Annotated in this window: 49 protein-coding genes and 1 pseudogene (1 of these 50 running past the window's edge); 33 read left to right on the forward strand and 17 right to left on the reverse strand. The window is 64.0% G+C overall.

Going from position 1 to position 57,671, the window contains the following annotated elements; translation table 11 throughout:
• From RGQ15_RS14225 to xylA, 9 genes are all read left to right on the forward strand, one after another.
• Complete coding sequence (locus tag RGQ15_RS14225) at positions 1-942, forward strand: BKACE family enzyme (protein WP_311161112.1); 942 nt, start codon at positions 1-3, stop codon at positions 940-942.
• A gap of 119 nt (positions 943-1,061) precedes the next feature.
• Positions 1,062-2,090 carry a LacI family DNA-binding transcriptional regulator gene (locus RGQ15_RS14230; protein WP_311161114.1) on the forward strand — a complete coding sequence of 343 codons (1,029 nt, stop codon included), beginning with the start codon at positions 1,062-1,064 and terminating at the stop codon, positions 2,088-2,090.
• Positions 2,091-2,208: 118 nt separating this feature from the next.
• Positions 2,209-3,465: an ABC transporter substrate-binding protein gene (locus RGQ15_RS14235; RefSeq protein WP_311161115.1), complete on the forward strand. Its 1,257-nt coding sequence runs from the start codon at positions 2,209-2,211 to the stop codon at positions 3,463-3,465.
• A 61-nt stretch (positions 3,466-3,526) separates the two neighbouring features.
• Complete coding sequence (locus RGQ15_RS14240) at positions 3,527-4,465, forward strand: carbohydrate ABC transporter permease (protein ID WP_311161116.1); 939 nt, start codon at positions 3,527-3,529, stop codon at positions 4,463-4,465.
• Entirely contained in the window at positions 4,462-5,292 is an 831-nt protein-coding gene (locus tag RGQ15_RS14245) for a carbohydrate ABC transporter permease (protein WP_311161117.1), read from the forward strand. Before RGQ15_RS14240 ends, RGQ15_RS14245 begins: the two co-directional genes overlap by 4 nt.
• A gap of 5 nt (positions 5,293-5,297) precedes the next feature.
• The gene (locus tag RGQ15_RS14250; RefSeq protein WP_311161118.1) at positions 5,298-6,983 is read left to right on the forward strand and encodes a glycoside hydrolase family 43 protein; all 1,686 of its coding nucleotides are present in this window, start codon (positions 5,298-5,300) and stop codon (positions 6,981-6,983) included.
• The gene (locus RGQ15_RS14255; RefSeq protein WP_311161119.1) at positions 6,983-7,984 is read left to right on the forward strand and encodes an ABC transporter ATP-binding protein; all 1,002 of its coding nucleotides are present in this window, start codon (positions 6,983-6,985) and stop codon (positions 7,982-7,984) included. The genes RGQ15_RS14250 and RGQ15_RS14255 overlap by 1 nt, the downstream gene beginning before the upstream one ends.
• A gap of 97 nt (positions 7,985-8,081) precedes the next feature.
• Positions 8,082-9,521 carry a xylulokinase gene (gene xylB / locus RGQ15_RS14260; RefSeq protein WP_311161731.1) on the forward strand — a complete coding sequence of 480 codons (1,440 nt, stop codon included), beginning with the start codon at positions 8,082-8,084 and terminating at the stop codon, positions 9,519-9,521.
• A gap of 10 nt (positions 9,522-9,531) precedes the next feature.
• A complete protein-coding gene (gene xylA / locus RGQ15_RS14265; protein WP_311161120.1) occupies positions 9,532-10,833 on the forward strand; it encodes a xylose isomerase in 1,302 nt (433 codons plus the stop codon).
• Between the two features lie 76 nt (positions 10,834-10,909).
• On the opposite strand, the gene RGQ15_RS14270 is transcribed toward xylA, so the two are convergent.
• From RGQ15_RS14270 to xylF, 3 genes are read right to left on the reverse strand one after another with little or no spacing between them, the layout of a single operon-like run.
• A complete protein-coding gene (locus RGQ15_RS14270; RefSeq protein WP_311161121.1) occupies positions 10,910-11,656 on the reverse strand; it encodes an ATP-binding cassette domain-containing protein in 747 nt (248 codons plus the stop codon).
• The gene (locus tag RGQ15_RS14275) at positions 11,653-12,939 is read right to left on the reverse strand and encodes a sugar ABC transporter permease (RefSeq protein ID WP_311161122.1); all 1,287 of its coding nucleotides are present in this window, start codon (positions 12,937-12,939) and stop codon (positions 11,653-11,655) included. Before RGQ15_RS14275 ends, RGQ15_RS14270 begins: the two co-directional genes overlap by 4 nt.
• 42 nt (positions 12,940-12,981) lie before the next feature.
• Positions 12,982-14,007, reverse strand: coding sequence for a D-xylose ABC transporter substrate-binding protein (xylF, locus tag RGQ15_RS14280; protein ID WP_311161123.1), 1,026 nt, complete (start codon positions 14,005-14,007; stop codon positions 12,982-12,984).
• A 166-nt stretch (positions 14,008-14,173) separates the two neighbouring features.
• On the opposite strand from xylF, the gene RGQ15_RS14285 reads away from it, so the two are divergent.
• Complete coding sequence (locus RGQ15_RS14285) at positions 14,174-15,226, forward strand: LacI family DNA-binding transcriptional regulator (protein WP_311161124.1); 1,053 nt, start codon at positions 14,174-14,176, stop codon at positions 15,224-15,226.
• Between the two features lie 334 nt (positions 15,227-15,560).
• Here RGQ15_RS14285 and RGQ15_RS14290 read toward each other — a convergent pair whose 3' ends face one another.
• From RGQ15_RS14290 to RGQ15_RS14310, 5 genes are all read right to left on the reverse strand, one after another.
• Complete coding sequence (locus RGQ15_RS14290; RefSeq protein ID WP_311161126.1) at positions 15,561-16,544, reverse strand: phosphate acetyltransferase; 984 nt, start codon at positions 16,542-16,544, stop codon at positions 15,561-15,563.
• A 243-nt stretch (positions 16,545-16,787) separates the two neighbouring features.
• Positions 16,788-17,786 (reverse strand): YeiH family protein, encoded by a 999-nt coding sequence (locus tag RGQ15_RS14295; protein WP_311161732.1) that lies wholly within the window; start codon positions 17,784-17,786, stop codon positions 16,788-16,790.
• Between the two features lie 830 nt (positions 17,787-18,616).
• Positions 18,617-20,398 (reverse strand): sulfoacetaldehyde acetyltransferase, encoded by a 1,782-nt coding sequence (xsc, locus tag RGQ15_RS14300; RefSeq protein ID WP_311161127.1) that lies wholly within the window; start codon positions 20,396-20,398, stop codon positions 18,617-18,619.
• A 58-nt stretch (positions 20,399-20,456) separates the two neighbouring features.
• Positions 20,457-22,106, reverse strand: a complete 1,650-nt coding sequence (locus RGQ15_RS14305) for a GMC family oxidoreductase (protein ID WP_311161128.1) — start codon at positions 22,104-22,106, stop codon at positions 20,457-20,459.
• 74 nt (positions 22,107-22,180) lie between these two features.
• Positions 22,181-23,497, reverse strand: a complete 1,317-nt coding sequence (locus tag RGQ15_RS14310; RefSeq protein WP_311161129.1) for an MFS transporter — start codon at positions 23,495-23,497, stop codon at positions 22,181-22,183.
• Positions 23,498-23,706: 209 nt separating this feature from the next.
• Between RGQ15_RS14310 and RGQ15_RS14315 the strand changes: the two genes are divergently transcribed.
• From RGQ15_RS14315 to RGQ15_RS14345, 7 genes are all read left to right on the forward strand, one after another.
• A complete protein-coding gene (locus tag RGQ15_RS14315) occupies positions 23,707-24,474 on the forward strand; it encodes an IclR family transcriptional regulator (protein ID WP_311161131.1) in 768 nt (255 codons plus the stop codon).
• 249 nt (positions 24,475-24,723) lie between these two features.
• Positions 24,724-25,236 (forward strand): DUF421 domain-containing protein, encoded by a 513-nt coding sequence (locus RGQ15_RS14320; protein WP_311161132.1) that lies wholly within the window; start codon positions 24,724-24,726, stop codon positions 25,234-25,236.
• Between the two features lie 187 nt (positions 25,237-25,423).
• Positions 25,424-26,923 carry an arabinosylfuranosidase ArfA gene (gene arfA, locus RGQ15_RS14325; RefSeq protein ID WP_311161133.1) on the forward strand — a complete coding sequence of 500 codons (1,500 nt, stop codon included), beginning with the start codon at positions 25,424-25,426 and terminating at the stop codon, positions 26,921-26,923.
• A gap of 4 nt (positions 26,924-26,927) precedes the next feature.
• Positions 26,928-27,995, forward strand: a complete 1,068-nt coding sequence (locus tag RGQ15_RS14330) for an ABC transporter ATP-binding protein (RefSeq protein ID WP_311161134.1) — start codon at positions 26,928-26,930, stop codon at positions 27,993-27,995.
• A 43-nt stretch (positions 27,996-28,038) separates the two neighbouring features.
• The gene (locus RGQ15_RS14335) at positions 28,039-29,319 is read left to right on the forward strand and encodes an extracellular solute-binding protein (RefSeq protein WP_311161135.1); all 1,281 of its coding nucleotides are present in this window, start codon (positions 28,039-28,041) and stop codon (positions 29,317-29,319) included.
• Positions 29,320-29,377: 58 nt separating this feature from the next.
• Complete coding sequence (locus tag RGQ15_RS14340) at positions 29,378-30,262, forward strand: carbohydrate ABC transporter permease (RefSeq protein WP_311161137.1); 885 nt, start codon at positions 29,378-29,380, stop codon at positions 30,260-30,262.
• Positions 30,259-31,089, forward strand: coding sequence for a carbohydrate ABC transporter permease (locus tag RGQ15_RS14345; protein WP_311161139.1), 831 nt, complete (start codon positions 30,259-30,261; stop codon positions 31,087-31,089). Before RGQ15_RS14340 ends, RGQ15_RS14345 begins: the two co-directional genes overlap by 4 nt.
• Positions 31,090-31,092: 3 nt before the next feature.
• Here RGQ15_RS14345 and RGQ15_RS14350 read toward each other — a convergent pair whose 3' ends face one another.
• Positions 31,093-31,863, reverse strand: a complete 771-nt coding sequence (locus tag RGQ15_RS14350) for a FadR/GntR family transcriptional regulator (RefSeq protein WP_311161140.1) — start codon at positions 31,861-31,863, stop codon at positions 31,093-31,095.
• Between the two features lie 266 nt (positions 31,864-32,129).
• On the opposite strand from RGQ15_RS14350, the pseudogene RGQ15_RS14355 reads away from it, so the two are divergent.
• The 4 genes and pseudogenes from RGQ15_RS14355 to RGQ15_RS14370 all read left to right on the forward strand — a co-directional run.
• A pseudogene (locus RGQ15_RS14355) lies at positions 32,130-32,240 on the forward strand (IS5/IS1182 family transposase); the annotation flags it as partial.
• 162 nt (positions 32,241-32,402) lie between these two features.
• Complete coding sequence (locus RGQ15_RS14360) at positions 32,403-34,451, forward strand: acyltransferase family protein (RefSeq protein ID WP_311161141.1); 2,049 nt, start codon at positions 32,403-32,405, stop codon at positions 34,449-34,451.
• Complete coding sequence (locus tag RGQ15_RS14365; protein ID WP_311161142.1) at positions 34,448-36,016, forward strand: GMC family oxidoreductase; 1,569 nt, start codon at positions 34,448-34,450, stop codon at positions 36,014-36,016. The genes RGQ15_RS14360 and RGQ15_RS14365 overlap by 4 nt, the downstream gene beginning before the upstream one ends.
• Before the next feature lie 26 nt (positions 36,017-36,042).
• The gene (locus tag RGQ15_RS14370) at positions 36,043-36,813 is read left to right on the forward strand and encodes an SDR family NAD(P)-dependent oxidoreductase (protein WP_311161143.1); all 771 of its coding nucleotides are present in this window, start codon (positions 36,043-36,045) and stop codon (positions 36,811-36,813) included.
• A 366-nt stretch (positions 36,814-37,179) separates the two neighbouring features.
• Here RGQ15_RS14370 and RGQ15_RS14375 read toward each other — a convergent pair whose 3' ends face one another.
• Both RGQ15_RS14375 and hmpA read right to left on the reverse strand, forming a co-directional pair.
• Entirely contained in the window at positions 37,180-38,394 is a 1,215-nt protein-coding gene (locus RGQ15_RS14375) for an NnrS family protein (RefSeq protein WP_311161145.1), read from the reverse strand.
• Between the two features lie 25 nt (positions 38,395-38,419).
• Positions 38,420-39,592, reverse strand: coding sequence for an NO-inducible flavohemoprotein (gene hmpA, locus RGQ15_RS14380; protein WP_311161147.1), 1,173 nt, complete (start codon positions 39,590-39,592; stop codon positions 38,420-38,422).
• A 121-nt stretch (positions 39,593-39,713) separates the two neighbouring features.
• Here hmpA and RGQ15_RS14385 point away from each other — a divergent pair, with 121 nt between their 5' ends.
• Positions 39,714-40,136, forward strand: a complete 423-nt coding sequence (locus tag RGQ15_RS14385; RefSeq protein WP_311161148.1) for an RrF2 family transcriptional regulator — start codon at positions 39,714-39,716, stop codon at positions 40,134-40,136.
• A 31-nt stretch (positions 40,137-40,167) separates the two neighbouring features.
• The gene (locus RGQ15_RS14390) at positions 40,168-41,259 is read left to right on the forward strand and encodes an HPP family protein (RefSeq protein ID WP_311161149.1); all 1,092 of its coding nucleotides are present in this window, start codon (positions 40,168-40,170) and stop codon (positions 41,257-41,259) included.
• Between the two features lie 89 nt (positions 41,260-41,348).
• Here the strand turns inward: RGQ15_RS14390 and RGQ15_RS14395 are convergent, their stop codons facing one another.
• Both RGQ15_RS14395 and RGQ15_RS14400 read right to left on the reverse strand, forming a co-directional pair.
• Positions 41,349-41,627, reverse strand: coding sequence for an SH3 domain-containing protein (locus RGQ15_RS14395; RefSeq protein ID WP_311161150.1), 279 nt, complete (start codon positions 41,625-41,627; stop codon positions 41,349-41,351).
• Between the two features lie 291 nt (positions 41,628-41,918).
• Entirely contained in the window at positions 41,919-42,563 is a 645-nt protein-coding gene (locus RGQ15_RS14400; RefSeq protein WP_311161733.1) for an SOS response-associated peptidase, read from the reverse strand.
• A gap of 610 nt (positions 42,564-43,173) precedes the next feature.
• On the opposite strand from RGQ15_RS14400, the gene RGQ15_RS14405 reads away from it, so the two are divergent.
• From RGQ15_RS14405 to RGQ15_RS14440, 8 genes are all read left to right on the forward strand, one after another.
• The gene (locus RGQ15_RS14405) at positions 43,174-43,794 is read left to right on the forward strand and encodes a TetR/AcrR family transcriptional regulator C-terminal domain-containing protein (RefSeq protein WP_311161151.1); all 621 of its coding nucleotides are present in this window, start codon (positions 43,174-43,176) and stop codon (positions 43,792-43,794) included.
• Between the two features lie 12 nt (positions 43,795-43,806).
• The gene (gene fni, locus RGQ15_RS14410; protein WP_311161152.1) at positions 43,807-44,826 is read left to right on the forward strand and encodes a type 2 isopentenyl-diphosphate Delta-isomerase; all 1,020 of its coding nucleotides are present in this window, start codon (positions 43,807-43,809) and stop codon (positions 44,824-44,826) included.
• 85 nt (positions 44,827-44,911) lie between these two features.
• Positions 44,912-45,634 (forward strand): fatty acid desaturase, encoded by a 723-nt coding sequence (locus RGQ15_RS14415; protein WP_311161153.1) that lies wholly within the window; start codon positions 44,912-44,914, stop codon positions 45,632-45,634.
• Complete coding sequence (locus tag RGQ15_RS14420; protein ID WP_311161155.1) at positions 45,631-46,158, forward strand: sterol desaturase family protein; 528 nt, start codon at positions 45,631-45,633, stop codon at positions 46,156-46,158. The genes RGQ15_RS14415 and RGQ15_RS14420 overlap by 4 nt, the downstream gene beginning before the upstream one ends.
• 3 nt (positions 46,159-46,161) lie before the next feature.
• On the forward strand, positions 46,162-46,500 hold the full coding sequence (locus RGQ15_RS14425) for a hypothetical protein (RefSeq protein WP_311161156.1): 339 nt from the start codon (positions 46,162-46,164) through the stop codon (positions 46,498-46,500).
• On the forward strand, positions 46,497-47,651 hold the full coding sequence (gene crtY, locus RGQ15_RS14430) for a lycopene beta-cyclase CrtY (protein ID WP_311161158.1): 1,155 nt from the start codon (positions 46,497-46,499) through the stop codon (positions 47,649-47,651). The genes RGQ15_RS14425 and crtY overlap by 4 nt, the downstream gene beginning before the upstream one ends.
• On the forward strand, positions 47,648-49,150 hold the full coding sequence (locus RGQ15_RS14435) for a phytoene desaturase (protein WP_311161160.1): 1,503 nt from the start codon (positions 47,648-47,650) through the stop codon (positions 49,148-49,150). The genes crtY and RGQ15_RS14435 overlap by 4 nt, the downstream gene beginning before the upstream one ends.
• Positions 49,147-50,058 (forward strand): phytoene/squalene synthase family protein, encoded by a 912-nt coding sequence (locus RGQ15_RS14440; protein WP_311161161.1) that lies wholly within the window; start codon positions 49,147-49,149, stop codon positions 50,056-50,058. The genes RGQ15_RS14435 and RGQ15_RS14440 overlap by 4 nt, the downstream gene beginning before the upstream one ends.
• A gap of 7 nt (positions 50,059-50,065) precedes the next feature.
• On the opposite strand, the gene RGQ15_RS14445 is transcribed toward RGQ15_RS14440, so the two are convergent.
• A complete protein-coding gene (locus RGQ15_RS14445) occupies positions 50,066-50,956 on the reverse strand; it encodes a polyprenyl synthetase family protein (RefSeq protein ID WP_311161162.1) in 891 nt (296 codons plus the stop codon).
• A gap of 154 nt (positions 50,957-51,110) precedes the next feature.
• On the opposite strand from RGQ15_RS14445, the gene RGQ15_RS14450 reads away from it, so the two are divergent.
• Positions 51,111-52,058, forward strand: coding sequence for an ABC transporter ATP-binding protein (locus RGQ15_RS14450; RefSeq protein ID WP_311161163.1), 948 nt, complete (start codon positions 51,111-51,113; stop codon positions 52,056-52,058).
• Complete coding sequence (locus RGQ15_RS14455; protein ID WP_311161164.1) at positions 52,055-53,260, forward strand: ABC transporter permease; 1,206 nt, start codon at positions 52,055-52,057, stop codon at positions 53,258-53,260. Before RGQ15_RS14450 ends, RGQ15_RS14455 begins: the two co-directional genes overlap by 4 nt.
• 300 nt (positions 53,261-53,560) lie before the next feature.
• Here the strand turns inward: RGQ15_RS14455 and RGQ15_RS14460 are convergent, their stop codons facing one another.
• The 3 genes in view from RGQ15_RS14460 to RGQ15_RS14470 are tightly spaced (at most 60 nt apart) and all read right to left on the reverse strand, a layout consistent with a single transcriptional unit that may run on beyond the window.
• Positions 53,561-54,802 carry an NAD(P)/FAD-dependent oxidoreductase gene (locus RGQ15_RS14460; RefSeq protein WP_311161165.1) on the reverse strand — a complete coding sequence of 414 codons (1,242 nt, stop codon included), beginning with the start codon at positions 54,800-54,802 and terminating at the stop codon, positions 53,561-53,563.
• A 3-nt stretch (positions 54,803-54,805) separates the two neighbouring features.
• Positions 54,806-57,013, reverse strand: a complete 2,208-nt coding sequence (locus tag RGQ15_RS14465; protein ID WP_311161166.1) for a TRAP transporter permease — start codon at positions 57,011-57,013, stop codon at positions 54,806-54,808.
• Between the two features lie 60 nt (positions 57,014-57,073).
• Positions 57,074-57,671: the 3' portion of a TAXI family TRAP transporter solute-binding subunit gene (locus RGQ15_RS14470; protein WP_311161168.1), read on the reverse strand. 419 nt of this gene lie beyond the right edge of the window; 598 of the gene's 1,017 nt are visible here — the last part of the coding sequence; the start codon falls outside the window, past its right edge; it ends in the stop codon at positions 57,074-57,076.

Raw genomic sequence — 57,671 nt, forward strand, 5'->3', positions numbered from 1 at the left:
ATGGCAAAGAAACCCTCCAAGGTCATCATCACCTGCGCGGTCACCGGCTCGGTGCATACGCCTTCGATGTCGGACCACCTGCCGCTGACCCCCGACCAGATCGTGCAGAACGCCGTCGATGCTGCCAAGGCAGGTGCCGCGATCCTGCACCTGCACGCCCGCAATCCCGAGGATGGTAGCCCGACCGCAGATCCCGCGATCTTTGACTTGATCGTGCCGCGGATCCGCGAGCAGACCGATGCCGTCATCAACATCACCACCGGCGGCAGCACCCGAATGACGCTTGAGGAACGGCTGGCGTATCCGCTGAAGCTCAAGCCCGAGATGTGCTCGCTGAACATGGGGTCGATGAACTTTTCAATCCATCCGGCAGCGCGCCGGATCGAGCACTGGAAATACCAGTGGGAAAAGCCCTACATCGAAGTGATGGAGGATCTGATCTTCCGCAACACCTTCAGGGATATCAAGCATATCCTGAGCGTCTTGGGTGATGAATGTGGCACGCGCTTCGAATTCGAATGCTACGATGTGGGCCATCTCTACAACCTCGCCCATTTCATGGATGAGGGGCTGATCAAGCCGCCCTTCTTCATCCAGTCGATCTTCGGCATCCTGGGCGGTCTCGGCCCGGACCCCGAAAACCTGGCCATCATGCGCAGCACCGCCGACCGGCTGTTCGGCCGCGAGAACTATCGCTTTTCGGTCCTGGGCGCGGGTCGCCACCAGATGTCACTTCTGACCATGGGGGCGATCATGGGCGGCAATGTCCGCGTTGGGCTTGAGGACAGCCTCTACCTGTCCCGAGGCGAGTTGGCCCGCAACTGCGCCGAGCAAGTGCAGAAGATCTCGCGTATCCTGGGCGAGTTGTCGCTGGACATCGCCACACCACAGGACGCCCGCGAGATGCTGGGCCTCAAGGGCATGGCGAGCGTCACATACTGAACATTCCTCAGTGGATTCTGGCAGGTGGCATCCTGCCAGAATTCGCACGAGCCGCCAAACCTGTCTTGGCATGAGGCCAAGGCTTGTTTATGCCCGTGCCATTCGAGGGAGGAAAAAACGTGCGTCGTCCGACCGTTCATGATGTGGCGAGGACCGCGAAAGTCAGCCTGGCGACCGTCGATCGCGTGCTGAACGGACGCGAGGGCGTCCGCCCAAGTACCCAGACGCGGGTGCAGGCGGCGATCGAGGCCTTGGGATTCGAGCGGGACATCTCAGCCGCAAACCTGTCCAAGAAGCGCGTCTACCGCTTCCACTTCGTTCTACCCGATGGGCCGAACAGCTTCATGCGCAACCTAGACGCCGAGGTCCGCCGCCATGCCGCCTTCGCCCTGCGCGACCGGACCGAGATCTCGGTCACCGTGGTGCCGCCCTTCGACACAAGGGCGCTGGCCACGGCCTTGAACGGGATTGCCGGGACCGAACCGGATGGCGTTGCGGTCGTGGCCTCGGAGGCTTCGGAAGTGCGCGAGGCCGTGGCGGGTCTGAAGGCGCGCGGCATTCATGTCGTGACACTCGTCTCGGACCTTCCCCTTTCGGCGCGCAGCCATTTCGTGGGAATTGACAATGTCTCGGCCGGACGAACGGCCGCAGCGCTTCTGGGACGCTTCTGTCGAGCCCGGCCTGGGAAGGTCGTGATCGTCTCGGGCTCGATGCTGGTGCGCGACCATGTGGAGCGACGTCTGGGATTCGAACAGGTCATGGCCAGCGAATTCCCCGAACTCGAACTGCTGCAGCCTGTCGAAGGACGCGACCAGTCCGAACTCGTCGAGCAAAAAATGAGGTACGTTATTCAGAATTACGCCGATATTACCGGCGTCTATAATCTGGGTGGTGGCAATCATGGGCTGTCGCGGGCCCTGGAGGCCATTCCAGCCGGGACGCGTCCCCGCGTGGTCGCCCATGAATTGACCACACAATCGCGATTGGCCCTGCAGGACGGGAAATTTGATGCAATTCTGCACCAGGATATCGAACGCGAGGTCGCTGCTGTGACCGCGTTGCTGCGGGCCTTCTGCGATGGTTCGGAGATTGCGCCGGGCGAGGGGCGTGTTCGGATCGAGATTTTCATGCGTGACAATCTGCCTTGATCCAGGGTTGGCAGGGGTTTTAAACGCAAGATTTTTGATGTACGTACCTCAGTAATTCCGATTCGGAGGGCCCGGTGCGCCGGGAAGAAATCGGTCGGAAAAACTGAGGAGGGGGAAAATGAACAAATTTCTACCGATCGCGCTGATGGTTGCGGCAAGCGCGAGCATGGCTTCCGCATCGACTGAGATCCGCGTGCTGCGCGTCCAGCCGAGTGCGAAGGAGGGCGCCTTTTACGAGCGGGTCGAAAAGGCCTTCGAGGAAAAGAATCCGGATGTCGACGTCGTCTTCGAATATATCGCCAACGAGGCCTACAAGTCGAAGCTGCCGACGCTGCTGCAATCCTCGACCAAGCCGGACCTGTTCTATAGCTGGGGCGGGCAGACGCTGGTCGAGCAGACCAAGGCGGGCTTCCTGGCCGACATCTCGGGCGCAGTTTCGGACGAGGTGCGCGCGACGTTCCCCGAACCGGCTCTGGCGGCCTATACCGTTGACGGTGCCCTGCGCGGCCTGCCTCTTTATGCGACCGAAGTGGCATTCTGGGTCAACACCGAGCTGACCGAGAAGGCCGGCGTCGACTACACGACGATCAAGACCTGGGACGATTTCCTGGCGGCGGTCCAGAAGATCAAGGATGCCGGCATCACACCGATCATGGCCGGCGGGCAGGACAAGTGGCCGCTGCATTTCTATTGGAGCTACCTTGCGCTGCGCGAAGGCGGTGCGGATGCCATCAACAAGGCGATGCAGGGCGAAGAGGGCGGCTTCTCGGGCGAGGCCTTCGTCAAGGCCGGGGCCGATTTCCAGAAGCTGACAGCGCTCGAACCGTTCCAGCCGGGCTACATGGCCACGACCTACGAGGTCGCCAGCGGCATGTTCGCGGACGGCAAGGCCGCCTTCCACCTCATGGGCGACTGGGATTATGGCCCGATGCGCGCGCGTTCGCAAAGCGGCAAGGGGCTGCCGGACGAGCAGCTTGCCTTCATGGCCTTCCCCGCTATCGGCGAACCGGTGACCGAGGGCGGTGCCGGCGCCACGCTGGGCGGCATGAACGGCTGGGCGGTCACCGCCGATGCCGATCCCAAGGCCAGCGAATTCCTGACCTTCATGCTTAACCTCGAGCACCAGAAGGAAATCGGCAGCGAAGGCATCTTCGTGCCGATCGTGAAAGGTGCCGAAACCTCGCTGACCAACCCGTTCTTCCAGCGCGTCGCCGCCGACATCGCCGGCTCGACCCATCACCAGATCTTCCTTGACCAGTATCTGGGCGCCTCGGTCGGCGCCACGGTGAACGACATTTCTGCCGATCTCGCGCAGGGTGTCATCGCCCCCGAGGACGCCGCAGCCCAGGTCCAGGAGGCCTGGGAGTTCCGCTGAGCCCTGCGACCCGCGCCCGCAACCTGCGGGCGCATCCCCTTTCTGCATCCGGAGTTCCCCGATGTCCCTGAGCGAAATTCCCGCTCTGGCGCCGGTTGCCGGCCCGAAATCCCGTCCGCTTCGCAAGAAGGGTTCGGGAGGCAGGCTTACGGCAATCCTGCTGCTGCTTCCGCCAGCGCTGATCCTGTTCAGCCTGTTCGTGATCCTGCCTTTGACGGAGTCCGGCTATTACGCGTTCTTCGACTGGAACGGCTACGGCCAGCCCGAGAACTTCGTGGGCCTGCGCAATTTCGAACAGGTGGTCGGGCATGGCGTCTTTCACACCGCGCTTGGAAATACCGCCAAGATCGTGATCGCCTCGCTTTTGATCCAGATGCCATTGGCGCTTTTTCTGGCGCTGCTGATCTATCGCAAGACGCCAACCAACTCGCTGTTCCGGCTGATCTTCTTTGTGCCCTATATCCTGGCCGAAGTGGCTGCCGGCCTGATCTGGAGCTTCGTCTTCGACGGAAATTACGGTGTCACCGCTTCGCTTGCGCAGTCTATGGGGATCGAGAATTTCTTCATCCTCGCGGATCGTGACTGGGCCTTTGTTGCCGTGCTGACCGTGGTGATCTGGAAGTATTTCGGCTTCCACATGATGATCTACATCGCCGCGTTGCAGGGCGTGCCCGAAGACATGATCGAGGCCGCCCAGATCGAGGGTGCGAACAAGGTCCAGATCGTGCGTTACGTCCAGATCCCGCAGATCAAGCCGGCCATCATCGTCAGCGCATTCTTCGCAATCATCGGCTCGCTGCAGGTCTTCGACGTGATCATCCCGCTGACCAATGGCGGCCCGTCGAACCAGACCCATACCATCGTGACCTATCTTTACACCTTCGGCCTGACCCGGATGAAGATCGGCTTCGGCAGCGCTATCGGTGTACTGTTGTTCATCGCCGCCGTAGGCGTCGCGATCTTCTACCAGCGCATCTTCATGAAAGGGGCCAAAGCATGAGCCGTGCTCACTTCTGGCGCAATTTCGCGCGGGTGTCCTTCCTTTGCCTGGTGGCGAGCTTCGTGCTGGCCCCGATGCTCGCCACTGCGCTTGGCGGCTTCAAGTCCAATGCCGAGCTGCGGATGAACGCCTTTGCTCTGCCGGAAAGCTGGAACACTGCCTTCTACGCCTCGATCATCACCGATCCGGGCTTCTGGAGATATCTCGGCAATTCGATGCTGATCTCCGTGGCGACGGTGATCCTGACCCTGCTGGTCGGGGCGGCGGCGGCCTATGTTTTCGCGCAGATCAAGTTCTTCGGCTCAAAGATGCTGTTCTCGTACCTGCTGCTGGGCTTGATGTTCCCCTTCGCGACCGCAATCCTGCCCTTGTTCATCAAGGTGCGCGACATTGGTCTGCTTGACACTTATTGGGCGGTGATCCTGCCGCAGACGGCCTTCGGCCTGTCGCTGGCGATCCTCTTGTTCCGCACTTTCTTCGAACAGCTGCCCAAGGAACTGTTCGAGGCCGCCTATCTCGACGGTTGCAGCTATGTCCGCTTCTTCTGGCGCTTCACGCTGCCGCTCTCGACACCAATCCTTGCGACGGTGGGCGTCTTCGTCTTCGTGCAAAGCTGGAACAATTTCCTGCTGCCGCTCGTGGTGCTGAACTCGCGTGATGCCTTCACCTGGCCCTTGGGCCTGATGCAGTTCCGCGGTGAATTCGTCACCGAATGGAACCGCACTCTGGCCTTCGTGACCCTCACCATCCTTCCCGCGATCGCCTTCTTCTTCGCGGCCCAGAAATACATCGTGGCCGGCCTGACCGGTGGCGCCGTCAAGGGATGACCCCCATGCTCGACATCCAGAACATCCAGAACCCCATCCTTCCGGGCTTCAACCCCGATCCCTCCATCGTCCGCGTGGGAGATGACTACTACATCGCGACCTCGACCTTCGAATGGTATCCGGGCGTGCAGATCCACCATTCGCGCGACCTCGCGAATTGGCAGCTGGCCGCGCGTCCGCTGACCCGCGCCTCGCAACTTGACATGCGCGGCAATCCGGATTCCGGTGGGGTCTGGGCGCCCTGCCTCAGCTTCTCCGACGGCCTCTTCTGGCTGATCTATACCGATACCAAGCGCCGGGACGGCGCATGGAAGGACAGCCACAACTACCTAGTGACCGCGCCCACGATCGAGGGCCCCTGGTCCGAGCCGGTCTACCTGAATTCCTCGGGCTTCGATCCGTCTCTGTTCCACGACGAGGACGGGCGCAAATGGCTCGTCAACATGATCTGGGACCACCGCCAACAGGGCGGGGACAAGTTCGGCGGTATCGTCTGCCAGGAATACTCCGTGGCCGAGCAGCGCCTGGTCGGAGAGATCCGCAACATCTACCGCGGCACCGACCACAAGCTCACCGAAGGGCCGCATATCTACCGCAAGGACGGCTATTACTGGCTGCTGACCGCCGAGGGCGGCACCGGCTACGAACATGCCGCGACCATGGCGCGGTCGAAAGACCTGTTTGGCCCCTACGAGACCGATCCGGCCAAGCATCTCCTGACCTCGAAGGACGCGCCCGAGGCCTATCTGCAGCGCGCCGGTCACGCCGATATCGTCGAGACGCAGAATGGCGAATTCTTTATGGTCCATCTATGCTCGCGCCCGCTCGACGCGACGCGCGGTTCTGCTCCGGGGCGTGTCGTCGGCATCCACGAGGAGGACGCCCGCCGCTCACCCCTTGGTCGCGAGACCGCGATTCAGAAACTGGTATGGGACAAGGGCGAATTCCCGCGTCTGGCGCATGGCGGCTGCGTGCCTGCCGATGCCGCGCCCGCGCCGGGTCTGCCGCATGCCCCGGTCGCGCCGATCGTCACGCGCCATGACTTCGCCCCCGGCCCGCTGCCGGTCGAATTCCAATGGCTGCGCACACCCGAGCCGGATCGCCTGTTCTCGCTCGACGCTCGCCCCGGCGCGCTGCGGATTTTTGGTCGCGCGGCACCGGGCTCGACCTTCGAGCATGCCCTGGTCGCCCGTCGCCAGGTCGACATCGCCTATTCGGCGGAAACCGAGATCGACTTCCAGCCCGAGAGCTACCAGCAATTTGCCGGCCTGATCTCGTGGTATAACGGCTTCAAGTTCCACTATCTTGCGGTTTCGGCCACGGATAATGGGGCGCGCGAGCTGCGTGTGCTGTCCTGCCCCGCCGACTGGCCGATGTTGCGCGTCGAGCAACCGCTGGCCGAACCCGTGGCGCTGCCCGCGACCGGGACAATCCGGCTGGGTTGCGACGTGGACGGTATGGTCCTTCGCTTCCGCTATGCCATCGGCAATGGCGAATGGACCGATCTGGGCGTCGAACTCGACCAGTCCGCAATCTCCTGCGAGGCAGGGAACGGTCCGGGCAACAACTTCACAGGGGCTTTCATCGGCATGTGCGCGCATGACACGTCGGGTCGCGGGCAGCACGCCGATTTCCTCAACTTCACCTACCAGCCCGTCCCTTCCGGGCCGAGCAATTCGGGAGCGGCATGATGGCCGAGGTCAAACTTACCGGGATCAACAAGTCTTTTGGCGGGCATGTCGTCATTCCCAACCTCGACCTGACGGTTCCCGACGGGTCGTTCACCGTTCTGGTCGGGCCGTCGGGCTGCGGCAAGTCCACGCTTCTGCGGATGATCTCGGGCCTGGATCAGCCCAGCGAGGGTACCCTGCGGATCGGCGGCGAGGACATGACCCATGTCCAGCCCTCGCACCGCGGCATCTCGATGGTGTTCCAGTCCTATGCGCTTTATCCGCATATGACGGTCGCGCAAAACATCGATTTCGGCCTGCGCCTCGCCAAGATTCCCGCCGCCGAGCGGGAACGCCGCGTGGCCGAGGCCGCACGCATCCTGTCCTTGGAAAACTATCTTGATCGCAAGCCGGGCCAGCTTTCCGGGGGCCAGCGCCAGCGCGTCGCGATCGGCCGCTCGATCGTGCGCCAGCCAAAGGTCTTTTTGTTCGACGAGCCGCTCTCGAACCTCGACGCCGCCTTGCGCACGCAGATGCGGATCGAGCTGGCGCAGCTGCACCAGTCGTTGGGCGCGACGATGATTTATGTCACCCATGACCAGGTCGAGGCCATGACGCTGGCCGACCAGATCGTCGTGATGAATGGCGGCCGGATCGAACAGGTCGGCGCCCCGATGGAACTTTACGAGCGTCCCGCGACCGAATTCGTCGCCGGCTTTATCGGCTCGCCCAAGATGAATTTCCTGCCGGGTCACGCGGCGAGCCGCCCGGACTCGCAAAAGATCGGAATTCGTCCCGAGCATATCGACGTCTCGTCCGAGGCGGGAGCCTGGCAGGCGCAGGTCCGCGTGGTCGAAACGCTGGGCGCCGATACGATGGCTTATGTCGAGGCCGAGAAGCTGGGCGAAATGACCGTCCGCCTGCCCGGCAGCGCCCGCATCGGCAAGGGTGAGCACATCTTCCTGACCCCCCAGCCCGCCAACCTGCATTACTTCGACGACAAGGGCCGCCGCCTGGCCTGAACCTCCGGCGCGCCCGGCCGACGGGCGCGCCTTAATGTGCCGGATGATAAACCATGAAACTCGCAATGTTACGCCAGCCCGCAGGGGAACTGGCATGATCTCGATCGGTCTCGATCTGGGCACCTCCGGGGTCAAGGCCCTGGCGATGGACGAGCACCAGAACATTCTCGCCTCGGCCGGAGCGGCCCTTACCGTGAGCCGCCCGCATGACGGCTGGTCCGAGCAGGAGCCGGCCGACTGGATCGCCGCGACCGAGCAGGCGATCGGCGCCCTTCTACGCCAGATCGACCCGGCCTCGGTCATGTCGATCGGCCTGTCGGGACAGATGCATGGCGCAACGCTGCTCGATGCCGGCGATCGGGTGCTGCGGCCCTGCCTGCTCTGGAACGACACCCGCAGCCATGCCGAGGCCGCGAAACTGGACGCGGATCCGGCCTTTCGCGCGATTACCGGCAATATCGTCTTTCCGGGCTTCACCGCGCCCAAGGTCGAATGGGTGCGCCGCAATGAGCCCGAAATCTTTGCCCAGACCGCAAAGATCCTGCTGCCCAAGGATTACCTGCGTCTCTGGCTGACCGGCGAGCATGTCTCGGACATGTCCGATGCGGCCGGGACTGGCTGGCTGTCGGTGGCGGATCGCGACTGGTCCGAGCGGCTTCTGGCCGAGACCGGGCTGACGCGCGCCCATATGCCGCGTCTGGTCGAAGGCTCGGACGTCTCGGGCCACCTGCGCCCCGAGCTTGCCGCGCGCTGGGGTCTTTCCGAGGGGGTCGTGATCGCGGGCGGAGGTGGCGACAATGCGGCCTCGGCGGTGGGCGTCGGCGTCGTGAAGCCAGGGACGGCCTTCCTGTCGCTCGGGACCTCGGGCGTGCTTTTCGCGGCGACCGAGCGTTTCCACCCGGATGCGGCGGCGGCGGTCCACAGCTTCTGCCACGCGCTGCCCGACAGATGGCACCAGATGGGGGTGATCCTTGCCGCGACCGATGCGCTGAACTGGTTCGCCCAGGTTCTGGGCCTTTCGCCCGAGGTCGCGACCCGCGATCTTGGCGATCTGCAAGCCCCGTCGCGCACCCTGTTCCTGCCCTATCTTGGCGGCGAGCGGACGCCGCATAATGACGCGCAGGTTCGGGCCTCGTTCCTGCATCTGGGCCATGACAGTGACCGCGACGCGATGGTCTGCGCAGTGCTGGAAGGGGTCGGCTATGCGATCCGTGATTGCCGCGATGCGCTGGCCTCGACCGGGACGCGCTTCGACCGGCTGATCGGCGTCGGCGGCGGCACGCGCTCGGATTACTGGGTCAAGCTGATCGCGACCATCCTCGACCAGCCGATCGAGCTGCCGGTTGCGGGCGATTTCGGCGGCGCCTTCGGCGCGGCGCGCCTTGGCATGATGGCCGCGACGGGGCAGGGCGCGGAACTCGCCGTACCGCCCCGAACCGAGCGCGTGATCGAGCCGGACCGGATGCTGACCGGGGCCTTTGCTGAAGGCCATGCGCGCTATCGAACCGCCTATCAGACACTGAAACTTCTGCATTGAGGGACATGACATGACGAACTTCTTCGAGGGCATCGCCCCGATCCGCTACGAAGGTCCGCAGACCGGCAACGAATTCGCCTTCCGCCATTACAACCCGGATGAGGTGGTTCTGGGCAAGACACTGAAAGAGCATCTGCGCTTTGCGATCGCCTATTGGCACAGCTTTGCATGGGAAGGCGGCGACCCCTTCGGCGGTCAGACTTTCCAGCGCCCCTGGTTCGGCGAAGGCATGGACCTCGCCAGGCACAAGGCCGATGTCGCCTTCGAGATGTTCACCATCCTTGGCGCGCCCTATTTCTGCTTCCATGATGCGGATATGCGTCCCGAAGGCGACAGCTTCACGGAAAACACACGCAATCTGCAGGAAATGACCGAGTATCTGGGCCAGAAGATGGAACAGACCGGCACCAAGCTGCTCTGGGGCACGGCGAACCTCTTTTCGCATCGACGCTACATGGCCGGCGCTGCGACCAACCCCGACCCGGATGTCTTCGCCTTTGCCGCCGCCACGGTGAAGACCTGCATCGACGCGACGCACCAGCTAGGCGGCGAGAACTACGTGCTGTGGGGGGGCCGCGAAGGCTACGAGACGCTTCTGAACACCGACATGGGCCGCGAGCGTCAGCAAGCTGGCCGTTTCTTGCAGATGGCGGTCGAATATGCCCGCAAGATTGGCTTTGAAGGCACCATCCTGATCGAGCCCAAGCCGCAGGAGCCAACCAAGCACCAGTATGATTTCGACGTTGCGACGGTCTACGGCTTCCTCAAGGATTTCGGCCTCGAGAAAGAGGTCAAGGTCAATATCGAGCAGGGCCACGCCATTCTCGCTGGCCACAGCTTCGAGCATGAGCTGGCGCTGGCGCGTGAACTTGGCATCTTCGGTTCCATCGACATGAACCGCAACGACTACCAGTCGGGCTGGGATACCGACCAGTTCCCGAACAATGTCCCTGAAACCGCGCTGGCCTATTACGAGGTGCTGCGCGCGGGCGGCTTCACCACGGGCGGCACCAATTTCGACGCCAAGCTGCGCCGCCAGTCGCTGGACGCGCAGGACTTGATCCTGGGCCATGTCGGCGGCATGGATGTCTGCGCCGCGGGCTTCAAGGCCGCCGCCGCGATGCTCGAGGACGGGAAGCTGGAAGCCGCGCGCGCCGAGCGCTATGCCGGCTGGGACAGCCCCGAGGCAAAGGCCATGCTGGAAGGCGGGCTTGACGGAATCGCCGCGCAGGTCGTCGAGCAAGGCCTCAACCCGCAGCCGCGTTCGGGCCGCCAGGAACGGCTGGAAAACCTGGTCAACCGCTACGTCTGATAAAAGGGCCCGGCGACGGGCCCTACTGGAAATCCGGGCCTCCGCCATTGGCGGGGGCCCACAATGCCCGGTGGCGTCAGGCCGCCTTGGCGGGTTTCTTGCCCATGATGATCATGCCGAGAATGTCGTCGTCGCTGACCTCGTCCACGCGCACAGTGCCGACCCGCTGGCCATTCTTCATCACCACCGCGCGGTCGCAGAGCTTCATCACCGCGTGGATGTCATGCTCGATCAGGAAGATGCCGATGCCCTGACGCTTCAGCTCCTGGATCAGCTCGGCGACCATCTGGGTTTCCTGCGGGCCAAGCGCTGCGGTCGGCTCGTCCATGATCAGGATGCGGGCGTTGAAATAGACCGCCCGCGCAATTGCGACCGACTGCCGCTGCCCGCCCGAAAGCGCCATGACCGGATCGGAGAACTTGCGGAAATTCGGGTTCAGCCGGGCCATGATGCGGCGGGTCTCGGCCTCCATCCGGGCTTCATCCAAGAGGCCTGAAGCGGTCACCAGCTCGCGGCCCAGGAACAGGTTCGAGGCGGCGTCCAGGTTGTCGGCCAGCGCGAGGGTCTGGTAGATCGTCTCGATGTTATAGGCGCGGGCGTCTCGGGTGTTCTGGATGTCGGCCTTCTTGCCGTCGATGTAGATCTGGCCGGAATCGGGTCTATAAGCGCCTGAGAGGCACTTGATCAGCGTCGATTTCCCCGCCCCGTTATGGCCCAGGAGCCCCACGACCTCGCCGGGATAGAGATCGACCGAGACATGGTCCACCGCCTTGATCCCCCCGAAGGCGATCGAGATGTCGCGCATTTCCACAAGCGGTGTCATCGCATGCCCAGCCTTCTGCGATATTGGATGTCGATCCAGACTGCCAGCACCAGGACGACGCCGACCACGATGTTCTGCAAGGGCGCGTCGGCCCCGACCATGGCCATGCCCGATTGCAGGCTCTGCATGATCAGCGCGCCCAGGATCGCGCCATGGATGGTGCCAATGCCGCCCGACAGCGCCGTGCCCCCGATCACCGCCGCGGCGATTACCCGCAGCTCGTCCAGCGTGCCGATGTCATTGGGATGCGACTGCAGCCTCGCCTGGGCGATGATCGCCGAGAGCCCGCACAGAAACCCCATCAGGGCAAAGATCTTGACCGTCAGCAACCTGGTGTTGATGCCCGACAGCTCGGCCGCGTCGGGGTTGCCGCCGGTCGCGAAAATGTAGCGGCCAAAGCGGGTGCGGCTGGCAATCACGGTCATCGCCACCGCAACCAGGATCAGGATGAGCACCGAAATCGGCAGTCCGTAACCCTGGCTGTAGCCCTCGGGCATGGTCTCGCCGCGGGCCTCGAATATGCGCTTCAGCTTTGCCGCGGGCAGCTCATAGGAATTGAGGATCGCGACGAAGCCAAGAATGGCGCCAACGATCAGCGCCATGACCGCGCCCTCGGCCCAAAGCGGGCGGGTGCGGAAGCCATGCGCCTGCTTGCGGCGCCGGCCGGAATACAGCACCCAAAGCGCCGCCACCGAGCCGATCGCCCCTATGATCCAGCTTGCGGTGGTGCCTAGCGTGCCTTCGGCGCCGCCGAATAGCAGGAAGGTCTGGTCGAGCGGTGCGATGGTCTGGCCCGCCGTCAAATACCAGCCGACATAACGCCAGATCAGCAGCCCGCCCAGGGTGACGATGAAGGCCGGGATTCGCTGGTAGCCCACCAGCCAGCCGTTCAACGCGCCGATCGCGGTGCCGACCGCGAGCCCGGTGACCATGGTCAGTGGCGCGATCAGCGGATGGCCCAGATCCAGGACCCCCGGCAGCCAGCGCGCCTGCATCATTCCCATCATTGCCGAGGCCAGCGCCAGGATCGCGCCCACCGACAGATCGATATGGCGGCAGACGATGACGAAGACCATGCCCGTCGCCATGATCGCGACCGAGACCGTCTGGATCGTCAGGTTGAAGATATTGCGCGCCGACAGGAAGCGGCCATCGGTCACGACCCAGAAGCACAGGCAGACCAGGGCAAAGGCCCCGAGCATGCCCATCAGCCTCAGGTCGATCTCCAGCTGCGCGAGCCAGCCGCGGCGGGCGGGCGTGGTGGCGGGGGAAATGTCGCTCATCATGTCATGGCGGCGGCGCGGGTACGCCGCCGCTCTTTCCCGTCAGTTGCAGGGCGCGGGGCCGTTCTGGACCCCTTGGCACAGCGCGTCCTTGGTGATCCAGCCGGCATCGACGACGACCGACAGGTTGTCCTTGGTGATCGGCACGGGGGTCAGCAGGATGGCGTCCATTTCCTTGCCGCCGGGCGTGGTGAACTTGATGGCGTTCGGGATCTCGGCAGAGGCCTTGCCACCCGCGAGGGCCAAGGCGATCTCGGCGGCGTTGTTGCCGAGTTCGCGCGAATCCTTCCAGACCGAGACGGTCTGCGTGCCAAGCGCGATCCGGTTCAGCGCCGCATGGTCGGCATCCTGCCCCGAGACCGGGATGCCCTGCATGCCCTGCGCGGTCAGCGCGGCGACGACGCCCCCTGCCGTGCCGTCATTCGAGGCCACGACCGCATCGACCTTGTTGTCGTTCTGGGTCAGGATCTGCTCCATGTTCTTCTGGGCATTGGCGGGCAGCCAGCCGTCGGTATAGGCCTCGCCGACGATCGTGATCTCGCCCGCGTCGATCGCCTTCTGCAGCACCTCCTGCTGGCCGCCGCGGAGGAAATCGGCGTTGGGATCGGTGGGCGAGCCCTTGATCATCACGTAATTGCCCTTGGGTGCGGCCTTGAAGACCTCGGCAGCCTGCATCCGGCCTACCTCGACATTGTCGAAGGTCAGGTAGAAGGCGCGTGGGTCCTCGATCAGCCGGTCATAGGCGACGACCGGGATGCCTTCGTCGGCGGCGGCCTGGACGGCCGGGACCACGGCGGCCGTGTCCTGACCCAGCACGATCAGTGCGTTCACGCCCTGCGCGATCAGCGCCTCGATGTCCGAGAGCTGCTTGGCGGACGATGATTGCGCATCGGCCGAGACATAGGTTGCCCCGGCGGCCTCGAGCGCGTCCTTGATCGCCTTCTCGTCGGTCTTCCAGCGTTCTTCCTGGAAATTCGACCAGGATACGCCGACGGTCATGTCCTCGGCCAGGGCCGCAGACGAAAAACCCACCGTCGCAAGGACGGCGGTCAAAAGGGCAGTGCGCATCGTTACCTCCCAATAGATGCGACCGTCCGGACGAGTCGCCGGACCTTTTCCAACACTGCGCCGGGTCCGGCGAGCTGTCAAAAACAAAAAGAGAGACGTCTGTCAAAATCCTGATTGACCTTGGGCAAGGGGGTTGGAATCCTCGTCCGCAGGAGGAGATCGCGAGATGGGTAACCCGACGCTGCACGACGTCGCCCGCGCTGCCGGCGTCAGCTATTCCACGGCCGATCGCGTGGTGAACCATAGGGGCGGGGTGGCCGAGAAATCGGTGCTGCGGGTGCGCAAGGCGATCGAGGACCTGTGCTACCAGCGCGACATCCATGCCGCGAACCTGTCGCGGCGGCGCAGCTATGCCTTTCGCTTTTATCTGCCCAGGGGCGATCACGGCTTCTTCTCGGTGCTGCGCGAAGCGGTCGAGGCCCAGGCAAGGCAGCGCCTCGCAGAACGGATCAGGATTTCCATCCATGACGTCCCGCCCCTGGACGCCGCCGCGCTTGCCTCCGAGCTGTCGGGCCTTCGCAAGGGCGATTGCGATTGTGTCGCGATCATCGGCAGCGACGCGGCGGCGCTTTGCGCCGAAGTCGCGCGGCTCGAGGCATTGGGCATCGCGGTGGTGACGCTCGTCTCGGATGCCGCGAGCGATGCGCGATCGGTCTATGTCGGGATCGACAATGTCGCGGCCGGGTGCACCGCGGGGCGCCTGCTGCGCCTTGCGCACGGGCGCGGGCCGGGTCTGGTACTGCCGATCCTGGGCAGCCTCGCTTCGCGCGACCACCGCGAGCGGCTCATCGGCGCGCGCGATGTCCTGGCCGAACCCGGCCGCGAGATCGGGCTTCTGGCGCCGCTCGAGGTCCTGGACCGGCCCGAGACCATGCAGGAAAAGCTGGCCGCCGCCCTATCGGCGGGGCAGACGATCAGCGGCATCTATTCGATCGGGGCGGGGAACCGGGCGCTGATTGCGCTTCTGAGGCAGATGCCGGGGCCGCGACCCTTCGTGATCCTGCACGAGCTGACCCCGCATTCCCGCGCGGCGCTCGAAGCCGACCTTGTCGATGCGGTGATCGACCAGAAGCCGCAGGAGGAAGTCGCGCTGGCCCTGCAGGCGATGCGATCGATTGCCGACCACCTGCCCGTGGCCGCGACCGAGGTCAGCCCCAGCATCTTCGTCAAGGACAACCTGCCGGCCAGCGCCACGAACCCATCGCTCGACACGGAATGACGGCCCAGGGGCGAAACGCGGGAACATCTTGGAACTGCCCGGTGAACCGCGGCATTTTGACCGACGCCAGGTTCCTGTCTCAGGGCCTGGTGCGGGCGCGGCGATCTCCATCGAGGCCTGAGCCAGCTCAGTTGGCCCCGCAGGACAGCCTGACATCAAGATTGTCGGTGACGCGGGAGAGGGTTTCGAGCCTGCATCAGGCCCCGGACAGGCGAATGCTGGCTTCGTCTGAGGGAAAGATCCCGATGACGCGTCTGCCCCGCGCATGTGCAATGGTCCCGGGCAGCGGCTTCTGCATCCGGCGTTCAGGAGGCTCTGGCACGGGCCTGACGTTTCATTCTGCGGGGGTTGGGGTTTTTTGTTTTTGTGCGCAGATTGCGGTTATTGCGGCTGCGTTGACGATGTCTTGTGTCGAGCATCCGCGCGAGAGGTCGTTTGCGGGCTTTGCGAGGCCTTGCAGGATGGGTCCGATGGCGGTGAGGCCGCCGAGGCGCTGTGCGATCTTGTAGCCGATATTTCCCGAGGCGAGGTCGGGGAAGATGAAGACGTTGGGCCGGCCGGAGAGCCGGCTTGCCGGGGCCTTTTTCGCGCGGATGGCGTCATCGAGGGCGGCGTCGAATTGCAGCTCGCCATCGACCTCGAGCGCGGGATCGGCCTCGCGGATCAGCCGCAGCGCCTCGCGGATGCGGCCAAGGCTCGGATGCTCGGCCGAGCCTGCGGTCGAGAAGGAAAGCAGCGCCACGCGCGGGGTTTCGCGCAGGACCTGGCGGCAGGAGCGCGCGGCGGAAAGCGCAATGGCGGCAAGCTCGGCGGCGTTCGGTTCGATCACCAGGCCGCAATCGGCAAAGATCATCCCGCCCTTGAAGCTGGAGGTCGAACCACATGAAAGCATGAGGAAAAAGCTCGATACGATGCCCGCATCCGGGGCCTTTCCGATGATCTGCAGCGCGGCGCGGACGGTGTCGGCAGTGGTCGCGACCGCGCCGCCCAGCGTGCCGTCGGCCTGGCCCAGCCGGACCCGCATCGCGGCCTGGCGGATCGGGTCGCGCATGTCCTCGAGCGCCTGTTCGGCGGTCATGCCGCGCGCGGCGCGCAGGGCGTGCCAATGGCGCGACAGCTCGACCAGATCGGGGGCCTCGGCGGCGCTGAGCGCGGTCACGCCGGGCAGGTCCGGGCCATCCATCAGGGTGACGCGGGCCAGCCCCTCGGCGACCAGCCGGGCGGCGGCCTCGGCCACGCGGGGGTCGCGGCCCTCGGGCAGGATGATGTGGCGCGGCTGCGCGCGGGCTGTGCGATAGATCAGCTCGAGAGGCTTCATGGCGGGCTCTTTCCGGGGGTGGCAACGGCTGCGCGCGTTGCGGGACGGGGGTGGGGCGGCAACGGGCCGGGCGGAAGGGGGTCCTGACCCAGCAATTGCTGGGGTTTTGGCTGTGACCCGCGTCGGACCGGCGTACAGCGCGCGTACACAGGGCGTACACCGGCCTGTACACCGGCATGCCCACCGGCCTCTCCACCGGCCTCTCCACCGGCGCGGGCAGAGAAGGGGGCCAAGAAGGGGGCCTCAGCCAAGGGCATGCAGGCCCGCGACGACGAAGATGCCGAGGAAGGCGGTCTCGGCGACGAGGAGCGCGATGGCGCCGGGGCCGACCTCGATCATGCGCCTGAGCGAGGTCTTGATGCCGACGGCGGCGATCGCGACGAGCAGGGCCCAGCGGCTGAGCAGGCCCGCGAGCTCGCTGAGCCAGGGCGGCAGCAGCCCGGCCGAGTTCACCGCCGCCAGCGCGAGAAAGCCCAGCACGAAGCCCGGCAGCAGGGGCGGGCGCTTGCCAGAGGCCGGATCGGCAAGGCCGCGCGCGCGGATCACCAGCGAGAAGCACAGCACCACCGGGGCCAGCATCGAGACCCGGATCAGCTTGACCAGCGTCGCGGTCTCGCCGGCCTCGGGCCCGATCGAGAAGCCGGCGCCGACGACCTGGGCCACGTCATGGATCGTGCCGCCGAGAAAGACCCCGCTGTCGCGCGCGTCAAAGCCGAAGACCTGGGCGAGCATGGGATAGAGCACCATGGCCACGGTCGAAAGCACGGTGACGGAAAGCACGGTGAAGACGAGATCGCGTTCGGATTTCTCGTGCCGGGGCAGGACGGCGGCGATGGCCATGGCGGCCGAGGCGCCGCAGATCGCGACCGCGCCGCCGGTCAGCAGGGCAAAGCGCCAGTCGCGGCCGATGAGGCGCGTGACCAGCAGCGCAAAGAGGATGGTCAGCACCACGCCCGCGATGACCAGCCCGATCGCGGCCCCGCCCAGCCCGACGAGCATCCCCGCCGAGATCCGCGCGCCAAGCAGCGCGACCCCCAGCCGCAGGACGGTGCGGGCGGTGAAGCCGATGCCGGGGGCGGTCTTGCTGCCCTCATCGGCCAGGAAGTTCAGCGCGAGCCCGAGAAGCAGCGCCATCAGCATGGCGGGGGCGCCGTAATGTTCGGACAGGAACTGCGCCGTCGCCGCGACCAGGACCGAGACGGCCAGGCCGGGAAAGACCTGAGCCGGGCCGAGCCCGCCCAGGAGCCGGCCGAGCGGGCCGGAACGGGCCGCGAAAGGGGCGCCAGAGGGGGCAGAGGAGGCGCCAGAGGAGGTGGAGGTGGGCGCATCCCCCTCGGGACGGCCCTCGGGACGGCCCCCGGCGAGGGCGCCCGAATGATCGCCCGAATGATCGCCCGAATGATTGCCCGAGTGATTGCGGGGGGGGGACGCCCCGCCCGGATCGGGCCGCGCATCCTGCAAGCTCTCGGGGTCGTGGCACGAGGGGCACGAGGGGTGCGAGGGGCGCGAGGGGCGCGAGGCCGGGCTGGAGGGGGGCATGGTCTCTCCTTCGGGTGGTCTTCCACCGGGCCGGATGGGGGCGGCAACAATCGGCGGAAACGGTCGGCGGGGGCAAGCGGTGGAAACAGGCGGTGGACACAGGCGGTGGACACAGGCGGCGGGCAGTCTCGGGGTTCAGTCTCGGGTTCAGTCTGGGGGCCAGTCTATCTGGGGTTCAGTCTCGGGTTCAGCTTGCGAGCGTTCGGGTCGTCCTTGCGGTCATGCCGGGTCCAGTCCCGGCTGCCGTTCCGGGGATCTGCAGCCCCCCGCCCGGACATTCCGCCCGGACATTCCGCCCAGACATTCCGCCCGGACATTCCGCCGGGGCATCCGCCGGGAAAGAGGCTGCGGGGATCGCCCCAAGGCAGGAGCCCGAACATGAAGGCCGAACATGAAGGCCAAACATGAAGGCCCGGACATGAAGGCCGGACAGGAGCCCCGAAGATGGGACCCCGAACCGGCCCCAGAAACCGGCCCCGGAAACTGGCCCCAGAGACTGGCCCCGGAAACTGGCCCCGGGACCGCCTCCTGCCTCAGGCCATGGCGACCTGGGGCCGCATGTCGGCCGGATCGATCCCCGCGACCACGACCGGCTTCTTCATCGCGTCGCGGCGGAAGGGCTCGCCCAGTTCCTGGTTCAGCACGACCTCGATGAAGGTGGTCTCGCGGTGCTTCATCTGGCGCTCGACGGCCTCGTGCAGGGCTTGGGTCAGTTCCTCGGCCCCGCGCACCTGCACGCCATGCGCCCCGCAGGCCTGGGCGATCCCGGCATAGGTGGTGCCGCGGTCAAGCTCGGTGCCGACGAAGTTGTTGTCATACCACAAGGTCGTGTTGCGCTTTTCCGCGCCCCATTGGTAGTTGCGGAAGATCACCATGGTGATCGCGGGCCAGTCCTCGCGCCCGCAGGCGGTCATCTCGTTCATGGAAATCCCGAAGGCGCCGTCGCCCGCGAAGCCGATCACCGGCGTGTCGGGATTGCCGATCTTGGCGCCGAGGATCGCCGGGAAGCCGTAGCCGCAGGGGCCGAAGAGGCCCGGCGCAAGGTATTTCCGCCCCGCCTCGAAGCTCGGATAGGCATTGCCGATGGCGCAATTGTTGCCGATGTCGCTGGAAACGATCGCGTCCTTCGGCACCGCCTGCATGATCGCGCGCCAGGCCTGGCGCGGGCTCATCAGGTCGGCTTCGCGGTCGCGCGCGCCCGAGTTCCATTCGGTGCCGGGATCGTCATCCTCGTGATCGAGGCTCGAAAGCTCCTGCGCCCAGCGGGATTTCGTCTGCGCGACCAAGGCCTTGCGGTCAGCGCGGCCGGCATCGCCCGCCACGTCCGAAAGCTGGCCCAGGATGCCGCGCGCGACCTTGGCCGCGTCGCCCTGGATGCCCACGGTGACCTTCTTCGTCAGCCCGATGCGGTCGGCATTGATGTCGACCTGGATGATCCTGGCGTCCTTGGGCCAATAGTCGATGCCGTAGCCCGGCAGGGTCGAGAAGGGGTTCAGACGCGTCCCCAGCGCCAGCACGACATCGGCCTTCTGGATGATCTCCATCCCGGCTTTCGAGCCGTTATAGCCCAAGGGGCCCATGGCCAGCGGGTGCGAGCCGGGGAAGCTGTCATTATGCTGGTAATTCGAGCAGACCGGGGCATCCAGCCGCTCGGCCAGCTTCACGAGATCCGGGATCGCGCCCGAGAGGACCACGCCCGCGCCCGACAGGATGACCGGGAATTCGGCTTCCGACAGCAGCTTCGCGGCCTCGGCCACGGCCTTCTCGCCGCCCGAGGGGCGCTCGAAGGCCACGACCTGCGGCAGGTCCACGTCGATGACCTGGGTCCACATGTCGCGCGGGATGTTCATCTGCGCCGGCGCCGAGTTGCGCCAGGCCTGCATGATGACGCGGTTCAGCACCTCGGGGATGCGCGAAGCGTCGCGGACCTCTTCCTGGTAGCAGACGCAATCGGCGAATAGCCGCATCTGCTCCATCTCCTGGAAGCCGCCCTGGCCGATCGTCTTGTTCGCGGCCTGCGGCGTGATCAGCAAAAGCGGCGTGTGGTTCCAATAGGCGGTCTTCACCGGCGTGACGAAGCCGGTGACGCCCGGCCCGTTCTGCGCGATCGCCATCGACATCTTGCCGGTCGAGCGCGTGAACCCGTCGGCCATCAGCCCGGCATTCGTCTCATGCGCGCAATCCCAGAACGTGATCCCCGCCTTCGGGAAAAGGTCCGAAACCGGCATCATCGCCGAGCCGATGATCCCAAACGCATGCTCGATCCCGTGCAATTGCAGAACTTTGACAAAAGCCTCTTCGGTGGTCATTTTCATAGTGGTCGCTCCTTACCCGCGTTCGTCGCGGGGGTGGTAAAGGTGAGAGAGGCGGCGTTCAGGCGACGCGGTCATAGCTGGTGCGGGGCTGCAGGGCAGGGGCCACCCGGTCCTCGATCACCATGGCGGCGAGCTTCGCGCCGATCGCCATGGCGGGGGCGTTGGTGTTGCCCGAGACGATCTCGGGCATGATCGAGCAATCCGCGACCCGCAGGCCCTCGACGCCCCGGACGCGCAGCCGGGCATCGACCACGGCGCGGTCATCGGCGCCCATGCGGCAAGTCCCGGTCGGATGGTAGATCGTGGTCGAGTTCTCGCGCGCCCAGGAGAGTGTCTCGTCATAGCCCTGCACATCCTCGGCGGGGCGGAACTCTTCCGAGATGGCGCTGCGCAGGGGCTCAAGCCGGGCGATCTCGCGTGCAATCCCGATGCCGGCCACGATCGTATCGCAATCGGTCTGGGTCGAGAGGTAGTTCGGCCGGATCAGCGGCGCGTCGCGGGCATCAGGCGTGCGCAAGGTGACCGTGCCGCGGCTTTCGGGGCGCAACTGGCAGACCGATTGGGTGAAGGCCGAGAAGGGATGCACCCCTTCGCCGGGGCTGTCGGCGGACCAGGGCTGGATGTGGAACTGGATATCGGGGGTGGCAAGTTCGGGGCGGGTGCGCAGGAAGCCGAAGACGAGGCTGGCCGCCATGCTCATCGGGCCGCTGCGGAACAGCGCATATTCGAGGCCGATCCTGGCCTTGTTGAACAGGCTGCGGACTTCGTCGTTGAGGGTGGCCTCGCGGCATTTGAAGACGAGGCGTGCCTGGAGGTGATCCTGCAGGTTGCGACCGACCTCGGGGGAATGGTGGCGGACGCAGATGCCCTGACCGGCCAGGGCCTCGGCATCGCCCACACCGGACAGCATCAGGAGCTGGGGTGAGCCAATGGCGCCGGCGCACAGGATCACCTCGCGGCGGGCGCGCAGGACCTGGCGGCTGCCATCGGGGCGGGAAATCTCGACGCCGGTGGCGCGGCCTTCCTCGATCACGATGCGCAGCGCCTGTGCCTCGGTGACGATACGCAGGTTCTGGCGGTCACGGATCGGGGCAAGGAAGGCCTTGGCGGCGGAGCAGCGCCGCCCCTTGTCCACGGTCAGCTGGAAATGGCCGACACCGTCCTGCACAGGGCCGTTATAGTCGGGATTGTAGGGGATGCCCTTGGCCTTGGCGGCCTCGATCCACAACTCGCAGATCTGGCGATGCAGGCGCGGGTCCGAGACCTGCAGCGGGCCGCTTTGGCCGCGTCCGTCGCCGCTTCCGCGCTGGAAGGTTTCGAGTTCCTCGAAGATCGGGCCGATCTCGTCCCAGGACCAGCCGGGATTGCCCATCTGCGCCCAGCGGTCATAATCCTGCCGCTGGCCCCGGACGTAAAGCAGCCCGTTCAGCGAGGATGATCCGCCGAGCACCTTGCCGCGCGGCCAGTCGATGGCGCGGCCCGCGAGTCCGGGATCGGGCTCGGTCCTGTAGCACCAGTCGAAATCGGGGTTGTGCATGGTGCGGAAATAGCCCACGGGGATATGGATCCACGGGTTCGTGTCGCGCCGCCCGGCCTCGAGCAGCGTGACGCGCATGGCGGGATCGGCGCTCAGCCGGTTCGCGACCACGCAGCCGGCCGAACCGGCGCCTACGACCAAGTAATCGGAAATTTCGGCAAGTTCGGTCATCTGGGCTCCTTCCCGGACATCGGATCTGCGGCTGGGTTTGCGATGCCCCGGGCGGGACATCGCCGGGGCAGGGATCAGGTGCGGCGCTGCCGACGCCCGATCAGGATCGCGCTGACCATCGACACGAGGCCCGCGAAGACCACGTAGGCGCAGAGCCAGAAGGGATCGTTGTTGTTTTCGGCCATCAGCGCGGTTGCGATCATCGGCGTGATTCCCGAGGCGAAGATCCCCGAAAACTGGTAGACGAAGGACACGCCGGTATAGCGCACGCTGGGGTCGAAGAGATCGGCAAACAGCGCCGCTTCGGGGCCGTAGCACATCGGGTAGATGATCCCGAAGGGCAGCACGATCCCCAGAATGATCAGCGCCGGATTTCCCGAGGCGAGAAGCGCAAAGGCCGGGAACACGCTGAGCGTCAGCAGGAGCGAGCCGATTGCATAGGTCTTGGGCCGCCCGATCCTGTCCGAAAGCCGGCCAAAGAACGGGATGCAGAAGATCATCACCACGGCTGCCGCGCAAACGGTCCACAGTGCGAAGCTGCGCTCCATATGCGGTTCGGCATATTTGGTCAGGTAGACGATCGAGAACACCGCGAAGACGTTGAAGAACACGCCGTCGATGTAACGCGCGCCCATGCCCAGCCCGACGCTGGCCGGATAGCGCTTCAGCATGTCGACAAAGGGCAGGCCCTGATCGCGGGCGCGGGATTCGGCGCGGGACTTCTCGAATTCCGGGCTTTCCCCGATATTGCTGCGGATCCACGTCCCCAGCCCAACGAGGATGATCGAGGCGATGAAGGCCGAACGCCAGCCCCAGGACAGGAATGCCTCATCCGGAAGTTGCGTCAAGAGCGCCATGACACCCGAGGCCATGAACAGCCCCAGGGACAGGCCGATCTGCGGGATCGAGGCATAGAAGCCGCGCTTTTCCTTGGGCGCGAATTCATAGGCCATCAGGACCGCCCCGCCCCATTCGCCGCCGATGCCGATGCCCTGCAGCACCCGCAGCACAAGCAGCAGGATCGGGGCCAGAATGCCGATGCTTTCGTAGGTCGGCAGAAGCCCGATCGCGACCGTCGCACCGCCCATCATCAGAAGCGTGATGACGAGCATGGTCTTGCGCCCGATACGGTCGCCGAAATGGCCGAAGACCAGCCCGCCCAATGGTCGGGCGATGAAGCCCACGGCGAAGGTGGCATAGGCCAGAAGGATCGAGACAGTTTCGTTGTCGGACGGAAAGTACAGCTTGTTGAAGACGATACCGGCGACGACGCCGTAAAGGAAGAAATCGTACCATTCGATCGTCGAGCCGACGAGGCTGGCAAAGACGACCTTTCTTACATTGTTTTCCTGCGTGGAGGTGCCATAGGCACCGATGCTCAGATCCGACATTACGCCCTCCCGTGCGATGTGGTCTTGCTGGTCTGTCGTGATGGGATCGACGCCCTCTCCTCTTGCGTCGATAGGGGGATGCTGCGCCGAGTCGCGGCCATGCGTCAATCATTTTTGATACTTTAAGTCTCAAATAATGAAAGTTCCATCTGCTTGGCCCTGCGGATTCCGCGCGCTAAGATGCTCGCATCAGAAGCAAAGGCAGGCGAATGGACCAAAGCCGCGATACCAGCACGACCGCACCCAGCCTGCGGCATCTGCAGATCATCGAGGTCGTCGCGAACGCCGCCCGCCCTTTGACCGCGACCGAGATCAACACGAGCCTTGGCCTGCCCAAGCCAACGATTCACCGGCTTGTCGCCCATCTCGAATCCGAGGGGTACCTGTCGCGCTATCTCGACGGGCGCAGCTATCTGCCGGGGCCCCGCCTGCGCGAGATGATGCTGGGCGTCCTGCGTTCGGGTGAGCATCACCTGCCGCGCCGCGAAGTGCTGATGCGGCTTCATGAAAGCATCGGCGAGACCTGCAACCTGTCGATCCCCGACGGCGATGCGATGATCTATGTCGACAGGGTCGAGACCCAATGGCCGCTTCGGATCGCGCTGAAGGTCGGCTCGCGCGTGCCGCTGCATGCGACCGCCGCCGGCAAGGCGGCGCTGGCGCAGATGGAGGCGGCGGAGTTCGCGCGCTATCTTGGCAAGGCGCGGCTGACCAGCCATACCCCGCAGACCGTGACCGATCCCGAGACCTTGCGCCGCGAGATCGAGGCGATCCGGGAACGCGGCCATGCCACCGATTGCGAAGAGTTCATCCCCGGCATGATCGCGATCGCGGTCCCCGTCTTCGATCCCGGGAAGCGGTTCTGCGCGACGATCTCGTTCCACGCGCCGTTGCAGCGCACGACCTTGGAGATGGGCCTGACCTATCTGCCCGCCCTGCGCCATGCCGCCGACAGCCTGTCGGATCTGGTGATCTAGCCCCGGGGGGATGCGCAAGCCCGGAACCGGGTGAGAGCGACGCAATGCCCCATCACATCCGCGGGCCGGGAACAAAGTCCGGGCACGCGGGTTGGCACCGTCCCCGACACGGAGGCCGTGATGTTTGCGCTTGTGCCGAAATTGCAAGATGAAGTGCGCGACCCCGTCGGCAATGCCATCATGGGCGGGTGCTGATCCCCCCGCGCACCGCCCGCAAATTCCACGGCGAAACAGGGACGGCAGATCGCTATGCAAAAACAACTGAGCCTTTTGGGCGATGTCGCTTTGTCGGCTGCGGCCATGTATATCGCCATCGTGGTCCTGATCAGGCTCTCGGGCAAGCGGACGACTTCGCAGATGAACAATTTCGACTGGGTCGTCACCGTCTCGATCGGGTCGCTCATGTCTTCGGGCGCGCTGATGCGCGACGTCAGTGTCTTGCAGGCGGTGACGGCGATCAGCGTCCTTTTGGGGCTGCAATGGCTGGTGACCAAGGTTTCGACGATCCTGCCCGGGTTTTCCGATCTGATCCGCGCCGACCCAGCGATTCTGGTTCAGGACGGGAGACTTTGCCCGGCAACCATGCGCGCCGAACGGGTGACGGAATCGGAAGTTCAGAGCGCCATCCGGCGTGCTGGCTGCCACAAGCTGGATGAGGTGAAGTGGGTCATCCTGGAATCCGATGCAGCCATGAGCGTGATCCGTCGCGACGAGGTCGGGCCTGCGGTGCCGCCGCCCGCCGAAGCGGACCCCTGCAGGTAAATCAGGCGCTTCGGCCGCATCACCGCATGCCGATCAACAATGCCGAGGAGGCAGGCGCTGTCTCGACCAAGCATCCAGCGTGCGGGGCCAGGAAGCGTTTTGCGCAGTCCACGGTCGGCAGATGAATTTTGGTTTGACAGCCGCGGCGCTCCCCCTTTATTTGTCGGACAAATAGAGGGGGAGCAGCATGCGGATCAACGCCGCCATCCATCGTGATTTCACGATTTCCGATATCGACAACCGGCTATACGCGGCATTCATCGAACATATGGGCCGGGCGATCTATTCCGGCATCTACGAGCCGGGGCACCCGCAGGCCGACGGCAACGGCTTCCGCCGAGACGTGGCGGGCTTCGTGCGCGATCTGGATATTCCGGCGATCCGCTATCCGGGCGGCAATTTCGTTTCCGCCTATAACTGGGAGGACGGGATCGGGCCGAAGGAAAATCGTCCCGTGCGCTTGGATCTTGCCTGGCGCAGCAAGGAGACGAACCAGGTCGGCATCAACGAATTCGCCGGCTGGGCCAATGAGCTGGGCATCGACATGATGCTTGCGGTGAACCTTGGTTCACGCGGGATCGAGGAAGCCCGCAACTTCATGGAATATGTGAACCATCCGGGCGGGACCTATTGGTCCGATCTGCGCCGCAGCCATGGGGTGGAAAAGCCCTATGGCGTCAAGATGTGGTGCCTTGGCAACGAGATGGACGGGCCCTGGCAGATCGGTGCCAAACCTGCCCGCGAATATGGCCGCCTTGCCGACGAGACGGCCAAGGCGCTGCGCGCGATGACGCCGGATGCCGAACTGATCGTCTGCGGATCGTCGAACGACCAGATGCCGACCTATCCCGAATGGGAACGTTCGGTGCTGGAAGAATGCTACGAACATGTCGATTACATCTCGCTGCACAAATATTTCGGCAATAGCTCGCGCGATACCCTGAACTTCTTCGGCAAGATCGAGGAAACCGGTCGCTATATCAACGCGATCGGCGGCGTCATCGATTTCGTCAAGGCCAAGAAGCGGGCCAAGAACGACGTCCATATCTGCTTCGACGAGTGGAACGTCTGGTATCACCGCCGCGAGGAAGATTCCCAACGCTGGCGGACCTGGGACTGGCCCGAGGCCCCCGACCTGCTGGAAGAAAACTACACCTTCGAGGACACGCTTTTCGTCGCCGGTCTGCTGAACGAATTCATCCGCCGCTCGGACCGGGTGAAGATCGCCTGCATCGCGCAATTGGTGAACGTCATCGCGCCGATCCGTGCCGACAAGGGCGGCAAGGCATGGCGGCAGTCGATCTACTGGCCCTATCAGCTTGCCTCGCTTTACGGACGCGGCACGGCGCTGCGGGTCGCTGTGGACGGGCCGAAATACGATTGCGAGGTCGCTTCGGATGTCGATTACCTCGATATCAGCGCGGTCACCAAGGACGGCACCGTCACGATCTTCGCGGTCAACCGCCACCTGACCGAAAGCGTGGACCTGCGCCTGTCGCTGACAGGCTACCCCGATGCCGCGATCGAGTTCCACAAGGTGATCGAGGGCCATGACCTGATGGCCACCAACGGCCCGGATGCCGAGCCGATCGCGCCGGTCGAGGGCAAGGGTCTGGCGGTTCAACAGGGTGAGCTGGGCGGCAAGCTTGCGCCGCTTTCCTACCATGTCATCCGGTTGAAGGTCTGATCCGATGTCTGGCGTTGTCCTTCGGAATATCCGCAAAAGCTTCGGGGCGGTCGATATCATCAAGGACGTGTCCCTGACCGTGCAAAAGGGTGAGTTCGGTGTCTTTGTCGGCCCTTCGGGCTGCGGGAAGTCGACGCTTCTGCGCATGATCGCGGGGCTCGAAGACACGTCGGGCGGCACGATCGAGATCGGCGGGCGGGACGTGACGCAGGTTGAGCCCGCCAAGCGCGGGGTCGCCATGGTCTTCCAGTCCTATGCGCTTTACCCGCATCTGAGCGTGGCCGAGAACATGGCCTTTTCCCTGCGGCTCGCGAAGAAATCGCGGGCCGAGCGCGAGGCGAAGGTGCGCGAGGCGGCTCGCATCCTGCAACTGACCGACCATCTTGAAAAGCGCCCCGCCCAGCTTTCGGGCGGGCAGCGCCAGCGCGTCGCCATCGGCCGCGCCATCGTGCGCGAGCCCGAGGTGTTCCTGTTCGACGAGCCGCTTTCGAACCTCGATGCGGAACTGCGTGTGCAGATGCGGCTGGAACTGTCGCGCCTGCACAATCAGATCGGCGCGACGATGATCTATGTCACGCATGACCAGGTCGAGGCCATGACGCTGGCCGATGACATCTTCGTGCTGCGTGGCGGCGTCGTGCAGCAATCGGGCGCGCCGCTCAGGCTTTACGACGACCCGGACAACCGCTTCGTCGCGGGGTTCATCGGAAGCCCTTCGATGAATTTCGTGACCGGCACCGTGACCGGCCACAGCGCCACCGGCGTGGCGGTCGCGACCGAAGAAGGGACGCTAGAGGCGCATCTCTCCGAGCGGCCCGGCATCGGGACCAAGGTGATCCTGGGGATTCGCCCCGAACATCTGGTTCCCTCGGCAGTCGGCCTGCCGGTTACGGTCGAGATGGCCGAGGAACTGGGGGGCAACGCCTATGTCCATTGCCGCCTCGCCTCGGGGGTGGACATCGTTTTTGAACGCCGGGGGCTGCGCGACCGGCTGGATGGCCAGCGCTTGATGCTGGCCGCCGACCCCGCGCAGGTCCATTGTTTCGCGACGGACGGCCTGCGTCTGCGCTGATTTCACCGGACAGGGAGGTCCGGCCAAGGAGGAGGGAAGAAGAATGAAACTGTTTACCTCGGTTGCACTGGCAGCACTTCTGGGCGGCGCATTGCCGGCCTTGGCGGCGCAGCAGGAAATCACCTGGTGGGATTTCTTCGCCGGTGGCGATGGCGCCCGGATGAAGGCGCTGATCCAGGAATTCAACGACGAGAACCCCGATATCAAGGTCAAGGCAACGACGCTGGAATGGGGCACTCCCTTCTATACCAAGGTGCGCACCTCGGCTGCCGTGGGGCAGGGGCCCGATGTCATGACCTATCACCTGTCCCGCCTGCCGATGGGGCTGAAGGAAGGCATCCTGACGCCGATCACCGATGCCGACCTGCAGGCAGCCGGTCTGTCGCAGGACGATTTTTACGCAGCTGCGCTGGCGGCGGCCAAGGGACCTGACGGCACGCTTTACGCCGTGCCCTTCGATATCCATTCGACAGTCCTGTTCTATAACAAGGACTTGCTCAAGGGAACGCCCTATCTGGGCGAAGACGGCAACCTGACCGGGATCGACGGGCTGGACTCTTTTGAAGGCGCGCTGGAGGCCGCCAAGTCGAATGGCTCGACCGCGCCACTGTCCTATGCCACCGGCGATGATGGCGGAGTGTACCGGGTCTTTTATACCCTGCTTGCGCAGCAGGGCGGTGAACTGATTTCGACGGACGGGCAGGTTTTGCCGGGTGACAGCGCCGAAAAGGCCGCGCGCGCCATCGAGATCATGACGAAATGGACCGAGAATGGCTGGCAACCGGAACAGGCGCTGTATGAGGCCTCGGTCGCGCTCTTCACCTCGGGCAAGTCTGCCTTCTTCTTCAACGGCGCGTGGGAGGTTCCCACGATGGTCGACCTTTCGGCCAAGAACGAGCTGGGCTTCGAATGGGGCGTGGCCGAGATCCCGACCCTGATGGGCAAGCAGACCAACTGGGCCGACAGCCATGGCTGGGCAGTGCCGATCCAGGGCAAATCGGAAATGTCCGCGGAAAAGCGCGAGGCCGTGATGAAGCTGATCGGCTGGATGGAGAAACATTCGCTGGACTGGGCGGCGGCGGGCCATATCCCGGCCTACAAGCCCGTCGCCTCGTCACCCGAATTCGCCGCGATGAAGCCCAATTCGAATTATGCCGGACTTGCCGATCGCGCGACCTATGATCCGCGCAGCCCGGCCGCCGGCGTTGCCTCGCCCACTTATGACGCGGCGGTCAATATCATCGCGCCCGCGATCCACGGCTACATGCCCCCGACCGAGGCGGTCGAGCAGCTGAAAGCCGAGCTGGAAAAGGCCATGAAGTAACGAACGACGTGGTCCCCGGCACATTCCGGGGGCCACGCGCTTTCCGAAAGGACCCCTCATGGCGATGATACGCAACCAGCGACGCCACCGGCTTGTCGCCTATTCCCTGATCCTGCCCTTCGTTGCCATCTTCGCGCTGGTCTTCGCCTATCCGATCGTCGAGGTTATCCGCCTGAGTTTCACGAATGCCACGCTGATCGGCGGCGGAGAATGGGTCGGGCTGCAGAACTATCGCGAGCTGCTTGCCGACAGGCTTTTCTACACCTCGCTCAAGAACAACGGCTATTTCGTCCTGCTGACGGTCATCCCCACCACCGCCATTGCCCTTGGCATCGCGTTGATGGTGCAAAGGCTTTCAGGGCGGCTTCAGGCGCTGGCGCTGGCCCTTTTCTTCCTGCCCTATATCCTGCCGGTCTCGGTCGTGACGCAGATCTGGGCCTGGATGCTGGATTTCCAGTTCGGCATCCTGCAGCCCGTGCTGGAGCTGATCGCGGGCAAGCCGGTCCCGGTCTTCAAGAACCCGCATTGGGTCATGCCCATGGTCGCGCTGGTCACGATCTGGTGGACGAACGGCTTCAATGTGCTGCTGTTCCTTGCCGGGCTGCGCAATATCCCACAGGATCTGTATGAGGCCTCGGCACTGGACGGCGCGAACCGTCGCCAGCAATTCACCCGCGTCACATGGCCCTTGCTGTGGCCGGTCGTGGCCCTGGTCCTGACGCTGCAACTGATCTTGCAACTTAAGCTTTTCGATCAGGTCTACCTGCTGTCCGAAGGCGGGCCGTTCAATTCGAGCTATGTCCTGCTCTTGATGGTCTATCGCGAGGCCTTCCAGCAGAACCACGGCGGCTATGCGGCGGCGATCTCGCTGGTGGTCTTCCTGCTGATCGTGACGGTTTCGGTCCTGCAATATCAGCTTCTGCGCATCAGGGGGCGGAAATGACGGCTCAAAGACGCATCGAGAACTGGGCGCTGACCGCGCTGACGCTGGTTGCCGGCGCGATCTGGATCTTTCCGCTTTACTGGGCCTTCGTGACCTCGATCCGCACGGAAAACCGGGTCGTATCGGATCAGGCGGGGCTCTTGCCCGATGAATTCAACCTGAGCGCCTACCATGATGCGCTGTTCAATTCGAGCCTGGTCCATTGGTATGTGAACTCGATCGGGACGTCGCTCATCATCACGGCCACGGTGCTTGTGACCGGGATGATGTGCGCCTATGCCATCAGCCAGATGCAGTTTCCCGGTCGTCGGCTGCTTTACGCAATCGTGCTGGGCAGCTTCATGGTGCCTGCACAGGTCCTGGTCGTGCCGCAATTCATGCTGATGAACGATCTTGGCCTGATCAACAAATGGGGCGGGATCATCCTGCCGCAGCTGGTCGTGCCTGTGGTCATCATCGTATACAAGCAATTCTTCGACGCCGTGCCCAAGGAGATGAAGGAGGCAGTCGTTCTGGACGGCGGCGGCGATTACACCCTGCTCTTCAGGGTCTATCTGCCGCTGAACTGGGGCATTACCACGGCGCTTGCGATCATCACCTTCATTTCCTCGTGGAACGCCTTCCTGTGGCCTTTCCTGGTGATCACGACCGAGAACATGATGACGATCCCGGTCGGGCTGACTCAGGTGAACGATGCCTTTGGCGTGGCCTATGCGCGGGTGATGTCGGTGGCGCTGCTCGGCGCGGCGCCGGTCGCCATCGCCTATCTGATCTTCCAAAAACGCGTGACCGAGGCCGTCATGATCTCGTCCGGGGTCAAGGGCTGATGCTCAGGGCGCTGACTGCCTGAGGTCAAAGATCGTCCTGCCCGATGTGTCGAGCAGGGCGGTATCGACCAGTTCGGACATCAACCTGCGCGCGCCCGCCGCATCCTGCGCCTCGATCCGCTCGAAGACGGCAGCATGTTCCTCGACCGGGTTGCGGGTATGGGGATTGGGCATGTCGCGGTAGCGGAAGGCCGTGGTAAAGGCGACGGCTGCGCAGATACCGGCCTCGAGCGTGACGAGCACCGGGTTATGCGAGCTGCGCAGGATCGAGCGGTGAAAACTGGCATCCGCCTGATGCCAGCTCGTCTCGGTCATCTCGCAGGTGCGCATGGCATGCAACGCCTTGCGAAATGCGTCGAGGTTCGCTTCGGTCCGCCGCTCGGCGGCCAATGCTGCGGCCGAGGGCTCGACCATCGCGCGCAATTCGTAGATCGAGGTGATGAACCAATCCGGAGGGGTTCCGGATTCGAAGAACCAGCGCACGACATCGGGATCAAGCAATGTCCAGTTCTCGCGCGTGGCTACGCGCGTCCCGCTGCGCGTGCGGCTGATCAGCATCCCCTTGGCAGCGACCTGGCGGAGCGCCTCGCGATACGCGCCGCGCGACACCCCGGCCAGATCGCCGAACTCCATTTCCTTCGGCACCGGCTGTCCTTCGGCCAACTGACCTGCGACGATCTGGCGCCCCAGCCAATCGGCGATCGAGCCGTGAATCCGCCGCGTCGAATGGGTTGAAAAGACAGGCTTCTCTGCTGAGGTCTGCAATTGCTTCATGCTTTCCGTCATAACCGATCCGGTCACGAAACTCAGCAGAAATCTTGAACCGTCAGCGTCAGGCAATCCGGTCCCGAATCGGCACGTCCGGACCGCGCGACCGAATTCCACGCGACGCGTGCCGCGCGGCACCAAGCTTGCTTGCGTTGCGGCCGTCGCTGATGTGTCAAAGGCCCCGCCCGATCGGCAGGACGAAAGGCAGATGCCGTCGCCTGCCTGCCCTGTCCTGAGCCAGACGCGGAAGCAAAGACCCCGCAGACCCTGCCCGCATCGCGGTCGACCGAACGCGCTGGCGGCTGCGTAACCTGGTCGAGCGATGCTTCCACAAGCTGAAGAACGCCCGCCGCGTGGCCACGCGGCACGACAAGACCGCCTGAGAACCCTTGGGCTTCATCGACGCGACATGCATCCGCCCAAGGCTGCGCTATTTCTGGCAATCTCTCCGATAGAAAAATGAAAAGAACCGATTAACATGGGCCCGAGCTTGGTCGACGGTTGGTTATATCTGCGATTCGTTGCGACGATGGACTGAATTGTTTATGAATTCGAAGTTTCACCTTGCATATCGCCCCGAGATCGATGGTCTGCGCGCCATCGCGGTAATGGCAGTCGTCCTCTATCATTTTGGAGTGCCTGGCCTGACGGGAGGCTTTATCGGGGTAGACGTGTTTTTCGTCATTTCCGGTTACCTGATTGGCGGGATACTCTGGGCTGAGTTGATTTCGAACGGAAAAATCAACCTGGGGCGCTTTTACATGCGGCGGGTCCGCAGGTTGGCACCCGCGTTTTTCGCCGTGGCAATCGCCAGCACGATCGCATCCTGGTTCATCCTGCTGCCCTTTGAGTTCCGCAGTTTCGGCAAGGAACTGATCGCGTCGAGCGTGTGGTTGTCGAATGTTCTCTTTTACAGGGAGGCGGGATATTTCGACATCGGATCAGAAAACCGCGTCCTTCTGCACACTTGGTCCCTTTCGGTCGAAGAACAGTTCTATATCTTTCTTCCGTTCTTCCTGATCCTTCTGACCAGGCTGCGGGCGCGACCAGGAACCGTCCTGTTCATCCTTGTCGGGGCCTGGGCTGGCTCGCTAGCGGCGTGTGTCGCCCTGACGCCTGATCATCCTGTCGCGACATTCTATCTGTTCCCCTATCGAGCCTGGGAATTGCTGACGGGCGTCGTTCTGGCCATCATCTTGCGACAATTCGGCCCCGGTCGCGGCCTCGCTGCGCTTCTGTCATGGGGCGGGCTCATCCTGATTGCCGTTTCGATCCTGATGGTGCGGAGTGCAGGATTTCCGGGCTGGCAGGCCATCCTGCCCGTCGTCGCCACCGCAGCCCTGATTGCGGGGACGAGCATCGGCGAGCCCAGCAAGAATCCCGTCGCAAGGCTGCTGTCCTTGCGCGCCGTGACGTTCGTGGGCCTCATTTCCTATTCACTCTATCTGTGGCACTGGCCCGTCCTGATCCTTTCCCGCTACTGGCGCGGCGGATACGGATCTGCACTGGAGGGGCTTTTCTGGCTCGTGTTGGTTTTCGCCCTCTCTGCCCTCAGCTGGCGCTTCATCGAACAGCCCGTCCGTCAGGCGCGAGAGTTGCGGGCGGGCTGGCTTTTGACGGGGGTGGTTGCTGCAGGCGGAGCAACAATGGGGCTTGGCGCACTCGCCTATGTGACCAACGGGCTCGCGGATCGGTTCCCACCCGAGGTTCGGGTCCATATCACGGCCTCGAGTGGTTTTCTTCAGGATACCAGCCGCTGCTTCCGGTCCGAAAAAGGGCCTCTTGCCGGTATCGAAACCTGCGCCATTGGCCCTGAGGGCAAGCCCGAGTTCCTGATCTGGGGCGACAGTCACCTGCGCGCCCAGATGGACGGGCTTGCCATGGCGGCCAACGAAGCTGCGCGGCCGGGCCTCATCATCTGGCATGCGGGCTGCCCGCCGCTGTTCGGGCTCGACAAGACCGAAACCGCCGCGACACCCGATCAGGACCGCGCCTGCAGACTCGACAACGACAAGATCCGCGCCGCGCTGCGGCAGTTCGATGGCATCAAGCGGCTGTTGCTCGTCGGCCGCTGGACCTATTACGCAGAGGGCAGCGGCGTTGGACGGGATGCACATAACCTAATCCGGATGTCGGCGGCGGCGGGTTCCGGTCTGCCAGCCGCAGCGGATCAGGCCGACCTGTTCGGCGCGGCACTTCACCGCACCGTCGCCGAGCTCAGATCCGAGGGGTATGCGGTCTTTCTGCTGCGGCAGGTGCCCGAGCTCCCGCAATATGACAGCCCCGAAATCGCGCGCGAAATGGCGCATGGCAAGCTGACCGAAGCGGAAGCCGCCAAGCTTGCCACTGTTTCGCTGGAGGAACTGACCGAACGCACCCGGCGGGCAGAGGCCCCGATCGACCAATTGGCAGATGCCGGGCAGATCAAGCTGATCGATCCATGGCCTCGTCTTTGTTCAGGCGCTTGCAGCGGCATGCAGGAAGGCAGGTCGTTCTACTTTGACAACAACCACCTGACCTATGTGGGCGCGGTCGCGATGCGGGACCTGTTTCTTCCGTTTCTTTCCGGCGATGCGGAAGGGGGCAGATCGTGATCGACGACATCAGGTCCCGAAACTGGGACGCCATCGTCATTGGAACGGGCATCGGCGGCGGGACGGTCGGCAGGCGCCTGGCCGAGATGGGCTGGTCCGTGCTTTTCCTTGAAAAGGGCCCACAGGGTGGGCGGAGCGAGGGAAATGCCTTGCCCCACGACGATCTCACCGATCCTGCGGCCCGGATGAGGCTGGGGGCATGGCCCGATCCGGTTCGCGCGATCGTCGACGGATCGGAACGGAACTTTCACGCGCCGCTCGGCGCAGGGGTCGGCGGCTCGTCCGTATTCTTCGCAGCGACGCTCGAGCGTCCCGAGCCCCATGATCTTGACCATAGCCCGGAACGACCCCATCCAACCGGCGGCTGGCCGATCGGCTTTGCCGAAATGCTGCCCTATTTCGACCGAGCGCAGCAGATCTTCGCGGTCAACGGTGAGCAGGATCCCCTGGCGCAATACCCCTCGCCGCTGCTCGTCCCTGGCCCGACGATCAGTGACGGCGATGCCCGGATCATGGCGCAGATGCGCGCGGCCGGATTGCACCCCTATCAACTGCATAGCGCCCTGCGCCGTATCCAAGGATGCGAGGAATGCCTAGGCCGAAAATGTCCCCATCCTTGCAAGATGGACGGTCGTTCTGCGGGCGTCGAACCGGCAGTGGCAACTGGCCGAGCCGTCGTGGTGGATTGCTGCGAGGTCACGGAAATATGTGGCCAGCCCGGCGCTGTCTCCCATGTCGTGGCCCTGCGCGACGGCCAGAGCCTCAGCTTTTCGGCGCGACACATCGTCCTTGCTGCCGGCGCGCTGTCTTCGCCGCGCCTTCTTCTCGCATCCCGGGCCGACCATTGGCCTGACGGCATCGGCAACAGGAACGACCAGGTCGGCCGCAATCTCATGTTCCATTTCAACGAGATGTTCGCCATTTGGCCGCCGCGCCGCGCGGCCTTTTCGGAAGCTGCAAAATCCGTCGGATTCCGCGATCTATATTTTGCCGAAGGCGAACGTTTCGGAATGGTCCAGGCGATGGGCCTCAATGTTGGAGAAGGCGAGATCCTGCACTTTCTGCGGTTGCGTCTTGCCCGCTCTGCCGCGCGAAGGATTCCCGGGGCGCGGCAATTCGCAAGGCTTCCAGCGATGATCGCGGCGCGCACCCTGGGTCAGGCCAAGGTGTTCGTGGCGCTTCTCGAGGATCTGCCCTATGCCGACAACAGGGTGACGCAAGATCCCATGCGGGAGGGCGGCATCCTGATCCAGTACAAATTTGCGCCCGAACTGCTGAACAGGCGCGAGCGTTTCCGCAAGCTTGTCGGCAAAGCGATGAATAACCAGCGCAGCTTTTTCCTGACATATGAGCCAGAGCCGAATTTCGGGCATCCCTGCGGCAGTCTTCGCATGGGCAAAGATCCCGAAAAAAGCGTGCTTGACGAAAATTGCAGGGTCCATGGCATGACCAATCTTTGGGTCACCGATGCGTCATTCATGCCGACGTCAATGGGTGTGAACCCCAGCCTGACCATTGCCGCAAACGCCTTGCGCGTTGCCGAAAAAATGGAGGAACTGTCATAACTGAGCAATCCAGGAACATCGCTGTCGTGACCGGAGCGGGTAGCGGGCTCGGGCGGGCATTGGCCATCGGCCTGATGGGCAGGGGGCTTGTGGTCGCCGGTCTCGGCCGCGACGGACAGAAATTGAACGAAACCGGCAAGCTCAGCGGATCACCTGAAAGATTCCATGGGTTCACGTGCGATATATCGGATTTTGCGCAGCTTTCGGAAAGCTTTGCACGGATCCGGCAGATCGGAGACATCTCGATCCTCATCAATAATGCCGCCAGCTATCCGCGACGCGATTTTCTAGACGAGAGTCCAGCCAGCTTCATGGAAACGGTCGCGATCAACCTGGGTGGCATGGCCGCCTGTTGTCGCCTTGCCATCGACGACATGATCCAAGCCGGCAGGGGGCGCATTCTGAACGTTGTCTCATTTGCGGACCTTGCACCCCAGTCCGGCAGCAGCGCCTATTCGGTTTCGAAGGGCGCTTGCCGCATTCTCACCAACGCTCTTGTTGCGGATCTTCACGAACGCTATCCGAAAATCATCATCAGCTCCTGGGCGCCTGGTATCCTGAACACGCAAATGGGGGCAACCGATGGGTTGGACCCAGCAATGTCCGCCCGATGGGGTGTCGAACTCGCGCTTTCCGACGATCCCGCACTCAATGGCGCGCTTTGGGAAAGGGATGCCGAACTCGCACCCCCGCGTTCATTGAAATCACGAATCCTGGACCGGTTCCTTATGCGCAATGCACCATCGCGGGGGCACATCTCAGGCTTGGTGACCCGCAACCGAAGTTTGCATCCTTGATGGACCTGGGCCGAAGCAGCCTGTGGCGGTTCAGGCGCAAGCTTTTCGGCCATGCCGCCCGAAGGCTGAATGGGTCGGCGCGGGCTTCTTGATACCGGATTGCATGCCAGAGCGTCCCGCAAGCCGGACCCGTTTGACCGAGAGGCTGAAACTGCGCGCTTTCCGGCCGGCGGAGGTTTCCGGCCTCGACTTTTCGGCCAAGATGACCACCGCGCTGCCCGGTCCCCTAAACCCGAGGTGCCACATCCTGGAAACAGGAAACGCCGGCCATGGGCTTCCAGGCCAAATGCACCCCGTTGGCGCGAAAAGGAAGAAGGCCCCGCGGCTTGACCAGAGCGTGCCCCGAAATTCATCGGCCGCGACGGCTCACTTTCCGGTGGAAGCTCGGGCTAGGGCTTGATGGTGCCTTGGGCGCAGCAGCATCGGCCCGTATACCGCCGCGTACCCGCCAAAGGCGAAGATCCACAGCCCGCCCGCCAGATGCAACAGCCCGCCGGGATTTCCCGTGAATGGGACCGCCAGCCGGGCGAGCGCCGAGAACATCAGGGCCGCATAGATTAACAGCGTCGCCGGCCCGGCATGAAGCGGGCGTCCGGTATGCCCCAGCGTCGCGCGACACATCACTCCCAGCGTCATCAGCCCGATTGCCCCGACGAGCCAAAGATGCCGCGCGTTTGGCGCCGGAGGAAATCCGAAACCCGCCGCGCCTTCGGCCAGAAAGCCAAGGGCAAGAAAGCCATAGGCCGTGTGCAAGACCCAAAGCAGCGGCTCGGACCGAACCTGCCAGCCGCGCCAGCGCAACACTCGCCAGAGGTGCAGTGCTCCGGTGAGCAGCATCAGCCAATGGGTCGGGGCGGCCTCGGGCCAGCTGACGAAGCCGGCAAGCGTCAGCCCCGTCAGGGCGAAGATCGCGGCATCTGCCCAGCCGAAGGGCCGGGGCAGTCTTGCTGCCTGCCGCGCCACGAGCCAGTTTCGGGTGAAGCCCGGGATGATCCTTCCGCCGATCAGCGTGATCAGCATCAACGCCGCCGCCAGTCCCAGCCGCATCGCCCAGCCATCATGGGCTGGCGGTTCAAGATGTTCCTGCAGATGGAAACCCGCATTACCGAAACCGTATAGCGCGATAAGCCCTAGCACCGGCAGGTTGCGCCAATTCCTGCCGCGCAGGATCTCGCCCGAGATGAAGATGATCAGCGCCAAGACCAGCGACAGGTCCGCGAGCGCCGTGACGGCCCAGGGCAGCATGCCCGAGATCGCTACTGCAACCCTGCCGGCAAGCCACAGACCGACAAGTCCGGCCAGAGGCCAGCCCATGACGGGCAGGCCTCCGGTCCAGTTCGGAACGGCGGTCAGCACGAAGCCCGCGACAACCGCGCCGAGATAGCCAAACAGGAATTCATGCGCGTGCCAGCTGAACGGGTCGAAGCTGACCGGCAGGGGGTGCCTGCCGAGCATCATCGCGATCCACAGCAACATTGCGCCCGCGGCCCAAAGCGCCGCCAGCAGGAAAAAGGGCCTGAAGCCGTGGCTGAACAGCGCCGGTCCGGTGAACTGTCGCTTCCGCTCGGCGCTGCCTGCCATGCTCTGCCCTCCTTGTCCTCTGGCCTCAACCGAATTGAGCGGCCGAGGGGCCGAAATGCTCGTAATGGATACGGTCATCCGGGACATTGGCGGCCCTAAGGCCCTGGATCATTGCCGCCATGAAGCCGGTCGGGCCACATATGAAGTAATCCGCAATCTCGGGATTGCCGATGCGGGCCAGCCATTCCGGGGTGATCCGCCCGGCATGGACATCGGCCTCGCCGTCATGTTGCTCGTAGAAAACATGGCTTTCATGGGCGAGATGCAGATGCCGGGCGCGCATCGCGTGCTGGCTGGCATCGCGCGCGGCATGGACATGGATCATGCGCAGCGCGCCGCCGCCGTAGCCTTCCAGCATCGAGATCATTGGCGTTATGCCGACCCCACCCGAAAGCAGCACGACCTCGCGCTTGCCCGCCGGGTCCAGGAAGAACTCTCCGGCCGGGGCTGATACCTCGACGACATGCCCAGGCGCGACCGCGTCATGCAACCAGTTCGAGATCCGCCCGCCCGGCTCGCGCTTGACGGTGATGCGGTAGTCCCGCCCGTTCGGCGCCGACGAGATCGAATAGTTGCGACGGAATTCTTCGCCCTTGGCGGGGCTGAAGCGGAAGCTCAGATATTGACCGGGCCGATGCGCAAGCACCGGGCTGCCATCCTCGGGTTCGAGCAGGAACGAGGTGATTTCAGCCGTTTCGGGGGTCTTGGCGACGACGCGGAAGCGCCGCCAGCCACGCCAGCCGCCCGGTGCCTGCTCCGAGGTCGCGTAGATCTGCTCCTCGCGTCCGATCAGCGTGTCGGCAAGGAACCAATAGGCTTCTCCCCATGCGGCAAGGATTTCCGGGGTCGCGGCCTCGCCCAGGACCTCGCTGACCGCGCCCAGCAGGGCCGTTGCGACATGGGGGTAATGCTCGGGCAGGATCTGCAGCCCGACATGTTTCTGGGCAATGCGCTCCAGCGCCGCTCCCAGCACTGCGGGATTGCGGATATGAGACGCGTAGGCGACCAGTGCGCCCGCCAGCGCCTTGTGCTGCGGCGAACTGCCCTGCTGATGCGACATGTTGAAAAGCGCGCGAATCTGGGGATCGGATAGCAGGCGCCGATACATGAAGGGCACGATCTGATCGATATGGGCAGCCACGACCGGCGCGGTCGTCTCGATAAGGGACAGGGTGTTCTCGGAAAGCGGCTTGGGCATGACGTCCTCCTGACGCTGATTGATGTTTCCGCCGCGACGGAGATAATACCCACTTCAAAAAGATGCTAATCAAATGTATCTTTATCGCCTGCGACATTCCGTCCCGGCCCAGGAGAAACTGATGCGGCTCAACGATAGCACCGACATGGCCTTGCGGGTGATGATCTATGCAACCACGCGGGGCGACCGGCTCTTCACGATCGATGAACTGGTGACGGTCTATCGCCTGCCGCGCAGCACGATGATGAAGGTGGTGAACGCCCTGACGCGTGGGGATTTCCTCCGCGCGCAGCGCGGCCGTTCGGGCGGGTTGCGCCTGGCGCGCCCGGCCGACGAGATCATCGTCGGCGCGGTGGTCCGACATCTCGAGACGGATTTCGGATTGGTCGAATGCATGCGGACCGGGAACCAATGCGTCATCACCTGCCGCTGCCGGTTGATCGCGCCGCTGCAGCGTGCGCTCGAGGCCTTCCTGGCCGTGCTGGACGGCTACACGATCGCAGATATCGCCCTGACGCCCGATGATTTTCCCGAGATCGGTTGAAGATGCGCGCCGAGGATAAGGAGTAATCCCCATGCACATCCTGCGATCCCTGGGACCCGCGGTGGCACATGCATCCCTGGCCGAGGCCAGCCGCGCCGGCATCGGTGCCCTGCTCGGTCTGGCCGTGACCGGAGCGTTCCTGCTGTCGCCGGCAATCGACCTCGAGATGGGTCTTTTCCTCGTAGCCCCTTTCGGCGCGACCTCGGTGCTGCTCTTCGCGGTGCCGAACAGCCCGCTTGCCCAGCCCTGGTCGGCGATCGTCGGGAACACGCTTGCAGCAGCGATCGGCGTCGCGGTCTGCCTGATGGTGCCCGATCCGGTGATGCGGGTCGCGCTGGCGGTCGGGCTGACCATCTCTGCTACGATCCTGTGCCGAGCGCTGCATCCGCCGGCGGGCGCCGTCGCGATGACCGCCGCCATGAGCCCCGACGTGATCGGGCATCTGGGCTTCTGGTTCGTGGTCGCGCCCATCGCGCTGGGGACCACTGTGCTGGTCTTGCTGGCCGCGATCTATGCCAGGCTGACCGGGCGGCGCTACCCCTTCCGCCAATTCGACGAGCCGAACCGGCATGGCACGCAGGATGCCAAGCCCGCCGAGCGCCTTGGCCTGTCGGAGGCCGAATTGACTGGCATCCTTGAACGCTACCGGCAAAGCTTCAACCTGGGGGTCGAGGATCTGGCCCGCCTGATCGGGGCCGCCGAGCTTCAGGCCGCGACCCGTCGCACTGGCCCCTTGTCCGCCGAAGACATCATGTCGCGCAACCTGATCACGGTGAGTCCGACGACAGGATTTCCCAAAATCGCCGAGCTGTTCCGGCGCCACCGCTTCACGTCGCTGCCGGTGGTCGGGTCCGATTGCGAATATCTTGGTGTCATCTTCCAGATCCACCTGATCGGAAGCAGATGGATCGATCCCGACGGCAAGCCGGCACTTGCGAGGGACATCATGCAGCTCGCAGGTCCATGCGCTGCGCCCGACACTCCGATCGCACTGCTTCTGCCGATGATGGCAGAGGGCGAGGTCGATGCCGTGCCGATCCTTGACGGGAACCGCATCAGCGGCATCGTCACCCGGACAGATATGATCGCAGCGCTCGCACGGAGCATCGTCCGCGGCAGCTAGCCCGTCGTGGCGGGAGGCTTCGTCAGGGCTTCGCTAAAGGCTGTGGTGCAACGCCAAAATGGAACGCCGGGATGCAGTAGAGCCGGCAATCAGCGCGGCGCCAGATATTCCGCCGAGACATAACCGGATACGCCAGGCTTGTCGGCGAGCGACACCTTGCACCAGACCTTCCCGTTGGTCGTCACGCAGTTCTGCCTGGTGAGCCGCGTTCCATCGGGCAGGCCAATGATGATCTTGTGATTAAGGCCAGGGCCTTCGCGCAGCTTGAGGAGGTCGTCTGTTCCGACGCCCTGCACCACTGCACCAGAACCGACCGCACATCCGGTCGCGATCATGAGAGCAAGAAAAGCAGCAAGATGAGTTCGCATTATCTGACCTGAATCGTTTTTTTCATTACTAAGACACCAGGTTGCTGAATGACAGCACTCGGGTGCCGGAACCGGACAGAGCTTGCATCAGGAAAGCCATGGATGGTCCGTCCGATTTGCGAGAGCGGCAATTTCATGCCGACCTGCACCATGCGCCAAGCGAAGCGGTTGTGGCGAGGCAGGGCGGGAAAGCCTGACCGGCAGTCCTTGGGCCAGGATTAGCCCTTCGGGGGCGGCTGACCCGCTTCGCCGGACCAAGCGCCTTGCGCCCTGCTCCGGGTTGCTCGGCCTTCAGACCGGATGCTCGATCAATCGCAGTCCACCCTCGGCAAGGGGTCTTTGCAACTTCACTGCTTCGACAAACGGAGCGGACAGCCATTCTTCCCATTCCTTTGGATCAATCAGTATCACCGGCATCGCCTTCGGGTGGATCGCGCCCACGGTCGCATTGGGCGCAGTTGTCAGGAAGGCGAAAAGATCGTCAGTTGTTTCGCCGTCTTTGACTTTCCGCACCGATTGCCAGCCCCGGACCTCAATGCCAGCGAAGAACATGGGCACGTCGTTTGCTGCGGCGAACCATTGATTTCCCTTTCCGGACCCCAGGGGTTCAGCGAATGACGTGACCGGAACCAGGCAGCGATGCGCGGGGCCAAGCCAACGCCGCCAGTGAGGCGACGAGGTGTTGCGGACGTTGGTCACACCGGGGTCTCGGGCTGTTTTCAGAACAGAAGGCGGCGAAGGCATTCCCCAACGGGCGCGCACCAGTTCCAACCCTTGGCCATCATGGCGAATGATGGGGGCCAGCCGATCTGGATAGATGCTGCCCGGTTCCAGGTTTCCGGCCTTGTCCGTATACGCGAAGCCACGGAACAACTGCCGCATTGCCTCTTGCGTGGTCGTAACGTTGTAGAGATTGCAGATTGCACGGCCCCTCAGTTTTCAGGATTGCAGCAGGTTTCTACCAGATCGCCTGCTCTCGGAATTCCTCGACCCTCGCCTGCCCGTCTGAGCCTTGTCCCGAATATGCCGGGATCGTGTCAGGCGGTCAACGAAGCCCGCGCCTGTGCGACAAGCTTCGGCGGCTAACGCTTCAGAGGGCCCGCCAGAGGAAATCGCGCAGCGCAATCGCTGTCCGATACCAGCTTCTTTGGAACGCTTCATTGGATGGATCGAGGACGATCGGCACCCTCATGCCCTGAGTGCATGACGCGGGAGGCAACGAGTCATGGGGATTGAGGCGTTTACGCTGGCGGTAATCCTGCCATGAGGCCCGCCATACTTGCGTCATTCCATCGGCAAGACAAATGCACCGTCGGACAAGATGTGCGAAGATGGGTTTTGCGACGGGCAAAGTGCGATTTGTTGTCAGCGACTTTCTCCTGACGCATAGTCGTTCGGCTGAGCGAGAACCGCGAACGGGGCTTCGTGCCTGTCCGGGGATACGTCGTCGTTCTGCGGCGGGGTCTATCAGAGGTATCGCAAAGTCGATGATTTGTTGCGGATATATGCAGAAAGGTCGTCTGATGCGGCAGGAAGCGAGCGGCTCTTGAAGCCCAAGGGCACCCGCAATGCTGGCTTCGAGGAGCGTCGTGCCGAACTGCTGGCGCGCATGCGAACGCGTCTGATGTTACGGGATGCGCCCCGGCCGGCACTGCGGGAACTTGCCTCGGAGGCTGGTTGCAGCGTGTCCACCCTGAACCACTACTTCGGCAAGCGAGACGACATCCTGATCGCGGTGTTTGCCGATTCGGGCAGACGGGGGCAGGGGCAGTTCGCAGCAACACGGCAGGCCGGCCAGGACTTCGAAACCTCGATACGTGACGCTGCTGCGATGGCGTGGCAGGCCTTGACCCGGCATGGCGTTGCGGACGCCTTGGCCATGGGCATGGCCGAGGGCATGCGGAACAGGCAGCTCGGCCCGGCCTTCATCCGTACGATGTTCGAACCCTTCGTGATCGCCCTGACAGAACGCTTGGACGTGCATGTGGCGCGGGGACAGATGCGCGCGGTTGATACCCGCATGGCGGCGCTTGCGCTCGCCTCGCCATTGCTTCTGGGAACGCTGCACCAAAGCCAACTGGGGGGAGCCCACGATTACCCGCTGGACGGCGACGCCTTTCTTTTTCACGTGATCGAAAGTTTCGTTCGCGCTTATCGTGCCGACTGAACGTTTGGAAAAATGAACGAGATCGAGAAACGCAAATCCGAACACCTGTCGATCGTCGGCTCGGGTTTGGGCAGGCAGTCCAGCCTCGCCACCGGCTTCGATGCCATCCGCTTCCTGCACAATGCTTTGCCTGAGATGGCCTATGATGCCATCGATACAAGGACTGACTTTCTGGGACGAACCCTGTCGGCACCGCTGATGGTTTCGGCCATGACCGGAGGCACGCTTGAGGCCGAGCGGATCAATTTTGCCATCGCCGAGGCCTGCGACGAGCTGGGACTGGCGCTGGCGGTGGGATCGCAGCGCATCGCGATCGAAGGGCGCGGCGCGGGTGGATTGGGAGCAGGGCTGCGGGCGAGGGCGCCACATGTTCCGATCCTTGGCAATCTGGGGGCGGTGCAGTTGCGCCGCGGGATGGGGTTGAGCGAGGCGCAGCGCGCGGTCGATATGCTGGAGGCTGACGCCCTGATGCTGCATCTGAACCCGCTGCAAGAGGCGATCCAGCCCGGCGGCGATCGTGACTTCTCGGATCTTCTGCCACGCATCGAGACGCTGGCTCGATCCCTGCCCGTGCCTCTGGGGGTGAAGGAAGTGGGGGCGGGGCTTTCGGCCGATGTGGGGCGGCGGCTCGTGAATTCGGGCGTGACCATCCTCGATGTGGCGGGCGTGGGCGGCACAAGCTGGGCGCGGGTTGAGGCCGAGCGCGGCGACGAACGGCTTCGCCGCATTGCCGCGCCGTTCTTTGACTGGGGGATTCCCACCGCCGAGGCTGTCGCGGCGATGGCCTCGCAAATCCGACCGGGCGTCGCGCTGATCGCTTCGGGCGGCATCCGGCATGGCCTGGACGTCGCGCGGTCCATCCGTCTGGGTGCCGATCTGGCCGGGCAGGCCGGCGGAGCTTTGACGGCCGCGCAGGATGGCGCCGAGGCTTTGGCAGCGCATCTTTCGGAAGTCGTCGAGCAACTTCGCATCGCGATGTTTTGCACCGGATCGTGCGATCTTGCCGAGCTGCGTCGCGCGCCTCTTGCGTGATTGCCGCGACTGGTGACTACTGAAGCCCTTGGCGTTCTGCTATAGTCTGGCACAAGTGTCACAGAATGGAAGAAGGAGAGCCGGCTTGCCGCAGGCGTCGCGACGACCCGACGTGACCATGATGGTCAGCCTGACACTCGCCACGGCGGTGATCGGGACTTGGGTGGCGCTGCACATCTTTGCTGTCTGGCATCTCGATGCTCCTGCCCATCCGCTGCTGGCGATCCTGTGTCTCGTGGGTCTGACCTGGCTGTCGGTGGGACTCTTCATCGTCGCCCATGACGCCATGCACGGGGCGATCGCTCCGGGGTGGCCTCGTGTCAACGCGGCCTTGGGCGGGATGGCCCTGATGCTCTATGCCGGGTTTTCCTGGCGCAAGATCATCCTCAAGCACATGGCCCACCACCGCCTTGCCGGTACCGAGGACGACCCGGACTTTGGCCATGGCGGCCCGGTTCGATGGTATGCCGGCTTCGTGCGGACCTATTTCGGCTGGCGAGAATTCTGGGTGCTGGGCAGCGCGGTTATCCTCTATGCTGTCGTGCTTGGCCCGCGTTGGCCCTACGTCGCATTTTGGGCTATCCCTTCGATCCTCGCCTCGATCCAGCTGTTCATATTCGGCACCTGGCTGCCCCACCGCCCTGCCGAGGACGCTTTCCCTGATCGCCACAATGCGCGCTCCACCCGGCTCAACGATCCAATGTCTCTGCTGACCTGCTTCCACTTCGGGGGCTATCACCATGAACATCACCTGCATCCCTCGGTACCGTGGTGGCGGCTGCCCTCGACCCGGAATGGCAAGGCATGAGCATCCTCGGCCCCGTCCTGATCGTCATTGCGACCGTGGCGGCAATGGAGGGCGTCGCCTATTCCGTGCACCGCTGGATCATGCACGGCCCGCTTGGCTGGGGCTGGCACAATTCCCACCACGAAGACCGCCACGGCCCGTTCGAGAAGAATGATCTGTACGCGGTGGTCTTTGCCCTCTTGTCGATCTTGCTCTTCATGCTGGGCGGTCGCTGGTGGCCCTGGCTCTGGTGGATCGGCATAGGGATGAGCGTCTACGGCGTCATCTATTTTGTCGTCCATGACGGGCTGGTGCATCAGCGCTGGCCCTTCCGATACGTCCCTCGCCAGGGTTATTTCCGCAGGCTCTACCAGGCTCACCGGTTGCATCACGCAGTCGAGGGACGGGATGACTGCGTGTCCTTCGGGTTTGTCTATGCCCCGCCCGTGGACGACCTCAAGGCAAGGCTGCGCGCGTCGGGCGCTCTTGCGGAACGCCGGTCGCGCCACAAGGACGCCTGGCAACCCGAAAGCGGAGCAGATTGAACCATGGGCCGCACCGCCCTCAGCCTGCCCCCATTGCCCGGTCATCTGGCCCTCGCTGCGGTGCCAGCCCGAGAGGCACAATTGGTCCGCTGGTTTGGCCTTCCTTGCAGGTGTGAACCGTGGTCGGGGGCTGTAACGACATTGCGGGGCGTGGCGGCGTGGCAGCTTGACCTTGATTGCCGCAAGATGCCGCGCGCTGTCGATCAGCCGGCCACCGCTGCACGGCTGGCATGCTGCGGCACGATCCGCCATGGCCTGGCCGCAGAGATCATGCAGGCGGTCGGCGTCAAGCGCGTGGCCGACCTGATTGCGACCCGTCTTCCCCGCAGGGCAGCAGCATGAAGCCTGACGTGATCCTCGCGGGCGCGGGCCTCGCCAATGGGTTGATCGCGCTTGCGCTGACCGAGGCGCGACCCGACGCGCGTATCCTGATGCTGGACCGTGCGGCTGGTCCCTCGCAAACCCACACCTGGTCGTTTCACGACCCTGACCTGAGCGCCGCCTGGCATCGCCGCCTTGCCCCCGCAATCCGGTGCCGATGGCAGGGGCAGGATGTCCGCTTTCCCGACCACGCCCGGACCCTCCGAACCGGCTATGCCTCGCTCGACAGCGCGAGGCTGGCGCGGCAATTGGCAGATGCGCCCGGCATCTGCCTGCGTTGGAACGCCGAGATTACCGGGCTTGACGCCCAAGGGGTGACCCTTGGGGCCGAGCGGATCGGGGCAGCTTGCGTCATCGACGGGCGGGGGGCGGCATCGTCGCGACACCTTGCGACGGGCTACCAGAAATTCGTCGGGATCGAACTCGAAACGTCGGCGCCCCACGGGGTCATGCGCCCTATGATCATGGATGCGACGGTTCCGCAAATGGACGGCTATCGCTTTGTCTACCTGCTGCCCTTTTCCCCGACCCGCCTTCTGATCGAGGACACCCGCTACAGCGACGGCGCCTGCCTGAACGAAGAGGCCGTTGCCCGCGACATCACCCAGTATGCTCGCCAGAAGGGATGGAGCGGTCACGAGGCTCGCCGCGAACGCGGTGTCCTGCCCATCGCGCTGGCCCATGATGCAGAGGCCTTTTGGGCCGAAAGCCGGGACGGGCCCGTGCCTGTCGGGATGCGAGCGGGTCTTTTCCACCCTGTGACCGGCTACTCGCTGCCCATCGCCGCCCAGGTCGCGGACGTGGTCGCGGCGGCGGGGCCGACAACCCCCGAGGCATTCGAGGCGGTCCGCAGCTATGCCTTGGCCCGCGCAGACGAGGACCGCTTCCTGCGTCTGCTCAGCAGGATGCTTTTTCGCGGCGCCGCGCCGGCAGAGCGCTATCGCGTCATCTCCCGTTTCTACCGCTTGCCCGAGCCGCTGATCGAGCGTTTCTACGCAGGACGCCTGACCCGGATGGACCGCATGCGGATCATCATCGGCAAGCCCCCCATACCCGTCCGCGACGCGTTGTCTTGCCTGCGTGAAGCGCCCTTGCTGAAGGACAGATCGTGAGTTCTGGCATCTCTCCCCGCGCGGCGATCGTGATCGGCGCGGGTTTCGGCGGGCTGGCCCTTGCCATTCGGCTGCAATCCGCGGGAATCGCCACGACCCTGCTTGAAGCACGCGACAAGCCTGGTGGCCGCGCCTATGTCTGGCGCGAAGACGGTCATGTCTTCGATGCCGGACCCACGGTCATTACCGACCCCCCGTCCTTGCAGGAACTGTGGTCGCTGACGGGACAAGACATGAGCCGCGACGTGACCCTGCTGCCGGTCAGCCCCTTCTACCGCCTGCTCTGGCCCGATGGGAAATGCTTTGACTATACGAATGATGACGAGGCGCTCGAGCGTGAAATCGCCGCATTCAACCCCGACGATCTCGCGGGTTATCGCCGGTTTCTGAGCTATTCCGAAGAGGTGTATCAGGAAGGCTATCTCCGCCTCGGCACCGTGCCCTTCCTGAAACTTGGCCAGATGTTGCAGGCGGCGCCGGCACTTCTGCGGCTGCGGGCATATCGCTCGGTCTACAGCGTCGTTGCCCGATATATCCGTGATCCGCACCTGCGGCAGGCGTTTTCCTTTCACACGCTGCTGGTCGGCGGCAATCCGTTTTCGACCAGTTCCATCTATGCGCTGATCCACGCGCTGGAACGACGCGGTGGCGTATGGTTTGCGAAGGGCGGCACGAATGCGCTGGTCACGGGCATGGTCGCGCTGTTCGAACGGCTGGGCGGCACGCTCAGGCTGAACGCTCGCGTCGAGCGGATCGAAATGGACGGCGCGCGTGCCAGCGGAGTGGCGCTGGCGGACGGCAGGCGGCTCACTGCCGACATGGTCGCCAGCAACGCCGACGTGATGCACAGCTATCGTGATCTTCTGGGCAGCACTCGACGCGGGCGGACCAAGGCCGCCCTGCTGAAACGGCAGCGCTGGTCCATGTCGCTTTTCGTGATCCATTTCGGCCTGTCGCAGAAGCCAGAGGGGCTTCGGCATCACACGATCCTTTTCGGCCCGCGATACCGGGAACTCGTGAATGAGATCTTTCGCGGACCGAAATTGGCCGAGGACTTTTCCCTGTATCTGCATTCGCCCAGCGTTACGGATGACAGCCTTGCGCCGGCCGGCATGTCGACCCATTACGTGCTGGCTCCGGTCCCCCATCTGGGGCGCGCAAGGATCGACTGGGCCACCGAGGGCAACGCTTATGCCGACCGGATTCTTGCCAGCCTTGAAGAAAGGCTCATTCCGAACCTGCGTGCCAACCTTCGGGTCAAGCGCATCTTTTCGCCCGCAGATTTTGCGTCCGAACTGAACGCCCATCATGGCAGCGCCTTTTCGGTCGAGCCGATCCTGACGCAATCGGCCTGGTTCCGGCCGCATAATCGCGACCGAAGCATCCGCAACTTCTATATCGTCGGGGCGGGCAGTCATCCGGGCGCGGGAATTCCCGGGGTCGTGGGTTCTGCAAAAGCCACGGCGGGCGTGATGCTGGCCGACGCAGGCGCGACATGAGTCGGCCTGTCGCGGAATCGCAGGCGGCCATCGCGTCGGGTTCGCAAAGCTTTGCGGCGGCGGCGAAGCTGATGCCACGGGGCATGCGCGAGGACACGGTGATGCTTTATGCATGGTGCCGCCATGCCGACGATGTGGTCGACGGACAAGAGCTCGGCAGCGCGCCGGTTGCGGCGGGCGACCCGGCCAAGCGTCTCGCCCGGCTGAAGGCCGAAACCTTGGATGCCCTGCACGGCAGCGCCGCCGTCAGCCCACCATTTGCGGCACTGAGGGCCGTGGCGCGACGGCATGATTTTCCCGATAGCTGGCCCTTGGACCTGATCGACGGCTTCGCCATGGATGTGGCAGGCCGCGAATATCGGACATTGGGCGATACGCTGGATTACAGCTATCACGTCGCCGGAGTCGTGGGGGTGATGATGGCGCGCGTGATGGGCGTGCGCGACGTGTCCGTGCTGGACCGCGCCTGCGACCTTGGGCTTGCCTTTCAGCTGACCAACATCGCCAGGGATGTCATTGACGACTTCCGGATCGGGCGGAGTTACCTGCCGGACGCATGGCTCGAGGAAGCTGGCGCAAAGGTCGAGGGCGACATTCCATCGCCCGAGCTTTACGGCGTAATCCTGCGCCTGCTGGACGCGGCCGAACCCTATTACGCCTCGGCCTTTGCCGGGTTGCCTGGGCTGCCCCTTCGCTGTGCCTGGTCGATCGCTTCCGCCGCTCGGATCTATCACGCGATCGGCACTAAGATCCGCCGGGGGGGGGCCGAGGCCTATCGGCAGCGGATCGGAACTTCCGGATCGGCAAAGGCGGGTCTTGCATTTCGGGGTCTGGCGGACGCCATGACCTCTCGGGTTTTTCCGGCCACCGCAGGCCGCGAGGGGCTGTGGACCCGTCCCTTGTCCTGACGACCACTTACGCGGCGCGACTTCCACGCAGCGGCAGCACGCCGCCGATATGCCGGGCGAGAAGGTAGCTGTCAAAGCCACATGAGTTCACGAGCCTGTCGAGTTCGGCACGCAGGGTCTGGTAATGCTCTTCGGCTTGGCTCTGGCTGCTTACGGCCAGAATGCCGCGCGCGCCCAAGGTGCCATGCGCGTCGCGTCGGATGTCCTTTCCCACGTCTCCTTCCTCGGCACAAACGTCCAAGAGATCGTCATAGGACTGAAACGCCCGTCCAAGCGTCCTTCCCAATGCCCTGAGGACATCCATATCCGAGCCGTCCAGACGTTGAATGACGCCAAGCATCTCGAAGCCGGCTTCGAACAGGGCGCCGGTCTTCAGGTCTTGTTCGCGTTCGACGCCTGGCAGGTCCTTTTGCGCATGCAGGTCCAGATCCTGTCCCGCACAAAGCCCAGCCGGCCCGACCGCCTCCGCAAGGATCTCGATCAGGCGCGCCCGGGTTGCCCCATCCGCTGTGCCTGTCGTTGCGAGCAACCGCATGGCCTCTGTCACCAATGCGATCCCGGCCAAGATGGCTCGGGATTCGCCATGAAGGCGATGTGTGGTCGGACGGCCACGTCGCAACTGGGCGTCGTCCATACAGGGCAGGTCGTCGAAGACGAGCGAGGCCGTATGCACCAGTTCAATCGCACAGCCAGCGTCGATCAAGGCCGGACCGACTCCTCCCGTGGCCTGGCCCGCAATCAGCAGCGTGAGCGCACGAAACCTTTTCCCAGGCGCCAGCACGGCCTCGGTCATCGCCTGTCCCAACGGGGGCGAGGCATGCCGGAAGTCTTTCGCGATCTCGGCCAGTCTGGTGTCGACGACACAACGCCAGTCAGAGGAACTCTTCTCGTCACCCATGCCAACCTCCACCCATCCAAGGCGTATCCGCCTTTTTTCTCTCACGTATGATCCAGAATATGCGTCATGAAGTGGTGAGGTCAAAGCAGCATCCTTGCATTGGCGCAAAAAACCTCGGTTCCTGATGAACAGGAAAATGGGAGTCGGGAACGGTATGATAGGAAGCCCCGCAGCGCTTGACGTGAGAGGTTTGTCTGCCCGCTATGGCACCAGAGTGGTTCTGCGCGATGTAGATCTTTGTATCGAACCGGGAGAGATCTTTGGCCTGCTGGGACCCAATGGCGCAGGAAAAACCAGCCTGGTGCGTGCGATCTGCGGCCGCTTGGCGCCTACGCATGGAACTATCGCCGTAGCGGGCAGACGCGATGTCCGGCGCGCCCCTAGATCAATCGGTCTCGCGCCTCAGGAAATCGCCCTATATCCGGCCTTGACCATCCGCGAGAACCTTGAGGTCTTCGGTCGATTGTCGGGCCTGACTAAGAAGGAAACCAACCTTGCGATTGAGGAAGCATGCGAAAGTGCAGATCTTGTCGACCGTCTGGGCCAGCGCGTCGAGCATCTGTCCGGCGGCTTCAAACGGCGGGTCAACATCGTTGCTGCGATCCTGCATCGTCCAGCTCTGCTCATCCTAGATGAGCCGACTGTCGGCGTGGACGTGGATGCGCGCATCGCCCTCGATCGGATCATCCAGACATTGGCTCGTCGCGGCATGGGCGTCTTGCTCATCACCCACGATCTTCACCAGGCTGAGGTTCTTTGTGCCCGCGTAGGATTCCTGCTCAATGGGCGATTGGCCCCGCAAGGGCCGCCCAGGACCCTGCTGGAAGCAACTTTCGCTGGGCAGGATGAGATCATCGTCGAACTTGCGCAGATGCTTTCGGTCGACCAGACGACCAATCTGCAGCAGATGGGCTTCGTGGCGACGAATAGCGGGCAAAGCTGGCATCTGATCGGGAACCGCTCGCTGGATCATCTGGCAGGAGATCTGAAACGGGCTGGGATTGCACCTCGCGAGATGCGTTTCCGAAAGCCGGGTCTCGACAGCCTTTTCCTGCGCCTTTTGCTTCAACATTGCGGAACTGCCCAAAAGGGTGCGGCATGATCCTTTCCATGTTTCGCGTCATGGTTCTCAGCCTTCTCCGGGACCGCGGTGCACTCGTCTTGGCCTTTGTCCTGCCGGTCGCGATCTTCGTGATCTTTGCGGCCATATTCGCGGCGACGGCCAGCGACGAACTCCCCCTGAAAGTCGCCTTCGGCAGAGCCGACAGTGCCGAGGCCTGGGATCGGTTCGAGAAGGTTCTTCGGGACGAACCCTCCTTGCAGGTCATCGCCACGACGGCCGGCAATCAAGCGGATGTCAGCAGGCAGGTGGAGCGCGGTGTTGCGGATGTCGGCTTGTTCATAAAGGACGATCCGAACGCACATGAACGGGCGCCGCTCGTGGTTCTTGCAGATCCCGGCAAGTCGCTTGCCGGTGCGATCCTGGTCGGGCAGATCCAAGGGCTCGTTGCCCGTCGAATGCCCGATCTGGTGCTGTCACGGACAATCTCGGAAATCGAGCCACTGGTCGAGCTGACGCTGGAACAGTCGGCACGGCTGACAAAGGTGATAGCGCAGCTTGCGTCGGAAAACGAGGAAGCCGAATCGCGTGAGGTGCCGGGTTTGGTGGAGATCGTTTCGGTCATGCCACTCAAGAAAGCCGACGCGACAGTCACCTATTACGCGGGCGCCGTGGCAATCCTTTTCCTGCTGTTCTCGGCAATGCAGGGTGCAGCCGTCCTGATCGACGAAAGAAGTTCGGGCATACTCGACCGCATCGCCGTCATTCCGCGCGGACCCGAGGCGGTTGTCTGCGGCAAATTCCTATTTCTCGTGATGCAAGGCGTCATCCAGGCAAGCTTGATCTTTGCTGCGGCCGCCGCCTTCTACGACGTGGAGGTGATCAACCGGTTTTGGTTGTGGCTTTTGATCACGATTGCGGCGGCGATGGCGGTTTCGGGACTGGCTTTGGCTGTGGCCGCGACCTGTACGTCACGGCAACAGGCTCAGACGATCTCCACGTTTATCGTACTTGTCTGCTCGGCCGTTGGCGGGTCCATGGTGCCGAGTTTCATGATGCCCCTGTGGCTACAGGATCTCGGACGTTTCACGCCGAATGCCTGGGTGATCGAGGCCTATCAGGATGTCCTGTGGCGAGGCGAAGCGATCCCTGAACTGCTGCCGGAACTCGGTTTTCTGCTCGCATTGGCGGTCTTCGGCACCCTGTATGCGGTTGCCGCTTCCAAGCGACGTTTGCGGTTGTAGGGGCAACGCGTCGGTCACGGCGCCGACCCAGTCAGGTGGAGTTCGAAGAACATCGTGACACCTTTCACCAAAACCGGGATCACAAGCGTGCTAGGGTAGGGGGTGGCGGCGGTCCGTTTGCCGTGTCGTGCCGCGCTCACGGCATCAGCCCGCGTGAATTCCACGACCAAGACTTCGCGAAAACGGCGGCACCACCGCGCCAGATTCCGGGCGCAGGCCCGCGGCCGTTCGGGCGAAGACCTGTATGGGAAGGGCGTGAACCGCGTCATCCGGGCAGAAGGTGACGAGTACCTGGTTCCTTCACGCGGCAAAGCGACCAGCCGAATAGGCGGCAAGATCGGTTTGCGTGATCACCCCATCCAGCAGGCCTGCCAACAGTTCACCTGATGCAGGGGCGGTCATCAGGCCGTAATGCGAATGGCCAAAGGCTCCGTAAAGGCCGGGATGGTGGCCCAGGCTTCCAAGGACGGGAAGGCTGTCAGGGAATGACGGCCGATGTCCCATCCAGACTTTTCCCTCTCGCCGGTCGAGTTCGGGAAGCATGTCGCGCGCGGCCTGCAGCAGCCGTCCCTCCATCCGGGACGATGGAGGTGCCTCGAGCGGCCCGAACTCGGCCATCCCTGCGACGCGGATGCCCTGAGACATGGCACTGGCCACGACCTTGCGGTCCATGTCCATGACCGAATGTCCTAGCCCCACGCCGCTGTCAGGGAATTCGACATGGTAGCCCCGTTCGGCGATCAGCGGCATTTTCAGGCCCAAGGGCGCAAGCAGTCGCGTCGACCACGCCCCGGCCGCGATAACGACGCGCGGAGTGAGAAAGTCATCCGACCCGGTGGCGACGCGCCAGCCATCTGCCTCGGGCGCGATGCGCAGCACCTCGCGCCGGAGGATCGTCCCGCCCTGCTTGCGCACCCGCTCGGCCAGGTGACGGCCGATCGCGGCGGGGGAGCGCGCCCTTGCCTGCCCGCGGATCACGATGGCGGCCCGGAACCGGGGCGATAGCGCCGGTTCAAGACGCAGCAGCTCGGCTTGGTCGATGCGCTCGATCTCGGCGCCGCGGGCTACCCTTGTCCGGTATTCCAGGGCCTCGATCCGCGCCCGCGTCGGGTCGCGATAGGCATGCAGATACCAGCTGTCGGCAATCAGGTCTTCGCCCCCCGTTCCCGCAAGATGCTTGCGGAACAGGTCGATCGAAGGGCCGCAAAGCCGTGCCAGTGCCTCGACCGATCGTTGGAATGAGCCGTCACTGGAATGGCGCAGGAAGCGCAGACCCCAGGGCGCCAGCCCGCGCAGCGCTGCGGGATGGATTGCCACCGGCGCCTGTGGTCCGAACAGCAGGCGCGGGATCGCGCGGGCGATACCGGGCACGGATTGCGGGATGAACGACCAGGGCGAGATCACCCCGGCATTTCCCGCCGAAGCGCCTTGCCCCGGCTGGTCACGCTCGACCAGACGGACACGGAAGCCGCGTGATTGCAGCGACAGCGCACAGCAAAGCGCGACGATCCCGCCCCCGACGATCAGAACTTCTTTCTCCATGCGTCACCGGGCGTTCGCAATTGCCGCGCGACGCGGCGTCAGGACAAGCTGGTGCAGAAGAATCGGCGCGACCAGCGCCATTCCGATTGCGTTCGACTGCCAGGACGGGGCGACAAAGACGAGACCCGCGACCGCCAGGACGATCCGCGCCGGCCAGACCAGGGGCGTGCGCCAGTGGCCGACCACCGCTGCCGACAGGCTCAGGACCCCGGCAAGACACGAAGTCAGCGCCATGGCAAACGGTCCGGGCTGGAAGCCGCCATCCGAGACGATGAGCAGGACCGGCGCATAGACGAAGGCCATCGGCGCCAGGATCTTGCCCAGCCCCAGGCCGAAAGCCGCCATGCCGGTGCGGAACGGGTTGGCATTGGCGATCGCGGCGGCCGCATAGGCCGAGGTGCAGACCGGCGGCGTGATTTCCGACACGACGCCGTAATACAGGATGAACAGGTGGCTGGCGATGGGCGGTACGCCCAGTTGCGCCAGCGTCGGCTGCGCCACCGAGGCCAGCATGATGTAAAGCGCCGTGGTCGGGATGCCGGCGCCCATCAGGATACAGGCAATCGCGATCAGCACCAGCGAGATGAACAGCTGCAGATCGGCCTGGGCGAACAGTTCGTAGCCCCCGAAGCCAAGAAGCCCATGCAGTTGGCCGGCCAGCGCGCTCGCGCCCTGGGTCACCATGAAGCCGAGGCGGAAGCCGATGCCGGTCGTGTTGATGACACCGACGACGATGCCGACTGCCGCCGAAGCCGCGCCGACGGCCAGCGCATAGGTCGTGGCAAGGGCCAGCGCGTCCACCATCTCGTTGGTGTTCATCGCCTTCTGCCGGTTAAGCGGGGCAATGAGTGCGCCCGCGATCATCAGCGCGGCGGCGAGCGTGGGGAAATCGCCCCCCGCAGATTTCCACAGGATGAAGGTGATGAAAAGCGCGGGCAATGCCAGGGTCGCGGGACGGGTCCAGCGCGACAGCGCGGTGATCATCGCAAGCGAAATCCCGCAGAACGCCGCAAGATAGGGGGTGAAGCCGCTGAACAGGACCACGAGCAGCCCCAGAAGCGGGATCATGTTGGCCCAGCCGGCGCGCCAGACCTCGCGCAGGCGGGGCATCTGGCTTTCCTCGACCGCCTTCAGGCCCAGCTTGCGAGCCATCAGGTGCACGACCGTCAGCACGCCGGCATAATGCATCATCGCGGGTACGATCGCGGCAATAACGATGGTGGTATAGGGGATGCGAAGGAACTCGGCCATGATGAAGGCGGCAGCCCCCATGATCGGCGGGGTGATCTGGCCCCCAGCCGACGAGGCGGCCTCGACCCCGCCGGCGAAGTGCGCGGGATAGCCCAGCCGCTTCATGTTCGGGATCGTCAGCGAGCCGGTCGAGACGGTATTGGCCACCGACGAACCCGAGATCATCCCGAAAAAGGCCGAGGACAGGACCGAGACCTTGGCCGGCCCGCCGGCATATCGCCCCGCCATCATGGTGGCATTGTCGATGAACAGCTGGCCCAACCCGGTCTTCTGCGCGATCACGCCGAAGAGGACGAAATGAAAGACCACCGTAGAGACGACCCAAAGCGTCACGCCGAAGATCCCTTCCTGCGGGAAATACATCGACGAGATGAAGGTCTTGAGCTTGACGCCGGGATGCTGCAGCAGGCCCGGGAAATGCGGACCCAGAAGCGCATAGGCGATGAAGACCGAGATGATCGCCGGCAGGACCCAGCCCAGCGTGCGCCGCGCCATGTCCAGGACCAGCACGATCAACGCTGCGCCCATCACCAGGTCATAGCCATTGGGATTGCCCATGCGGAAGGTCTGCGCCTCGATGCCGAGGGCCGGGATGCCCTTCCAGGCAAGGCCAAGGTAAAGCGAGGCAAGGACCCCGACCGTCATCAACACAAGGTCTAGGATCGGAATGCCGCAGGGACGCAGCCGCCCCTGGCGTAACTCATAGGCGCGGGAGCCACGGAAAGCGGGAAACAGCGCGTAGATAAAGATGCACAGCCCGGCCAGGTGGATGCCCATATGCCAATGGTCCGCGGGCAGGCCAAATCCCGCCGTCAGGAAGTGATAGGTGGCATAGCCGATGGCCAGGACGCGGATCGCGTGACTCGTCCCGCTCGGCAAGGCGCGCGTCGCAGCGCCCTCATCATACTTGCGCTCGATCGCTTCGAGCTCGGCCTGCGTCAGCGCGCGGACGTCATCCATTCGTCGAATTCCGTAGTTCAGCGTGGAAAGGCGGGGCCGGGCCAGACCGGCCCCCTCGGATCACTTGATCAGGCCGATCTCGCGATAATAACGCTCGGCGCCGGGATGCAGCGGCACGCCCAGCGTGTCGATCCCGGCTAGCGCGGTCTCGAGCCGGATCGCCTTGCCGGCGGCGTGACCATTGTCCAGGACCTTGCGGGTCGACTCGTTCCACAGCGCCTTGGTGACCTCGTAGACCATGTCATCGGACAGATCGGCCGAGACGATGAAGAGCGCGTTCACGGCCGGGGTCTCGACGGCGTAGTCAACGCCGGGATAGGTGCTGGCCGGGATCTCGTTCGGCAGGTAGCCGGGCACGAGCGTGCTGATCTTGTCGAGATCGTCCTGGGGAAAGCTGTAAAGCTCCATGCCCTTGGTCGAGGCGAGTTGAACCATGGCGGCGACAGGATAGCCTGCAGTGTAGAAATAGGCGTCAAGCTGGCCATCCGCGAGCCGCTCGGCAGATTGCGCCTGGTTCAGCTCGGCGCCCTTGATGTCGTCGCGGCCGATGCCGCGGCTTTCGAGGATCTTCAGCACCGCGACCTGCGTCCCCGAGCCCGGCTGGGCGATGCCGACGCGCATGCCCTTGAGTTCGTCAAGGCCGTGCAGCTCGTGACCC

This window comes from Paracoccus sp. MBLB3053, from assembly GCF_031822435.1.
GTDB classification, from domain to species: domain Bacteria; phylum Pseudomonadota; class Alphaproteobacteria; order Rhodobacterales; family Rhodobacteraceae; genus Paracoccus; species Paracoccus aurantius.

Bases quoted from the DNA above. Each gene is read 5' to 3' on its own strand.
- RGQ15_RS14225 (WP_311161112.1), top strand. From the start codon at position 1: ATGGCAAAGAAACCCTCCAAGGTCATCATCACCTGCGCGGTCACCGGC.
- RGQ15_RS14235 (WP_311161115.1), top strand. From the start codon at position 2,209: ATGAACAAATTTCTACCGATCGCGCTGATGGTTGCGGCAAGCGCGAGC.
- RGQ15_RS14240 (WP_311161116.1), top strand. From the start codon at position 3,527: ATGTCCCTGAGCGAAATTCCCGCTCTGGCGCCGGTTGCCGGCCCGAAA.
- RGQ15_RS14245 (WP_311161117.1), top strand. From the start codon at position 4,462: ATGAGCCGTGCTCACTTCTGGCGCAATTTCGCGCGGGTGTCCTTCCTT.
- RGQ15_RS14250 (WP_311161118.1), top strand. From the start codon at position 5,298: ATGCTCGACATCCAGAACATCCAGAACCCCATCCTTCCGGGCTTCAAC.
- RGQ15_RS14255 (WP_311161119.1), top strand. From the start codon at position 6,983: ATGGCCGAGGTCAAACTTACCGGGATCAACAAGTCTTTTGGCGGGCAT.
- xylA (WP_311161120.1), top strand. From the start codon at position 9,532: ATGACGAACTTCTTCGAGGGCATCGCCCCGATCCGCTACGAAGGTCCG.
- RGQ15_RS14270 (WP_311161121.1), bottom strand. From the start codon at position 11,656: ATGACACCGCTTGTGGAAATGCGCGACATCTCGATCGCCTTCGGGGGG.
- RGQ15_RS14275 (WP_311161122.1), bottom strand. From the start codon at position 12,939: ATGAGCGACATTTCCCCCGCCACCACGCCCGCCCGCCGCGGCTGGCTC.
- xylF (WP_311161123.1), bottom strand. From the start codon at position 14,007: ATGCGCACTGCCCTTTTGACCGCCGTCCTTGCGACGGTGGGTTTTTCG.
- RGQ15_RS14285 (WP_311161124.1), top strand. From the start codon at position 14,174: ATGGGTAACCCGACGCTGCACGACGTCGCCCGCGCTGCCGGCGTCAGC.
- RGQ15_RS14290 (WP_311161126.1), bottom strand. From the start codon at position 16,544: ATGAAGCCTCTCGAGCTGATCTATCGCACAGCCCGCGCGCAGCCGCGC.
- xsc (WP_311161127.1), bottom strand. From the start codon at position 20,398: ATGAAAATGACCACCGAAGAGGCTTTTGTCAAAGTTCTGCAATTGCAC.
- RGQ15_RS14305 (WP_311161128.1), bottom strand. From the start codon at position 22,106: ATGACCGAACTTGCCGAAATTTCCGATTACTTGGTCGTAGGCGCCGGT.
- RGQ15_RS14310 (WP_311161129.1), bottom strand. From the start codon at position 23,497: ATGTCGGATCTGAGCATCGGTGCCTATGGCACCTCCACGCAGGAAAAC.
- RGQ15_RS14315 (WP_311161131.1), top strand. From the start codon at position 23,707: ATGGACCAAAGCCGCGATACCAGCACGACCGCACCCAGCCTGCGGCAT.
- RGQ15_RS14320 (WP_311161132.1), top strand. From the start codon at position 24,724: ATGCAAAAACAACTGAGCCTTTTGGGCGATGTCGCTTTGTCGGCTGCG.
- arfA (WP_311161133.1), top strand. From the start codon at position 25,424: ATGCGGATCAACGCCGCCATCCATCGTGATTTCACGATTTCCGATATC.
- RGQ15_RS14330 (WP_311161134.1), top strand. From the start codon at position 26,928: ATGTCTGGCGTTGTCCTTCGGAATATCCGCAAAAGCTTCGGGGCGGTC.
- RGQ15_RS14335 (WP_311161135.1), top strand. From the start codon at position 28,039: ATGAAACTGTTTACCTCGGTTGCACTGGCAGCACTTCTGGGCGGCGCA.
- RGQ15_RS14340 (WP_311161137.1), top strand. From the start codon at position 29,378: ATGGCGATGATACGCAACCAGCGACGCCACCGGCTTGTCGCCTATTCC.
- RGQ15_RS14345 (WP_311161139.1), top strand. From the start codon at position 30,259: ATGACGGCTCAAAGACGCATCGAGAACTGGGCGCTGACCGCGCTGACG.
- RGQ15_RS14350 (WP_311161140.1), bottom strand. From the start codon at position 31,863: ATGAAGCAATTGCAGACCTCAGCAGAGAAGCCTGTCTTTTCAACCCAT.
- RGQ15_RS14360 (WP_311161141.1), top strand. From the start codon at position 32,403: ATGAATTCGAAGTTTCACCTTGCATATCGCCCCGAGATCGATGGTCTG.
- RGQ15_RS14375 (WP_311161145.1), bottom strand. From the start codon at position 38,394: ATGGCAGGCAGCGCCGAGCGGAAGCGACAGTTCACCGGACCGGCGCTG.
- hmpA (WP_311161147.1), bottom strand. From the start codon at position 39,592: ATGCCCAAGCCGCTTTCCGAGAACACCCTGTCCCTTATCGAGACGACC.
- RGQ15_RS14385 (WP_311161148.1), top strand. From the start codon at position 39,714: ATGCGGCTCAACGATAGCACCGACATGGCCTTGCGGGTGATGATCTAT.
- RGQ15_RS14390 (WP_311161149.1), top strand. From the start codon at position 40,168: ATGCACATCCTGCGATCCCTGGGACCCGCGGTGGCACATGCATCCCTG.
- RGQ15_RS14395 (WP_311161150.1), bottom strand. From the start codon at position 41,627: ATGCGAACTCATCTTGCTGCTTTTCTTGCTCTCATGATCGCGACCGGA.
- fni (WP_311161152.1), top strand. From the start codon at position 43,807: ATGAACGAGATCGAGAAACGCAAATCCGAACACCTGTCGATCGTCGGC.
- RGQ15_RS14420 (WP_311161155.1), top strand. From the start codon at position 45,631: ATGAGCATCCTCGGCCCCGTCCTGATCGTCATTGCGACCGTGGCGGCA.
- RGQ15_RS14425 (WP_311161156.1), top strand. From the start codon at position 46,162: ATGGGCCGCACCGCCCTCAGCCTGCCCCCATTGCCCGGTCATCTGGCC.
- crtY (WP_311161158.1), top strand. From the start codon at position 46,497: ATGAAGCCTGACGTGATCCTCGCGGGCGCGGGCCTCGCCAATGGGTTG.
- RGQ15_RS14440 (WP_311161161.1), top strand. From the start codon at position 49,147: ATGAGTCGGCCTGTCGCGGAATCGCAGGCGGCCATCGCGTCGGGTTCG.
- RGQ15_RS14445 (WP_311161162.1), bottom strand. From the start codon at position 50,956: ATGGGTGACGAGAAGAGTTCCTCTGACTGGCGTTGTGTCGTCGACACC.
- RGQ15_RS14450 (WP_311161163.1), top strand. From the start codon at position 51,111: ATGATAGGAAGCCCCGCAGCGCTTGACGTGAGAGGTTTGTCTGCCCGC.
- RGQ15_RS14455 (WP_311161164.1), top strand. From the start codon at position 52,055: ATGATCCTTTCCATGTTTCGCGTCATGGTTCTCAGCCTTCTCCGGGAC.
- RGQ15_RS14460 (WP_311161165.1), bottom strand. From the start codon at position 54,802: ATGGAGAAAGAAGTTCTGATCGTCGGGGGCGGGATCGTCGCGCTTTGC.
- RGQ15_RS14465 (WP_311161166.1), bottom strand. From the start codon at position 57,013: ATGGATGACGTCCGCGCGCTGACGCAGGCCGAGCTCGAAGCGATCGAG.